The sequence below is a fragment of the Streptomyces sp. NPDC050121 genome, from assembly GCF_044460385.1.
GTDB classification, from domain to species: Bacteria; Actinomycetota; Actinomycetes; order Streptomycetales; family Streptomycetaceae; genus Streptomyces; species Streptomyces soliscabiei.
In genome coordinates this window covers 1-54903 of the sequence record NZ_JBITJV010000023.1, presented here as the reverse complement: position 1 = coordinate 54903, position 54903 = coordinate 1, and the positions used below count along the sequence as shown (strand labels likewise).

General features: G+C 71.4%; 54 protein-coding genes and 1 pseudogene (1 of these 55 only partly in view). 21 read left to right on the top strand and 34 right to left on the bottom strand.

Features of this window, described 5'->3' with window-relative positions; translation table 11 throughout:
* Positions 1–711, bottom strand: the 5' end (the start) of a protein-coding gene (locus ACIBTS_RS30340; protein ID WP_399323545.1) for a DUF3152 domain-containing protein. 732 nt of this gene lie to the left of the window's left edge; the window shows 711 of its 1443 coding nt (coding positions 1–711); it begins with the start codon at positions 709–711; its stop codon lies off the left edge, out of view.
* Between the two features lie 7 nt (positions 712–718).
* Entirely contained in the window at positions 719–1696 is a 978-nt protein-coding gene (locus ACIBTS_RS30335; protein WP_319673686.1) for an alpha/beta hydrolase, read from the bottom strand.
* Positions 1697–1936: 240 nt separating this feature from the next.
* Between ACIBTS_RS30335 and ACIBTS_RS30330 the strand changes: the two genes are divergently transcribed.
* From ACIBTS_RS30330 to ACIBTS_RS30315, 4 genes are all read left to right on the top strand, one after another.
* Positions 1937–2155 (top strand): hypothetical protein, encoded by a 219-nt coding sequence (locus tag ACIBTS_RS30330; RefSeq protein ID WP_399323543.1) that lies wholly within the window; start codon positions 1937–1939, stop codon positions 2153–2155.
* Positions 2156–2335: 180 nt separating this feature from the next.
* On the top strand, positions 2336–2977 hold the full coding sequence (locus ACIBTS_RS30325; RefSeq protein WP_079659831.1) for a TetR/AcrR family transcriptional regulator: 642 nt from the start codon (positions 2336–2338) through the stop codon (positions 2975–2977).
* 146 nt (positions 2978–3123) lie between these two features.
* Positions 3124–3351 carry a DUF3107 domain-containing protein gene (locus tag ACIBTS_RS30320; protein WP_020130831.1) on the top strand — a complete coding sequence of 76 codons (228 nt, stop codon included), beginning with the start codon at positions 3124–3126 and terminating at the stop codon, positions 3349–3351.
* 181 nt (positions 3352–3532) lie between these two features.
* Positions 3533–3808 (top strand): hypothetical protein, encoded by a 276-nt coding sequence (locus ACIBTS_RS30315; protein WP_319673684.1) that lies wholly within the window; start codon positions 3533–3535, stop codon positions 3806–3808.
* A gap of 21 nt (positions 3809–3829) precedes the next feature.
* Here ACIBTS_RS30315 and ACIBTS_RS30310 read toward each other — a convergent pair whose 3' ends face one another.
* The gene (locus ACIBTS_RS30310; RefSeq protein WP_079659833.1) at positions 3830–4567 is read right to left on the bottom strand and encodes a ferritin-like fold-containing protein; all 738 of its coding nucleotides are present in this window, start codon (positions 4565–4567) and stop codon (positions 3830–3832) included.
* Positions 4568–5080: 513 nt separating this feature from the next.
* Here ACIBTS_RS30310 and ACIBTS_RS30305 point away from each other — a divergent pair.
* Positions 5081–7939: a DEAD/DEAH box helicase gene (locus ACIBTS_RS30305; protein ID WP_399323541.1), complete on the top strand. Its 2859-nt coding sequence runs from the start codon at positions 5081–5083 to the stop codon at positions 7937–7939.
* A gap of 98 nt (positions 7940–8037) precedes the next feature.
* Positions 8038–8919 carry an alpha/beta fold hydrolase gene (locus tag ACIBTS_RS30300; protein WP_399323539.1) on the top strand — a complete coding sequence of 294 codons (882 nt, stop codon included), beginning with the start codon at positions 8038–8040 and terminating at the stop codon, positions 8917–8919.
* Here ACIBTS_RS30300 and ACIBTS_RS30295 read toward each other — a convergent pair.
* Positions 8916–9812 carry an NYN domain-containing protein gene (locus ACIBTS_RS30295; RefSeq protein WP_079659836.1) on the bottom strand — a complete coding sequence of 299 codons (897 nt, stop codon included), beginning with the start codon at positions 9810–9812 and terminating at the stop codon, positions 8916–8918. The genes ACIBTS_RS30300 and ACIBTS_RS30295 overlap by 4 nt on opposite strands.
* A gap of 193 nt (positions 9813–10005) precedes the next feature.
* Here ACIBTS_RS30295 and ACIBTS_RS30290 point away from each other — a divergent pair, with 193 nt between their 5' ends.
* Entirely contained in the window at positions 10006–10158 is a 153-nt protein-coding gene (locus tag ACIBTS_RS30290) for a hypothetical protein (protein ID WP_399323537.1), read from the top strand.
* A gap of 89 nt (positions 10159–10247) precedes the next feature.
* Here ACIBTS_RS30290 and ACIBTS_RS30285 read toward each other — a convergent pair whose 3' ends face one another.
* The 3 genes from ACIBTS_RS30285 to ACIBTS_RS30275 form a co-directional block, all read right to left on the bottom strand.
* Positions 10248–10853: a MarC family protein gene (locus tag ACIBTS_RS30285; protein WP_079659837.1), complete on the bottom strand. Its 606-nt coding sequence runs from the start codon at positions 10851–10853 to the stop codon at positions 10248–10250.
* Positions 10854–10907: 54 nt separating this feature from the next.
* Complete coding sequence (locus tag ACIBTS_RS30280) at positions 10908–11765, bottom strand: PHP domain-containing protein (protein ID WP_319673681.1); 858 nt, start codon at positions 11763–11765, stop codon at positions 10908–10910.
* A 187-nt stretch (positions 11766–11952) separates the two neighbouring features.
* Positions 11953–12594, bottom strand: coding sequence for a DUF6758 family protein (locus ACIBTS_RS30275; protein WP_399323536.1), 642 nt, complete (start codon positions 12592–12594; stop codon positions 11953–11955).
* A 158-nt stretch (positions 12595–12752) separates the two neighbouring features.
* On the opposite strand from ACIBTS_RS30275, the gene ACIBTS_RS30270 reads away from it, so the two are divergent.
* Complete coding sequence (locus ACIBTS_RS30270) at positions 12753–14012, top strand: MFS transporter (RefSeq protein ID WP_399323534.1); 1260 nt, start codon at positions 12753–12755, stop codon at positions 14010–14012.
* A 77-nt stretch (positions 14013–14089) separates the two neighbouring features.
* On the opposite strand, the gene ACIBTS_RS30265 is transcribed toward ACIBTS_RS30270, so the two are convergent.
* On the bottom strand, positions 14090–14674 hold the full coding sequence (locus ACIBTS_RS30265) for a suppressor of fused domain protein (protein WP_399323532.1): 585 nt from the start codon (positions 14672–14674) through the stop codon (positions 14090–14092).
* 500 nt (positions 14675–15174) lie between these two features.
* On the opposite strand from ACIBTS_RS30265, the gene ACIBTS_RS30260 reads away from it, so the two are divergent.
* Both ACIBTS_RS30260 and ACIBTS_RS30255 read left to right on the top strand, forming a co-directional pair.
* Complete coding sequence (locus ACIBTS_RS30260; protein WP_399323531.1) at positions 15175–16305, top strand: magnesium and cobalt transport protein CorA; 1131 nt, start codon at positions 15175–15177, stop codon at positions 16303–16305.
* A gap of 34 nt (positions 16306–16339) precedes the next feature.
* A complete protein-coding gene (locus tag ACIBTS_RS30255) occupies positions 16340–16858 on the top strand; it encodes a hypothetical protein (RefSeq protein ID WP_399323529.1) in 519 nt (172 codons plus the stop codon).
* Here the strand turns inward: ACIBTS_RS30255 and ACIBTS_RS30250 are convergent, their stop codons facing one another.
* Complete coding sequence (locus tag ACIBTS_RS30250; protein ID WP_399323528.1) at positions 16859–17611, bottom strand: hypothetical protein; 753 nt, start codon at positions 17609–17611, stop codon at positions 16859–16861.
* Positions 17612–17786: 175 nt separating this feature from the next.
* On the opposite strand from ACIBTS_RS30250, the gene ACIBTS_RS30245 reads away from it, so the two are divergent.
* From ACIBTS_RS30245 to ACIBTS_RS30235, 3 genes are read left to right on the top strand one after another with little or no spacing between them, the layout of a single operon-like run.
* Positions 17787–19115, top strand: a complete 1329-nt coding sequence (locus tag ACIBTS_RS30245; protein WP_399323526.1) for a magnesium transporter MgtE N-terminal domain-containing protein — start codon at positions 17787–17789, stop codon at positions 19113–19115.
* Positions 19099–19725, top strand: coding sequence for a DUF1003 domain-containing protein (locus tag ACIBTS_RS30240; protein ID WP_399323525.1), 627 nt, complete (start codon positions 19099–19101; stop codon positions 19723–19725). Before ACIBTS_RS30245 ends, ACIBTS_RS30240 begins: the two co-directional genes overlap by 17 nt.
* A 43-nt stretch (positions 19726–19768) precedes the next feature.
* On the top strand, positions 19769–20902 hold the full coding sequence (locus tag ACIBTS_RS30235) for an Mrp/NBP35 family ATP-binding protein (RefSeq protein WP_399323524.1): 1134 nt from the start codon (positions 19769–19771) through the stop codon (positions 20900–20902).
* Positions 20903–21014: 112 nt separating this feature from the next.
* Here ACIBTS_RS30235 and ACIBTS_RS30230 read toward each other — a convergent pair whose 3' ends face one another.
* The 5 genes from ACIBTS_RS30230 to sigE all read right to left on the bottom strand — a co-directional run bounded on the left by ACIBTS_RS30230 (position 21015) and on the right by sigE (position 26763).
* The gene (locus ACIBTS_RS30230; RefSeq protein WP_079659853.1) at positions 21015–21674 is read right to left on the bottom strand and encodes a hypothetical protein; all 660 of its coding nucleotides are present in this window, start codon (positions 21672–21674) and stop codon (positions 21015–21017) included.
* 169 nt (positions 21675–21843) lie between these two features.
* Positions 21844–22326 (bottom strand): sec-independent translocase, encoded by a 483-nt coding sequence (locus tag ACIBTS_RS30225; RefSeq protein ID WP_399323521.1) that lies wholly within the window; start codon positions 22324–22326, stop codon positions 21844–21846.
* A gap of 229 nt (positions 22327–22555) precedes the next feature.
* Positions 22556–24211 carry a trypsin-like peptidase domain-containing protein gene (locus ACIBTS_RS30220; protein ID WP_399323669.1) on the bottom strand — a complete coding sequence of 552 codons (1656 nt, stop codon included), beginning with the start codon at positions 24209–24211 and terminating at the stop codon, positions 22556–22558.
* Positions 24212–24982: 771 nt separating this feature from the next.
* Positions 24983–25984, bottom strand: a complete 1002-nt coding sequence (locus ACIBTS_RS30215) for an anti-sigma factor family protein (protein ID WP_399323520.1) — start codon at positions 25982–25984, stop codon at positions 24983–24985.
* Positions 25981–26763 carry an RNA polymerase sigma factor SigE gene (gene sigE / locus ACIBTS_RS30210; protein ID WP_399323518.1) on the bottom strand — a complete coding sequence of 261 codons (783 nt, stop codon included), beginning with the start codon at positions 26761–26763 and terminating at the stop codon, positions 25981–25983. Before sigE ends, ACIBTS_RS30215 begins: the two co-directional genes overlap by 4 nt.
* 163 nt (positions 26764–26926) lie before the next feature.
* On the opposite strand from sigE, the gene ACIBTS_RS30205 reads away from it, so the two are divergent.
* Entirely contained in the window at positions 26927–27625 is a 699-nt protein-coding gene (locus tag ACIBTS_RS30205; protein ID WP_079659873.1) for an O-methyltransferase, read from the top strand.
* 155 nt (positions 27626–27780) lie between these two features.
* Here ACIBTS_RS30205 and ACIBTS_RS30200 read toward each other — a convergent pair whose 3' ends face one another.
* Positions 27781–27948: a DUF3117 domain-containing protein gene (locus ACIBTS_RS30200; RefSeq protein ID WP_003966491.1), complete on the bottom strand. Its 168-nt coding sequence runs from the start codon at positions 27946–27948 to the stop codon at positions 27781–27783.
* A 377-nt stretch (positions 27949–28325) separates the two neighbouring features.
* On the opposite strand from ACIBTS_RS30200, the gene ACIBTS_RS30195 reads away from it, so the two are divergent.
* Complete coding sequence (locus ACIBTS_RS30195; protein WP_399323516.1) at positions 28326–29117, top strand: enoyl-CoA hydratase/isomerase family protein; 792 nt, start codon at positions 28326–28328, stop codon at positions 29115–29117.
* A gap of 1 nt (position 29118) precedes the next feature.
* Here the strand turns inward: ACIBTS_RS30195 and ACIBTS_RS30190 are convergent, their stop codons facing one another.
* The gene (locus ACIBTS_RS30190; RefSeq protein ID WP_399323515.1) at positions 29119–29706 is read right to left on the bottom strand and encodes a DNA-3-methyladenine glycosylase I; all 588 of its coding nucleotides are present in this window, start codon (positions 29704–29706) and stop codon (positions 29119–29121) included.
* Entirely contained in the window at positions 29703–30059 is a 357-nt protein-coding gene (locus ACIBTS_RS30185) for a DivIVA domain-containing protein (protein WP_399323666.1), read from the bottom strand. The genes ACIBTS_RS30190 and ACIBTS_RS30185 overlap by 4 nt, the downstream gene beginning before the upstream one ends.
* A 130-nt stretch (positions 30060–30189) precedes the next feature.
* Between ACIBTS_RS30185 and folP the strand changes: the two genes are divergently transcribed.
* Positions 30190–31050 (top strand): dihydropteroate synthase, encoded by an 861-nt coding sequence (folP, locus tag ACIBTS_RS30180; RefSeq protein WP_399323514.1) that lies wholly within the window; start codon positions 30190–30192, stop codon positions 31048–31050.
* 214 nt (positions 31051–31264) lie between these two features.
* Here folP and ACIBTS_RS30175 read toward each other — a convergent pair whose 3' ends face one another.
* Both ACIBTS_RS30175 and dapE read right to left on the bottom strand, forming a co-directional pair.
* Entirely contained in the window at positions 31265–32023 is a 759-nt protein-coding gene (locus tag ACIBTS_RS30175; protein ID WP_399323512.1) for a TIGR00730 family Rossman fold protein, read from the bottom strand.
* A 151-nt stretch (positions 32024–32174) separates the two neighbouring features.
* Positions 32175–33254, bottom strand: coding sequence for a succinyl-diaminopimelate desuccinylase (gene dapE, locus ACIBTS_RS30170; RefSeq protein ID WP_399323510.1), 1080 nt, complete (start codon positions 33252–33254; stop codon positions 32175–32177).
* A 114-nt stretch (positions 33255–33368) separates the two neighbouring features.
* Here dapE and ACIBTS_RS30165 point away from each other — a divergent pair, with 114 nt between their 5' ends.
* Positions 33369–34382 carry a heavy metal transporter gene (locus ACIBTS_RS30165; protein WP_399323508.1) on the top strand — a complete coding sequence of 338 codons (1014 nt, stop codon included), beginning with the start codon at positions 33369–33371 and terminating at the stop codon, positions 34380–34382.
* Between the two features lie 331 nt (positions 34383–34713).
* Positions 34714–35163, top strand: a complete 450-nt coding sequence (locus ACIBTS_RS30160) for an ATP-binding protein (RefSeq protein WP_399323506.1) — start codon at positions 34714–34716, stop codon at positions 35161–35163.
* 130 nt (positions 35164–35293) lie between these two features.
* Here the strand turns inward: ACIBTS_RS30160 and ACIBTS_RS30155 are convergent, their stop codons facing one another.
* Together ACIBTS_RS30155 and fdxA are read right to left on the bottom strand one after the other, a co-directional pair.
* Positions 35294–36391 carry a bifunctional succinyldiaminopimelate transaminase/glutamate-prephenate aminotransferase gene (locus ACIBTS_RS30155; RefSeq protein WP_399323504.1) on the bottom strand — a complete coding sequence of 366 codons (1098 nt, stop codon included), beginning with the start codon at positions 36389–36391 and terminating at the stop codon, positions 35294–35296.
* Positions 36392–36504: 113 nt separating this feature from the next.
* The gene (gene fdxA / locus ACIBTS_RS30150) at positions 36505–36825 is read right to left on the bottom strand and encodes a ferredoxin (protein ID WP_079659886.1); all 321 of its coding nucleotides are present in this window, start codon (positions 36823–36825) and stop codon (positions 36505–36507) included.
* Positions 36826–36965: 140 nt separating this feature from the next.
* Between fdxA and ACIBTS_RS30145 the strand changes: the two genes are divergently transcribed.
* Together ACIBTS_RS30145 and ACIBTS_RS30140 are read left to right on the top strand one after the other, a co-directional pair.
* Positions 36966–37997, top strand: a complete 1032-nt coding sequence (locus ACIBTS_RS30145) for a GNAT family N-acetyltransferase (RefSeq protein WP_399323502.1) — start codon at positions 36966–36968, stop codon at positions 37995–37997.
* Positions 37994–38848, top strand: coding sequence for a tetratricopeptide repeat protein (locus ACIBTS_RS30140; RefSeq protein WP_399323501.1), 855 nt, complete (start codon positions 37994–37996; stop codon positions 38846–38848). Before ACIBTS_RS30145 ends, ACIBTS_RS30140 begins: the two co-directional genes overlap by 4 nt.
* Before the next feature lie 133 nt (positions 38849–38981).
* On the opposite strand, the gene ACIBTS_RS30135 is transcribed toward ACIBTS_RS30140, so the two are convergent.
* The 12 genes and pseudogenes from ACIBTS_RS30135 to ACIBTS_RS30080 form a co-directional block, all read right to left on the bottom strand.
* Complete coding sequence (locus tag ACIBTS_RS30135) at positions 38982–39599, bottom strand: response regulator transcription factor (protein ID WP_319674286.1); 618 nt, start codon at positions 39597–39599, stop codon at positions 38982–38984.
* Positions 39596–40792 (bottom strand): sensor histidine kinase, encoded by a 1197-nt coding sequence (locus ACIBTS_RS30130; RefSeq protein ID WP_399323664.1) that lies wholly within the window; start codon positions 40790–40792, stop codon positions 39596–39598. Before ACIBTS_RS30130 ends, ACIBTS_RS30135 begins: the two co-directional genes overlap by 4 nt.
* Positions 40793–40797: 5 nt before the next feature.
* Entirely contained in the window at positions 40798–41538 is a 741-nt protein-coding gene (locus ACIBTS_RS30125) for an ABC transporter permease (RefSeq protein WP_399323499.1), read from the bottom strand.
* Entirely contained in the window at positions 41535–42449 is a 915-nt protein-coding gene (locus ACIBTS_RS30120) for an ABC transporter ATP-binding protein (RefSeq protein ID WP_319674287.1), read from the bottom strand. Before ACIBTS_RS30120 ends, ACIBTS_RS30125 begins: the two co-directional genes overlap by 4 nt.
* Positions 42450–42551: 102 nt before the next feature.
* Complete coding sequence (locus ACIBTS_RS30115) at positions 42552–45086, bottom strand: hypothetical protein (protein ID WP_399323497.1); 2535 nt, start codon at positions 45084–45086, stop codon at positions 42552–42554.
* 154 nt (positions 45087–45240) lie between these two features.
* Entirely contained in the window at positions 45241–45651 is a 411-nt protein-coding gene (locus ACIBTS_RS30110; protein WP_399323496.1) for a DUF6113 family protein, read from the bottom strand.
* Positions 45651–46583: an N-acetyl-1-D-myo-inositol-2-amino-2-deoxy-alpha-D-glucopyranoside deacetylase gene (gene mshB / locus ACIBTS_RS30105; protein WP_399323494.1), complete on the bottom strand. Its 933-nt coding sequence runs from the start codon at positions 46581–46583 to the stop codon at positions 45651–45653. Before mshB ends, ACIBTS_RS30110 begins: the two co-directional genes overlap by 1 nt.
* Positions 46584–46640: 57 nt before the next feature.
* Positions 46641–46874 (bottom strand): hypothetical protein, encoded by a 234-nt coding sequence (locus ACIBTS_RS30100; RefSeq protein WP_399323492.1) that lies wholly within the window; start codon positions 46872–46874, stop codon positions 46641–46643.
* A gap of 7 nt (positions 46875–46881) precedes the next feature.
* Positions 46882–47529 (bottom strand): annotated as a pseudogene (locus ACIBTS_RS30095) (hypothetical protein); the annotation flags it as partial.
* Positions 47530–47548: 19 nt separating this feature from the next.
* Positions 47549–48181 (bottom strand): hypothetical protein, encoded by a 633-nt coding sequence (locus tag ACIBTS_RS30090; RefSeq protein WP_399323490.1) that lies wholly within the window; start codon positions 48179–48181, stop codon positions 47549–47551.
* A 235-nt stretch (positions 48182–48416) separates the two neighbouring features.
* On the bottom strand, positions 48417–49298 hold the full coding sequence (locus ACIBTS_RS30085; protein ID WP_399323489.1) for a hypothetical protein: 882 nt from the start codon (positions 49296–49298) through the stop codon (positions 48417–48419).
* Between the two features lie 24 nt (positions 49299–49322).
* A complete protein-coding gene (locus ACIBTS_RS30080) occupies positions 49323–50192 on the bottom strand; it encodes a helix-turn-helix domain-containing protein (protein ID WP_399323487.1) in 870 nt (289 codons plus the stop codon).
* A 399-nt stretch (positions 50193–50591) separates the two neighbouring features.
* On the opposite strand from ACIBTS_RS30080, the gene ACIBTS_RS30075 reads away from it, so the two are divergent.
* The gene (locus ACIBTS_RS30075; protein ID WP_399323486.1) at positions 50592–50891 is read left to right on the top strand and encodes an NIPSNAP family protein; all 300 of its coding nucleotides are present in this window, start codon (positions 50592–50594) and stop codon (positions 50889–50891) included.
* A gap of 8 nt (positions 50892–50899) precedes the next feature.
* On the opposite strand, the gene ACIBTS_RS30070 is transcribed toward ACIBTS_RS30075, so the two are convergent.
* Positions 50900–54442, bottom strand: a complete 3543-nt coding sequence (locus ACIBTS_RS30070; RefSeq protein WP_399323484.1) for an AAA family ATPase — start codon at positions 54440–54442, stop codon at positions 50900–50902.
* Positions 54443–54903 lie beyond the last annotated feature (461 nt).

Here is a 54903-nt window from a genome sequence, read left to right as displayed (position 1 = left end):
GCCGGCCACCACGACGGCCAGCACGGTGGTGACGGCGGCGGCCGCGATGCCGGTGAACGTGCGCCCCTTGGCGGACTTTGCTCCCTTGGCCGCCCCGGCGGTCTTGGCGGACCCGGGCCCGCCGGTGGGCGGCGGACCGTCCCGGTCGTCCCCGTCGAGTCCCACCGGGGCGGCCGAACGGGAGACGGTGTTCCGGTCGGTGAGGCCGGTGAGGCCGGTGAGGCCGGCGCCCGAAGCGTCGAGGGAGGCGTAGTGATCCTGTGCACGCGCGCGCGTGGCCGCATACGGCGTCCCCGCGCGCATGAGGGCCTCGTCGCCCTCCTGGAAGGCGTCGAGGTAGTCCTGGCGCGGCCCCTGACGGGAGCCCTGGCGCGGGCCGCCCGGCGGCATCGGTCGCTGACGCGGTATCACGGGCTGCCCGGTACCCGTCTGCCGCCCTCTCAAGTCACCCCAGCCGCCCCCGGTTTCACGCTGCTCGGGGTGGCCGCCCCGCACCTGCGGGAACCCGTGGGCGGGCGTGCCGTCGGAAAAGCGGGGCAGTCCGTGCGCGGGGGTGCCCTCATAGCCCGGGGGCGGGGTCTGGACGCGGGCGCCCCTGGTGTCCCGGGTGTCCCCCTTTGGAGGCCCTGGGGGAGCCTCCTGCGGCGCGCCCTTGGAGTCGCCTTTCCCGGCGCCCTTGGGCGCGGGTCCACGCCGGCTGTGGCGTCCCACGTCGGCCTCAGCCCCCCGTGGTCTCGGTCGGGGTCGCGGTGTGGGCGAGGAGTTCCCGGACCGCCGTCGCCACCGTCTCGGGGTACTCCATCATCGCCACGTGTCCGGCGTCCGGCAGTGTGAGCAGCCGGGAGTCGCGGAAGGCGCGGGCGGCCCGCTGGGCCATGCGGAAGCCGACGAGCTGGTCGCGGCCTCCGTAGACGAGGAGGGTCGGGGCGAGGACACGCTCGGCCTGGCGCCACAGTCCGTGCTGGCCGCCCAGGGTGTACGCGCTGAGCAGCCCGCGCGTGGAGCGCGTCATCGCGTCCCAGAAGTACGGCAGCTGCAGTCGCCGCTCCAGCTCCTCCACCGCATGACGGAACGCCTCCGGAGAGACCCGTCCGGGATCGCCGTAGCAGAGCGCCGTGACGCCGCGGACGCGCTGTTCGGCCGTCCACTCCCGGGTGAACCGGCTGAAGAGCGCGGCCACCCCGGGCAGGCCGACCAGGCCGGTGGGCACGGCGGTCCGCTGGACGCGCAGCTCGGGCAGGGCGGGCGAAACCAGCGTCAGCGTCCGCACCAGGTCGGGGCGGACGGCGGCGACGCGCGTGGACACCGCGCCGCCGAGGGAGTTGCCGAAGAGGTGGACGGGCCCGCGGCCCGCCGCGTCGAGGTAGCGGATCACGGCACGCGCGTGTGCCGTGATGGAGTAGTTGCCGTCGTCGGGCGGCGGGGAGTCGCCGAAGCCGGGCAGGTCGACGGCCTCGCTCGCCACGACCCCGTCGAGCAGCGCCATCAGCGCCGACCAGTTCTGCGAGGAACCGCCCAGGCCGTGCACGTACAGCGCGGGCTCGAGCCCCTCGCGCGCGGGCGGCCGGGAACGGATCGTCAGCGTGATGCCCGGCAGCCCCGCCGACCGGACCCGCTCGCCCTCCGCGACCCGCACGGCAGTGGCCTTCGGCAGCACACTGGTGGGCGGCACGGAGGGCAGCTCGGTCGAAGACATGCGGCAATGTTACGAGACGATCACGCGCAGCCTGGTGTGTTCGCCATCACACGCACGGGTCGAACGCTTGTCGAGACCGACACCGCACCCGCACCGCGCGTACGCCATACCAGCGCGAATCAGGGGCACTCCGCATACGGATCGCATAGCGTCCGAAACGGGTGTCTCCTAGGCTCGTACCGAGGGCACCCGCTTGAGGCCCTGCAGCTCGCAGGGACGTTCGAAGGAAGGGAGCCCACCATGGCCGTTGACCCCACCGACCCGGAGACGTTCGAAGAGGACGACGACTTCGGGGAGATCGACGTCGAGGCGCCGGAGAACGACGCCGCCGAGCAGTACAAGGACGTCGCGGCGGAGCGCGACGACCCTCTGGAGGACGTGGACCCGGCCCGGGCGAACGAGGCCGATCTCGCCGAACAGGCCCGCGTCGTCTCACTCGACGAGGACGACTATCGCTGACCGGCACCCAGCTGGAGCGGGCCGGAGTTTGCCCGGAAGATTCCGGTTCAAAACCATCTCTACCGCTTTTGCTGCCGTCCGGTCCGTGAAATTCTGCGCTCGCACCGCGCACACCACGGTTACCGAAAAGTACGATGGCGGCGCGGCGCTCACCGCAAGAGGACCACTTTGGGAGGCGGCGTGACAGCCATCGAGCAGACAGAGGCGGCGCGCCCGCGGGGCACCCGCCTGCCGCGCCGTGCCCGACGGAACCAGCTGCTGGGCGCCGCCCAGGAAGTCTTCGTCGCACAGGGCTATCACGCGGCCGCGATGGACGACATCGCCGAGCGGGCCGGCGTCAGCAAGCCGGTGCTCTACCAGCACTTCCCCGGCAAGCTCGACCTCTACCTCGCCCTGCTGGACCAGCACTGCGAGTCCCTGATCCAGGCCGTGCGCGGCGCGCTCGCCTCGACGACCGACAACAAACAGCGCGTGCGGGCCACGATGGACGCGTACTTCGCGTATGTGGAGGACGACGGCGGCGCCTTCCGCCTGGTCTTCGAGTCGGACCTGACGAACGAGCCCGCGGTGCGTGAGCGCGTCGACAAGGTCACCGTCGAGTGCGCCGAGGCGATCTCCGAGGTCATCGCCGAGGACACCGGCCTCTCGCGCGCGGAGTCGATGCTGCTCGCCTCGGGTCTGGGCGGCCTCGCGCAGGTCGTGGCCCGGTCCTGGCTGCACAGCGACCGCAGCGTCCCGCGCGACCAGGCGGTGCAACTGCTGGCCTCGCTGGCCTGGCGGGGCATCGCCGGTTTCCCGCTGCACGGCACCGATCAGCACTGACCGCGGGGGCGTTCGGCTGTTTGTTCCCGCCCGCTGTTCGCTCCTGGCGTGGACGGCCACGCCGTGTACGTCCCCTCACCGGGCTAATGTGTGCAGCGTACGGCGCGGACGCCCGCGCACCTCATGACCGTCGGAGGGACATAGCCGTGGAGGTCAAGATCGGCGTGCTGCACGCGCCTCGCGAGATCGTTCTGGAGAGCGGTCAGACTCCCGAGGAGGTCGAGCGCGTGGTGGCCGAGGCACTGGCCGGGAAGTCGCAGCTGCTCAGCCTCGTGGACCAGCACGGCCGCAAGGTCCTGGTTCCGGCCGACCGCCTGGCCTACGTCGAGCTGGGCGAGCCCGCCCCGCGCAAGGTGGGCTTCGGCGCGCTGTAAGCCGGCGGAACAGCTGTAGCCGCATGACAGGAGAGGGGCCCGACGAGATGTCGGGCCCCTCTCCTGTTCTCGTTCACGGACGGCACACGTGTCGACCACAGATGAGGATTGCATTCCGCAGGTCACGGGTATGACGGGCTACGACCTTGGTGCACGGCCCAGCCGCTCGGGAGGGACCTAAATGATCTTGGAAGCGCTCGGCTCCGCTGTGCTCGGTCTTGTGCTGGCGTGGGCGGCGGTCCACCGCCTCTCCCACCGCCTGCCGGTCCGCACGCTCGTCCTCGCGACGGGCGTCGCCGGAGCCCTGTTCGGTGACTTCGTCACCCACAGCGCGCTGGGCTCCGGCTCCGTCCTGGCGAGCCTGCTCGGCGCGGCGGTCGTCTCCGCCGCCTCCCTCTCCCTGCTGCTGCGCCCGTCCGGTCACTTCCGCCGACGATCGGCACCGGCGCAGGTCTGAGTCCGAGGTCCAGGGCACGCCCTAGGCAGCCAGTCCCAGCGCCGCCATCCGCTTGGTGTGCGCCTCGGTGATGCGGGAGAACATCCGGCCCACCTCGGCGAGGTCGAAGCCGTCCGCGACGCCGCCCACGAGCATCGTCGACAGCGCGTCACGGTCCGCGACCACCCGCTGGGACTGCGACAGGGCCTCGCCCATCAGCCGCCGCGCCCACAGCGCGAGCCGCCCGCCGACCCGCGGCTCCGCGTCGATCGCGGCCCGCACCCGGTCCACGGCGAAGCCGGCGTGTCCGGTGTCGTCGAGCACCGCCAGCACCAGGGCCCGGGTGTCGCTGTCCAGACGCGCCGCCACCTCACGGTAGAAGTCGCTGGCGATCGAGTCACCGACATACGCCTTGACGAGGCCCTCCAGCCAGTCCGAGGGAGCCGTCTGCCGGTGGAAGCCGTCGAGCGCGGCGACGAACGGGTCCATCGCCCGCGTCGGCTCCTCGCCGATCTCCGTGAGCCGGTCGCGCAGCCGCTCGAAGTGGTGGAACTCGGCGGACGCCATCTTCGCCAGCTCCGCCTTGTCCTCGAGCGTGGGCGCCAGCTTGGCGTCCTCCGCGAGCCGCTCGAACGCCGCCAGCTCGCCGTACGCCAACGCACCCAGCAGATCCACGACCGCGGCCCGGTACTGCGGGTCGGCGGAGGCCGTCGCCCAGTCCTGGGCTGCGATACCGGTGGCGGTGTTCTCGGGCTTGTCAGAGGTCGTCATGAAGCGCACAATAGCCCGCTCGCCGCACGGTGGAAGTCCCTGGTCAGTCAGTGTGACAACGAAGACGTACGGGACCACGCCTGGCACTGTGACAACCACAACGTGACCGAATCGGCCATCGCATGTGCACGATTCCGGGGTATGGTGGTAATGCGCCTGCCGAATATTCGACGGGCCGCACGTATGAGGATGCCCGGTCGGTGGCCCGATCGGCTCCGACCCGACAGCCCTCCCTGACCGTACGGCACTGTGCGTACGACGATCGGAGGGAACCCCTCAGCGGTACGAGCGCTAGAGCGTCGGCAGAGGTCCCGTGCCATACGGCAGTGCCCCCAAGGGCAGCCCGTAGGGCAGCCGACGTCCCCCGGCACGGTCCGTCAAAGACCCCCCGCGCTCGCCTCGCACCGCGCACACAGAAGAGGCAGCACCCTGACTACGACGTTTCGAGAGCTCGGGATCCTTTCCGAGACCGCCGAGGCCCTGGAGGCCGTCGGCATCACCACTCCCTTCCCCATCCAGGAGATGACGCTCCCCGTGGCCCTCACGGGCACGGACGTCATCGGCCAGGCCAAGACCGGCACCGGCAAGACGCTCGGCTTCGGCCTCCCGCTCCTCGAGCGCGTGACCGTCCCCGCCGACGTCGAGGCCGGCCGCGCCCAGCCCGAGGCCCTCACCGACGCCCCGCAGGCGCTCATCGTCGTCCCCACGCGTGAGCTGTGCACGCAGGTCACCAACGACCTGCTGACCGCGGGCAAGGTGCGCAACGTGCGCGTCCTCGCCATCTACGGCGGCCGGGCCTACGAGCCCCAGGTCGAGGCCCTCAAGAAGGGCGTCGACGTCGTCGTCGGCACCCCGGGCCGCCTGCTGGACCTCGCGGGCCAGAAGAAGCTCGACCTCAAGCACATCAGGTCGCTCGTCCTCGATGAGGCCGACGAGATGCTCGACCTGGGCTTCCTGCCCGACGTCGAGAAGATCATCAACATGCTTCCGGCGAAGCGCCAGACCATGCTGTTCTCGGCGACCATGCCGGGCGCGGTCATCGGTCTCGCCCGCCGCTACATGTCGCAGCCCACGCACATCAACGCCACCTCGCCCGACGACGCGGGCAGGACCGTCGCGAACACCAAGCAGCACGTGTACCGCGCGCACAACATGGACAAGCCCGAGATGGTCGCGCGCATTCTGCAGGCCGACGGCCGGGGACTGGCCATGGTCTTCTGCCGCACCAAGCGCACCGCGGCCGACCTCGCCGACCAGCTCCAGCAGCGCGGTTTCGCCTCCGGCGCCGTCCACGGCGACCTCGGCCAGGGCGCCCGCGAGCAGGCGCTGCGCGCCTTCCGCAACGGCAAGGTCGACGTTCTCGTCTGCACCGACGTCGCCGCCCGCGGCATCGACGTCGAGGGCGTCACGCACGTCATCAACTACCAGTCCCCCGAGGACGAGAAGACGTACCTGCACCGCATCGGTCGTACCGGCCGCGCGGGCGCCAAGGGCATCGCCGTCACGCTCGTCGACTGGGACGACATCCCGCGCTGGCAGCTCATCAACAAGGCGCTGGAGCTCGACTTCAGCGACCCGCCGGAGACGTACTCCACCTCCCCGCACTTCTTCGAGGAGATGAACATCCCCGCGGGCACCAAGGGTGTCCTGCCGCGCGCGGAGCGCACCCGCGCCGGGCTCGACGCGGAGGTGCTGGAGGACCTGGGCGAGCCGGGCGGACGCGCCGGACGCGGTCGCGGTGACCGCGGCGGCCGGGGCGAGCGAGGCGGCCGGGGCGACTCCCGCTCCGGTGCGCGCGAGCGTTCCGGTTCCGGCGAGCGTTCCGGTTCCGGCGAGCGTTCCGGTGCCGGTGAGCGTTCCGGTGCCGGTGAGCGCGAGCGTGCCGCCCGTACGCCGCGTCGCCGCCGTCGTACCCGCAACGGCGCACCTCTCGACGCGACGCCGGCGCCCGCCGCGACCACGGCACCGCAGCAGGCGCCCCTGGCCGAGCCGACGTCCGTGACGGAGGAGGCCGCCGGTCCGCGCACCCCGCGCCGTCGGCGCCGTACGCGCAGTGGGTCGGCGCAGGAGGCCGCCGCTGTGACGGCCACCGCCACCTCTGCGGCCGTCGAGGCCGTCGCCGAGGCCGCGGAAGCGGCCGTGACGACGGTGGAGGCCCCGGCCCTCGACACCACCCCGGAGTCCGCTCCGGAGATCCCGGCGCAGCCGCGCCGTCGCCGTACCCGCAAGGTGGCCGCCGCCGCCGAGACCGTGGTCGACACGGTGGAGGCCACGGAGGCGCCCGAGACCGCCGAGGCGGCCGAGGTCAAGCCGCGCCGCCGTACCCGGAAGGTGGCGGCTCCCGCCGTGGCCCCGGAGGTCACCGCGACCGTCGAGCCCGCAGCCGCACCCGAGACCGAGGTCAAGCCGCGCCGGACCCGTAAGACGGCCGCCACCGCACCGGCCGAGGCCGCGGTCGACACCGCGGAGGCGACCGAGGCCAAGCCGCGCCGCCGCACCACCCGCAAGGCCACCGAGCCCGAGACGACGGTCACCACGGCCGACATCCCGGCCCAGGCCACACAGGAAGCCGCAGCCACCAAGCCGCGCCGCACCCGCAAGACGGCAGCGACGGCCGCTACCGCCGCGACCGTCGAAGCCCCGGAAGCCACCGCGACGGAGGCCAAGCCGCGCCGCACCCGCAAGACGGCAGCCACCGCACCGACCGAGGCCGCGGTTGCGGTCGCGGTCGACACCGCCGAGGCGACCGAGGCCAAGCCGCGCCGCACCCGCAAGGCGACGGCTCCGGCCGAAGCCGCTGTGGACACGGCCGAGGCCACCGAGGCCAAGCCGCGCCGCACCCGCAAGACGGCAGCGACGGCCGCTACCGCCGCGACCGTCGAAGCCCCGGAAGCCACCGCGACGGAGGCCAAGCCGCGGCGCACCCGCAAGACGGCTGCCACGGCACCGGCCGAGGCCGTGACCGCGGTCGACACCGCCGAGGGCACCGAGGCCAAGCCGCGCCGCACCCGCAAGACGGCCGCCTCGGCCGCCAAGGTGACGGAGGCGGAGCCGGTCGCGGAGACCGCGGAGGTCAAGCCGCGCCGGACCCGTAAGACGGCCGCCACCGCACCGGCCGAGGCCGCGGTCGACACCGCGGAGGCGACCGAGGCCAAGCCGCGCCGCCGCACCACCCGCAAGGCCACCGAGCCCGAGACGACGGTCACCACGGCCGACATCCCGGCCCAGGCCACACAGGAAGCCGCAGCCACCAAGCCGCGCCGCACCCGCAAGACGGCAGCCACCGCACCGACCGAGGCCCCCGCCGCCGAGGCCGAGGCCAAGCCGAGGGTGCGTCGCACCCGCAAGGCGACGGCCGCCGCGGAGCCCGCGGACGGCTGACCGACCGGCACGGCACGACAGTCCGACGGCCCGGCCCCTCCTCGATGAGGGGCCGGGCCGTCGGCGTGCGCGGCGCACGCTCCCGGTAGCCTCGGCACGTGACCACGCCGAGCAGCAGCACTCCTTTCCCTCCGCCCGCCGGCGCGCGTGCGTACTTGCTGCGGACCGAGCGGGGTGAGTTCGCCGTCGTCGACGCGCCCGTGGCTGCCGGTGTCGAGCCGCGCGGTGTCGCGCTGCTGCTGCCAGGCTTCACCGGGAGCAAGGAGGACTTCCACCAGTTGCACGGGCCGCTGGCGGTCCGCGGCTACCGGAGCATCTCCGTGGACGGGCGTGGACAGAACGAGTCCGATGGACCGGCTGAGGACGAATCCCCCTACGTCCAGGCGGAGTTGGCCCGGGACGTTTTGGCGCAGGCGGCGGCTCTCGACACGCCCCTGCACCTCGTCGGGCACTCCCTCGGCGGTCAGATCGCCCGCGCCGCCGTCCTCCTCGACCACTCCCCCTTCGTCTCGTTCACGTTGATCTCGTCGGGTCCGGCCGAGATCTCGGAGTCGCAGAAGCAGCGCGTGAAGCTGCTGCACGACGCGCTCGCGGTGATGACGATGCCTCAGGTGTGGGCGGCGATCGTGGCGATGGGGCCGCCGGAGGAGGTCGGCGGGCCGGCCCGCGGCTTCGGCGACCCGGAGCAGTTGCGGTTGCGCTGGCTCAACCACAAGCCTGCCCAACTCCTCGTCACCGGGCGCCAGTTGTGCGTCGAGCCGAACCGCATCGCCGAACTCGCCGCCGTTCCCCTGCCGTTCCACGTCCTGTCGGGCGCGCGGGACGACACCTGGCCGGTCACTCTCCTGGACGGCATGGCCCTGGAGCTGCGTGCGCACCGGACCGTCATGCCGGGCGCCGAGCACTCACCGAACCTGGACCAGCCGCTGCCGACGGCCCACGCCCTCGCCGATTTCTGGGGACGAGTCCAGCACCGCTAGTACTGCCCCTGCACGTGCTCCCAGAAGCCGTCCCGCAGGGCGCGTCTCAGGTCGGCCTGGCCGCGCAGGGAGTACTGCAGGATGCCCTCGGCCTCGACGAGGAGATCCTGGTCGACGGAGCCGGGGAGGTAGGGGTGGCCCGGCAGCAGCTCCGCGAGGGTCTCCCTGCCCCGGGCGGCGAGCCACTTCGCCGCGATCTGCGCGCCGACGAAGCGGACGGCCTCGCGGGTGGGCCGGCTCGCGCCGTTCGCCTCGTAGCCGGCGACGGTGCGCCGTGCGACGTACGGCTTGAAGAAGTCGAGGTCGAGGGTGCGCTGGCTGTCGACCTCCCAGAGCAGCGGCTCGGCCTGGTTGCGGCCTTCCGGGGCCTCGATGCCCCAGAGGTGGACGCGGGCGCCGTACCCCTGGGCGGCCTCCACCGCCGAGACCAGGTCCTCGTCGCCGCCCAGCAGGGCCGCGTCGCTGATGGCGCGGTGGCGGGCCAGTGACTCAAGGTCCGTCCGGATCAGCGAGTCGACGCCCTTCTGCTGGTTGTTGGCGTTCAGGTTGCCCAACCGCACCTTGACGTCCGGCAGTTCGGCGATGGACTGCTGCTCGGCGGTGTGGATGCGGCGCCGGGCGCCGTCGTACCAGTAGACGCGCAGCAGCCGGCTGTCGGCGAAGATCGAGCGGGCCCGGTCGATGAGCGCCTCGATCAGGCCCTCCGCGTCGAGGTCGAAGGCGCGACGGTCCTCGGTCCCGGCCACCAGGCGTCCCGCGGCCGCGTACAGGTACCCCGCGTCGACGAAGATCGCGTGGGTCGAGGGCGTCTTGGCCACCTCGGCGAGCATGCGGGTCAGCAGCTCGTTCGTGCGGTCGATGCGGGCGGCGAGGGCCGGGAGGTCGTCGTTCATCGTCTCCATTGTCCCGGTGGTCACGCTGCGAACACAACCGGTCCCGTTCAGTCTCCGCAAACCCACTTACCCGTTAGTAGTTAGCTGTTCGAAAAATTTCTTTAGCGTAGGGAATGTTTGTAACACGCATCGCGTTGACTCCTCATGTACGCAGCAATCCCCCACCGGGGATGACCAGACGAAGGGAGAAGCAATGCGCTTCGAAATCATGCGACTCGACGACGTCGACGGCACGCCCGTGGACAGCACCGTCGTGGACGCCGCCTCCGTCAACCGGATCGTTCAGCAGGCCGCCGCCATCGGGCAGCGGCTGTGGATCCGTCCGGCCGACACCGCGGCCTCGTAACACGGGTCCTTGCACACAGGTTTCAGAGCCCCCTGCAGCCGGCTTGGATTCAAGCGGCCGTAGGGGGCTCTGCGTGTACCGGCAATGTTTCAGCTCGCCCGGATCACCTGGGTGACCCCGTTGATGATCTGCTGCACGGCGATCGCGGAGAGCATCATTCCAGCGAGCCGCGTCACGAGGACCACACCGCCGTCCTTGATGACGCGGATGATCAGCAGCGAGTACCGCATCACCAGCCACAGCACGGCATGGATGGCGAGGATCGCCGTCCAGACCGACACCTGCGAGGCCACGCCGTCGGCCTTCTGCACGGCGAGGATGACGGACACGATCGCGCCCGGTCCGGCCAGCAGCGGCATGCCCAGCGGGACGAGCGCGACATTGACGTCCTTGGTCTGCTTCGGCTCGTCGGTCTTGCCGGTGAGCAGGTCGAGCGCGATCAGCAGAAGCAGCAGCCCGCCCGCGATCATCAGCGCGGGCACGGAGACATGCAGGTAGTCGAGGATCTGGTGGCCCAAAAGCCCGAAGACGGTGATCACACCGCCCGCCACGCAGACCGCCTGGAAGGCCATCCGCTTCTGCACCTTGCCGGGGCGTCCGGCGGTCAGCGCGAGGAAGATCGGGGTGATCCCGGGGGGATCCATGATGACAAAAAGGGTGAGGAAGAGAGAACCGAAGACAGCGACGTCGAACATCAGTACGGAGGCCTTGCGCGAAAGAGGGTGAGTGGAGGTGCGGAGGGGTGAGCGTCAGGCTCCGCCGGTCCCCGGCACGGGGAACGCCCCGGTGGCCCGTCGGGTGATCTCCCCGTATACCTCGGGGTCGGTCGTGTACTCACCGAGCACGCACGTCTTGCGGCTGCCGTGGTAGTCCGACGAGCCGGTGACCAACAGCCCCAGATCGGCGGCCAGCCCGCGCAGTCGCGCCCGGGTGTCCTCGTCGTGGTCCATGTGGTCGACCTCGATGCCGTCGAGGCCGGCCGCGGCCAGCTCGGCGATCGCCGCCTCCGGCACCGTGCGCCCCCGCTTGTCGGCACCGGGGTGCGCGAAGACGGTGACCCCGCCCGCGCCCTTGACCAGCCGGATCGCCTCGAAGGGGTCGGTCTCGTGCTTCTCGACGTAGGCCCGGCCGCCGTCGGACAGCCAGTCCTCGGTGAACGCGTCGCTCACGGTCGGTACGACGCCCAGCTCGACCAGCGCGGTGGCGACATGCGGCCGCCCGACGGACCCCTCGCCGGCGATCCGCTCGACCTGCCCCCAGGTGACGGGCACGCCCAGCGCGTTGAGCTTGGCGACCATCCCGCGCGCCCGCGGCACTCGGTCGTCACGCACCAGCTCACGCTCGGCGAGCAGAGCGGGCTCCTCGGGGTCGAACAGGTAGGCCAGCATGTGCATGCTGATGCCGTCGATACGACAGGACAGCTCGGCGCCGGTGACGAGCGTGAGCCCCTGCGGCAGCGCGGCGATGGCCTCGGCGTATCCCCGGGTGGTGTCGTGATCGGTCAGCGCGACGACGTCCAGACCGGCGGCGGCGGCATTGCGTACCAGCTCGGCCGGGGTGTCCGTACCGTCGGAGGCCGTGGAGTGACAGTGCAGATCAATGCGCACGACGCAGGCTCCAGGCGATGACAGGACGGACGGGGACGCTCCAGCATAGCGCCCATTCGAACGCCACCTGTCACACCCAAAGTCCAGGTTCACCCTTTACACAGGCAGGTCTCTGAGGGGCGCGGGGAACTGCGCGACCAGCCACCGACGACCTGCACACGCCCCCAAAGCCCAGCCCCTACGGCCCCTACGGCTTGAGCAGGCGCGGCGAAAGCGCCCCGCACGGCACCAGCTCGATCTCCGCCCCCGCGTCCCGCAGGTCCGTCAGGACCAGCTCGTCGTACATCAGCAGCCCCGACTGCTCGGGCCACACGACCGCCCACAGCCACAGCCCCCGTGCCTCGCCCGCGAAGACCGCGCGGTCGTCCGGGGTGGCGGAGACATGCCACAGGGGGGTCGGCCGGCCCGCGGCCAGGACCTTCGCCTGCGGGGGTTTCTCGACGCTCATGTAAGGGCCAGGGTCGGGTCCGTCGACACCGGCGTACCGCGCGCCGAGGCCGACGCCCAGCTCCTCGGCGACCAGGATCAGCTCGCCCATGCCGCCGAGCGGGCCCGGCCCGGAGCAGGCGACAACGGTGGCGCGGCCTCCACTGCGGTCGTCGCCCGCGTACGTGACGCCCGTGAAGAGCCAGCCGACCGGCAGCGGCCACGGCATCCACACCGGGACCTGCGTGCGGTGCACGACAACACTGAGGGCCTCGACGCTGGGCGGGATCACGGGCTGCAGCGGATGCACCGTCCCGTGCACATCGCACTGCCAGGAGTCGGAGAAGAGTCCGGGAGCCCTGACCCGGCCACCACACTTCGGGCAACTGGGTTCGCCCCTCATAGGGCCCCACGGTCCTACCCGAGCCCGCCCACGTCAAGGACGATCACCCGTCCGGGCGGAACCAGTTGAACCGGCGGCATTTACATGTAACTTGCACTAATTAGCCGAGCTAACTTACTATGTGCATACACCAACCATCTCAGAGGGTGAGGGGAACCATGGACACGTTCGACGCCGGAGCCGGGAGCATCCTGCGGCAACCGAAGGCGGTGTGGGCGACGGCCGGCGCGTCCGTCGTCGCCTTCATGGGCATCGGCCTCGTCGACCCGATCCTGCCGTCCATCGCCCAGGGCCTGGACGCCACGGCCGGCCAGGTCTCCCTGCTCTTCACCTCGTACTTCCTGATCACCGCCTTCGCGATGCTGGTCACCGGCTTCGTCTCCAGCCGCATCGGCGGCCGCCGCACGCTGCTGCTCGGCCTCGCGCTCGTCGTCGTCTTCGCCGGGCTGGCCGGCACCTCGGGCTCGGTCGCCGAGCTGGTGGGCTTCCGGGCGGGCTGGGGGCTCGGCAACGCGCTCTTCGTCTCCACGGCCCTGGCGGTGATCGTCGGCGCCGCGGCCGGCGGCAGCGCGGCCGCCATCCTGCTGTACGAGTCCGCCCTCGGCCTCGGCATGGCCTGCGGACCGCTGCTGGGCGCACTGCTCGGCGACGCCAGCTGGCGCTACCCGTTCTTCGGCACCGCGTTCCTGATGGCGATCGGCTTCCTGTGCATCACGGTGTTCCTGAAGGAGCAGCCGAAGCCGGCCCGCAGGACCTCACTCCTGGACCCGCTCAAGGCGCTCGGCCACGGCGGACTCGCCTCCGCCGCAGCCTCGGCGTTCTTCTACAACTACACGTTCTTCACCGTGCTGGCCTTCACCCCGTTCGTGCTGAACATGACCCCGTACAAGTCGGGGGCGGTGTTCTTCGCCTGGGGTCTGCTGCTCGCCGTCTTCTCGGTGGTCGTGGCGCCGCGGCTCCAGAAGCGGTTCGGCTCGTTGCGGGTACTCGGCGGCTCACTGGTGCTGCTCGCCGTCGACGTACTCGCCCTCGGCTACGGCGACCACACCACGGCGATCGTCTGCACGATCCTGTCGGGCGCGTTCATCGGCGTGAACAACACGGTCTACACCGAGTTGGCGCTCGGTGTCTCCGACGCCCCGCGGCCGGTGGCGAGCGCCGGCTACAACTTCGTGCGGTGGTTCGCGGCGGCGGCCGCGCCCTACTTCGCGCCGAAGATCGAGGAGTGGACCGACATCCGCATGCCGTTCGTCGTCGCGGCGGTGACGGCGGTCCTCGGCGCGGTCGTGGTCGTCGTACGGCGCAAGGCCCTCACCTTCCCCCACTCTCGGCTTCGCTCGAGCGGGGGGACCCCCATGGCAGCGGAACTGGAGCCGAGGCACGCGGCCGAGGACGGCGTGGCCGTCTTCGCGAACTGAGCCCGACGGCCTGACGGCCCGACGGAAGCCAACGAGACGTTTTCAGGCACGTGTTGGTGACATCGGTCACCCGGGCCTCAGTCGAGCGGGACGGACCCGCGGGAGGGATCCCGCAGGTCCGTCCCGTTCGTCAGCCAGCGCTCCTGAAGGGCCTGGGCGCCGTGCACGCGTTTCCAGGCGGCCTCGTTCGGGGTCATGGGGAGCAGGGGCAGGAAACGGACCGGGTCGAGGGGCTCGTCGAGGTCGAGGTCCTCGACCAGGCCGCCCGGCTCGGCGACCAGGACCGAGGTGAACGGGGCGCCGGGCCACAGGGGTTCACCGACGTCGAGGGACGCGCCGGGGGCCACGACCACGCCCTCGACCTGCGGGGACGCGGCGAGCACGGCGAGCGGGCGGAGCACCTTGTCCGTGTCGGCGGTGCCGGGGCGGACCGACAGGACGAGCTCGGCGCGCGGTCCCAGAGCCGGGTCCGCGAGCACCGCCGTGGGGTCGCTCATCGGCTGCGCGGACATGCCGAGGGTGGCGTAGCGGACGACGTCGCCCTCGTGGAAACGCAGCACCTCGACGCGGTCCGTACCGAGGAAGGTGACCGCGGCGCGGGCGTCCGGCTCGCCCAGCGCAGTGCGCAAACGAGCCTCGACCAGAGGAAGAACATCAGCCATGCGGCGAGCATAGAACTGGTCGGCGCAGGGTAAAGCAGCGCCTTGACACTTCGGTCGGCTGGTACTCTGGGCCGGTAGTTCGGGGCAGCACGCTGAAGCGTCGCGATCTTGCCCCGACGCAGACGAGACTCCCTTACGAGGGACCGGCTGGAGGAGGTGGGGCTGTCATGGATCGAAGTCACCCGTGCAGTACCACTCGCTCTTCCGGCCGCTGATGCAGCTGCTCTGGCCTCTTCGCCTCCGGCTGGTCGCCAACGCTCGCGCTCATCTTCACGCCGAAGAGCACTTCGTTTCGTTCTTGCCTGATCTGTCTGATCTGAATCTGATCTGAATCAGTAGCGAAGCTCGCCACCGCGACGGAGCGGTGCTCCCCGCTTTGTGGACGTGCCAAACATCCTTCCCAGCCCTGCCGGCCGGGGAGAGCCAGTCAGGACGTCCCCATTCCGGGCAGTTCCACCCGTCGTGGCGGTCTTTCTTTGCTCGTCGCGAAGGAGCCTGCCATGTCGATGATCCGCGACCTCCGTGCCGTCGTCCGCCCCGCCCGCCCCTCCCTGCGCAAGGGGGGCGGGCGCATGGACAGCGGCGCCTACGACACCACCCGTGACCCGGCGACGCCGTCGGCCGTCGTCGACTGCGCCGTCTACCGCGACGGCTCGCGCGTCACCTTCCCGCAGCCGCCGACCCCGCAGGAGGCCATGCGTCAGGTGCGGCGCGACGGAGGCTTCGTGTGGATCGGTCTGCACGAGCCGACGGAGGCCGAATTCGCCGGTATCGCAGCCGAGTTCGGGCTGCACCCGCTGGCCGTGGAGGACGCGGTGCAGGCGCACCAGCGGCCCAAGCTGGAGCGCTACGACGACTCCCTCTTCACCGTCTTCAAGACGATCCACTACGTCGAGCACGACCGGCTCACGGCCAACAGCGAGGTCGTCGAGACCGGTGAGGTCATGTGCTTCACCGGCAAGGACTTCTTCATCACCGTCCGACACGGCGGCCAGGGCTCGCTGCGCGCGCTGCGCCACCGGCTCCAGGACGACCCCGAGCTGCTCGCCAAGGGCCCCTCGGCCGTGCTGCACTCGATCGCCGACCACGTCGTCGACGGCTATGTCGCGGTCGCCGACGCCGTGCAGGACGACATCGACGAGGTCGAGACGGAGGTGTTCTCGCCGGGCCGCAAGGGCACCCCGCGCGGCACGGACGCCGGCCGGATCTACCAACTCAAGCGTGAGGTACTGGAGTTCAAGCGTGCGGTGTCGCCGCTGCTGCGGCCGATGCAGCTGCTGAGCGAGCGGCCGATGCGGCTGGTCGACCCCGACATCCAGAAGTACTTCCGGGACGTCGCCGACCACCTCGCCCGGGTCCAGGAGCAGGTCATCGGCTTCGACGAGCTGCTCAACTCGATCCTCCAGGCCAACCTCGCGCAGGCGTCCGTCGCGCAGAACGAGGACATGCGCAAGATCACGTCCTGGGCCGCCATCATCGCCGTGCCGACGATGGTGTGCGGGGTGTACGGCATGAACTTCGACTACATGCCGGAACTGCACTGGAAGTTCGGCTACCCGGTCGTCATGGCGGTCATGGTGGGCATGTGCGTCGGCATCCACCGCACGCTGAAGCGCAACGGCTGGCTGTGAGGGCCGCCGGGCGGGCCCTGGCTAGGCTGGCGTCATGACAAGAGAGCTGCTCGACCAGGCCCTCGTCGAGGAGGCCACCAAGAAGTCCGGCCTCATCTGGGTCCGGGGCGCCGGCGAACCGGCCGCGCGTGCACTGTGGCACGTGTGGCACGAGGGCGCGGCCACTCTGGTCGGCGACGGTCCCGGTGAGCAGCCGCTGCCGGGGCTCGTCGAGGGCGGCTCGGCCGAGGTCACCGTCCGCAGCAAGGACAAGGGGGGCCGGCTGGTCTCCTGGACGGCGACGGTCGTCGGGCTCGCGCCCGGCGGCGAGGCCTGGGAGGCCGCCGTCGCCGACCTCAAGGGCAAGCGGCTGAACGCGCCCGACGGCGAGGCGATGACCGAGCGCTGGGCACGGGAGTGCCGGGTGCTGCGCCTGGAGCCGACGGGGGCCACGCTGCCCCTGCCCGACGGGGATCTGGCGGCGCGGCCCGTGCCGTCGCCCGCCACCACGCGTGAGCCGGTCCCGGCGGGGCTGCCGAGGCTGCTCCTGGGCAAGAGACGCCGCAAGCGGTAGTCACGACGTCGGCAGCTGCTTGCCGTAGTCCACCGTCTCGTCCTTCGCCGGTTCCGTCAGGGCGAAGTCCTTGCCCCAGGCGGAGAAGCTCAACGTGCCCGCGCCGCCGGCCCGCACCAGTCGCAGCGGGTACGGCTCGCCCTCCAGGGACACGTCCAGCGTGCCGCCGGAGCCGCCGTCGCCGGTGATGCGGATCGTGCGGACGCCGGACTGCTCGTGGTGGCCGTCCGTGTCCAGAGAGCCGTGCAAGGTCAGCAGACCGTCGAGGAGGAGGTTCTTGTCCGTGAAGCCGCTGAACTTCTTGTACGAGGGGTCGCCCGTCGGCACCTTCACGTACTTGCCCTCGAGCTTGTCGCCCGCGGCCGTGTCCGAACCGCCGTCGTCGGACGTGCCGTCGTCGTGGTTCCAGAACTCCGCGTCGGCCTTCAGGAACAGTTGCTCGCCGACCCGCAGCAACCGGAAGGTGGCCCCTTCCGCGGTGACCGACCCGCTGCCGCCGTCCGCCTTCAGGCTCATGTCGAGCTTGTACGTCTTCCCGCTGGTGACGACGCTCCCCGAGAGTCGCACCGCGTCCACGGAACCGGCGGCCGTCTGCGCCTTCGTCTGGATCTCCTTGGCGGACAGCTTGCCCACGCCGTTCGTGCCCGCGTCCGGATCCTCGCTGCACCCGCTCGCTCCCAGGCCCACGACCAGTGCGCACACCGCGCTCACCAGAGCGGTCCGACGAGTACGGCCCGGGGGAATCGCAGTCACAGAGAAGGCTGCCTTTCTGCGGGGGTGTGCTGAGCGGCGTACGGCAGCGTACCGGGGTCCGCGGGTGCCGGCGGAGCCAGTCCGTCCGGACCGCCCACCAGGGCGTCTGCGATCGGGACGGGCTAGCCTGAAGCCCGCACGGACGGGCAATTGGGAAAAGGACGGAGGTGTGGTCATGGCAGCGGGCGCCCCGCGGATCTTCGTGTCGCACCTCGCCGGCGTCCCCGTCTTCGACCCGAGCGGCGACCAGGTGGGGCGCGTGCGCGATCTGGTCGTCATGTTGCGTGTCGGGCGGCGGCCCCCGAGGGTGCTCGGGCTGGTCGTCGAACTGTCCACGCGGCGCCGGATCTTCCTGCCCATGACCCGGGTGACCGGCATCGAGTCCGGCCAGGTCATCACCACCGGCGTGGTCAACGTCCGGCGCTTCGAGCAGCGGCCCACCGAGCGGCTCGTCTTCGGCGAACTGCTGGACCGGCGCGTCAGTCTCGTCGAGGCCGGGGGGCCGGGAGAGGAAGTCACCGTCCTCGACGTGTCGCTGCGGCAGCTGCCGGCCCGCCGGGACTGGGAGATCGACCGCGTCTTCGTGCGCAAGGGCAGGAAGGCGAGCGCCTTCCGGCGGGCCAAGGGCGAGACGCTGACGGTGGAGTGGTCGGCGGTCACCGGGTTCTCGCTGGAAGAGCACGGGCAGGGCGCGGAGAGCCTCCTCGCCACCTTCGAGCAGCTGCGCCCGGCCGACCTCGCCAACGTGCTGCACCACCTGTCGCCGAAGCGGCGCGCGGAGGTCGCCGCCGCCCTCGACGACGACCGCCTCGCCGACGTCCTGGAGGAGCTCCCGGAGGACGACCAGATCGAGATCCTCGGCAAGTTGAAGGAGGAGCGCGCCGCGGACGTCCTGGAGGCCATGGACCCCGACGACGCGGCCGACCTGCTCGCCGAGCTGCCGACGGCGGACCAGGAGCGGCTGCTGAGCCTGATGGAACCCGCCGACGCGGCCGACATGCGGCGCCTGATGGCGTACGAGGAGCACACCGCGGGCGGGCTGATGACCACCGAGCCGATCGTCCTGCGCCCCGACGCCACCGTCGCCGACGCCCTCGCGCGGGTGCGCAACGCCGACCTCTCCCCCGCCCTCGCCGCCCAGGTCTATGTCTGCCGCCCGCCCGACGAGACGCCGACCGGCAAGTACCTCGGCACGGTCCACTTCCAGCGCCTGCTGCGCGATCCGCCGTACACGCTGGTCAGCGCGCTCCTCGACGAGGATCTGCAGACCCTGGCGCCGGACGCGGCGCTGCCGGTCGTCGCCGGGTTCTTCGCGACGTACGACATGGTCGCGGCGCCCGTCGTGGACGAGGCGGGGTCGCTGCTCGGCGCGGTGACCGTGGACGACGTCCTGGACCACATGCTGCCGGAGGACTGGCGGGAGACGGAGTTCCACCTCACCGAGGACGGCGCCGAGGGCGGGACGGACGGCGAAGGGGCGGGTCCGGATGACTCCCGAGCGTGAGAGCGGGCGCGGCGAGCGCACCGCGACGGCCGGCGCGCCCCACAACCGCACACCGGCCGGGGCGACGGCGACCAGCCGTCCCCGGGCGCGGCTGGACCAGCCCCGGCCGCCCCGGCGGCGGCTGGTGCCCGAGTGGGACCCGGAGGCCTTCGGGCGGCTGTCGGAGCGCATCGCACGGTTCCTGGGCACCGGGCGGTTCATCGTCTGGATGACGATCGTCATCATCGTCTGGGTGCTGTGGAACATCTTCGCCCCGCGCGACCTGCGCTTCGACAACTACCCGTTCATCTTCCTGACCCTGATGCTGTCGCTGCAGGCCTCCTACGCGGCTCCGCTGATCCTGCTCGCGCAGAACCGGCAGGACGACCGCGACCGGGTCAACCTGGAGCAGGACCGCAAGCAGAACGAGCGGTCCATCGCCGACACCGAGTACCTGACCAGGGAGATCGCCGCCCTGCGGATCGGTCTGGGCGAGGTCGCCACCCGGGACTGGATCCGCTCGGAGCTGCAGGACATGGTCAAGGAACTGGAGAATCGGCGGGACGGGCACCGCGAACACGCCGTATTCCCGGCAGAACGGTCGCGAGGACGTGACGTAGACGACCGGTGACGGGCTTTCCGAGGCCCGGCTACCGGGCCGTACCATCGACCCTATGGCTAGCGAAGACGCGGTGCGCGAGGCACTGGCGACGGTGAACGACCCCGAGATCAACCGGCCCATCACCGAGCTCGGGATGGTGAAGTCGGTGGAGATCGGCGCGGACGGGGCGGTCGCGGTCACCGTGTACCTGACGGTCTCCGGCTGCCCGATGCGCGAGACCATCACGCAGCGCGTGACCGACGCGGTCTCGGCCGTCGAGGGCGTCACCCGCGTCGACGTCACCCTCGACGTGATGAGCGACGAGCAGCGCAAGGAGCTGGCGAGCGCCCTGCGCGGCGGCCAGACCGAGCGCGAGGTCCCCTTCGCCAAGCCCGGCTCCCTCACCCGCGTGTACGCGGTGGCGTCCGGCAAGGGCGGCGTCGGCAAGTCGTCGGTGACGGTGAACCTGGCGGCGGCGATGGCGGCCGACGGACTCAAGGTGGGCGTCGTCGACGCCGACATCTACGGCCACAGCGTGCCCCGCATGCTGGGCGCGGACGGCCGTCCGACCCAGGTGGAGAACATGATCATGCCGCCGTCGGCGAACGGCGTGAAGGTCATCTCCATCGGCATGTTCATTTCGGGCAACGCCCCGGTGGTGTGGCGCGGCCCGATGCTGCACCGGGCGCTGCAGCAGTTCCTGGCGGACGTGTACTGGGGCGACCTGGACGTGCTGCTGCTGGACCTCCCGCCGGGCACCGGTGACATCGCGATCTCGGTGGCCCAACTGGTCCCGAACGCGGAGATCCTGGTCGTGACGACCCCTCAGCAGGCGGCGGCCGAGGTCGCCGAGCGGGCGGGCTCCATCGCGGTGCAGACCCACCAGAAGATCGTCGGCGTGGTCGAGAACATGTCCGGCCTGCCCTGCCCGCACTGCGGCGAGATGGTCGACGTCTTCGGCACCGGCGGCGGACAGAGCGTGGCCGACGGCCTGACCCGCACGACCGGCGCGAGCGTCCCGGTGCTCGGCTCCATCCCGATCGACGTCCGCCTGCGCGAGGGCGGCGACGAGGGCAAGCCGGTCGTCCTGACCGACCCCGACTCCCCGGCGGGCTCCGCCCTGCGCGCGATCGCGGGCAAGCTGGGTGGACGCCGGCGCGGTCTTTCGGGGCTGTCGCTGGGGATCACCCCGCGCAACAAGTTCTAGCCCGGTCCCAGCCCGGTCCCAGGCCGGTTCCAGGCCCGCCCTTCGTACGACAGTGGGGGGCGCCGTCCGTCATGGACGGCGCCCCCACTGTCGTACGGGGTCGCGTGCCTGATCAGGCGTACGCCTCGATGTCCTTGATCATGGCGAAGCCGAGGCCGTACGCGCTCATACCCCTCCCATACGCTCCCACGTGCACCCCTTCCCGCGTTGAACCGGCCAGCACCCAGCCGAACTCGGACTCGCGGTAGTGGAACGGGGTCGGCACGCCGTCGACCGGCAGGGTCAGCGTCGACCAGTCCGAGCCCGCGAGATCGTCGGCGAGGACCCAGGCCGTCTCGGTCTGCTGGTCCAGCCAGTCGTCGCGCAGGCTGTGGTCCATCTGGCCGGGCCAGGTGAAGGACAGCAGGCCCACGCCCGCGAGCCACGCCGCCGAGGACACCGAGGTGGCCTCCAGCAGGCCCGTGCCGTCCGCGCTGCGCCGCACGGGGTTCGCGGCGACGGTCACGACGACCGCGAACTTCCCGCGGTCCTCGCCGGCCGTCTCGTGCCGTACGGAGGGTTCGTCACCGTGTCCGATGGAACCGTGCTCCACGGCCCCGTCGGCCGCCGTACCCACCTGCATCAGCCAGCGCGGCCCCGTGAAGGCCTCGTCGAGGCCGTACCAGGGGAAGGGTGCCTCCAGGTAGCCGTCGACCGTACGCCGGGCGGAGGGGACCTGCTGTCCGCCCTCCGCGGCCGGCGTCTGCGCGACTGCCCGACTCGTCGTCTCCATGTGCCCGGACGCCTCCTCGTTCTCGACGGAGCGACCGGCCCGCCCCCCTTCGGGCGTACTCGTCCGCTCCGCACAACAACCAGGCAGCATAGCCACCCCGCTCCGGGCTGCCGGGAAACCGCCCGGCGCGTGGAGCGTGCGCCCCCTCACATCGGGGAGCGCGGGTGGCTCAGGTGGCGTCCGCGTCGAACGGCGGACGGTCGTCCTTGCCCGGCTCCTCGGGCTTCTTGGTCATGTCGATGCGACCGCCGTCCGAGGACGAGGACGAAGAAGAGGAAGAAGAGCCCGGGGGCAAAGAGCCCGAGGAGGAAGAGGCGGAGGTGTCGGTGTCGCGGCTGTGGACCGCGTCCGTGACCTCGGCCATCTCCTTCTTCAGGTCGAAGCCGTTGCGGATCTCCTGCAGCCCCAGCTCGTCGTTGTCCAACTGCTTGCGGATGAAGGTCTTGGGGTTGAGGTCCTCGAACTCGAAGTCCTTGAACTCCGGGCCGAGTTCGCTGCGGATGTCCGCCTTGGCGCTCTCCGAGAACTCTCGGATCTTCCGGACGGTGCGCATCACGTCCTGGATGACCTTCGGGAGCTTGTCCGGACCGAAGACGAGCACGGCCAGGACGACGATCGTCACCAGCTCGAGCGGTCCTATGTCATTGAACACCTGAAGCTCCTTGCGATGTCCGCGGTCCTCGGCCCTCGGCCCTCAGTGGTCAAGTTCGGGTCTTCCGTGGTCCGGGCCGGGTCCACGGTACCTGTCACACCTGTCCGACCGGTACCGTCCCGGGGCGTCCGAGTATGTGTATGCCACCGGTTTTCCGCGTTGTTTGCCTTGTGGGGCCGGGTTTCGGTGCCCGACCTGTGACGTTTCCGTCAACGAGGGCTGCCGGAGCTCAGCCCGCGCCGGACGAACCGAGGACCAGGGTGAGGGTGCGTTGCGCGCCGCCGCGCTCGACGGTCAGTTCCAGCCGGTCGCCCGGGCGGTGGGCGCGGGTCTTGACGATCAGCTCCTCACCGGAGTGGACGCGCTGGCCGTCGACCTCCGTGATGACGTCCCCGGCGCGGATGCCGGCCCGGTCGCCGGGGCCGCCCGCGGTGACCGGGGCCCCTCCGTCGACACCGGCCGTGCCGACCCGGGCGCCGTCACCCGCGTAGTCCAGGTCGAGGGTGATGCCGATGACCGGGTGGGTCGCCTTGCCGGTGTTGATGAGCTCCTCGGCGACGCGCTTGCCCTGGTTGATCGGGATGGCGAAGCCGAGGCCGATCGAACCGGCCTGGGCGGTGCCGGAGTCGGTGCCGTCGGCGGCGGAGCGGATGGCGGAGTTGATGCCGATGACATGGCCCTGCCTGTCGAGGAGGGGCCCGCCGGAGTTGCCGGGGTTGATCGGCGCGTCGGTCTGCAGGGCGTCGACGTACGACACGTCGCTGCCGTCGCCGCTGCCGCTGCCGCCGCCGGCGGTGATGGGCCGTTCCTTCGCGCTGATGATGCCCGATGTGACGGTGCCCTCGAGGTCGAAGGGGGCGCCGATGGCGACGACCGGGTCGCCGACCTGAACGTTGTCGGAGTTGCCGAGGTAGAGGGGCTTCAGCCCCTTCACCCCGGTCACCCGCACCACGGCGAGGTCGTAGCCGCTGTCCCGGCCGACGACCTCGGCCTTGGCGGTCGTGCCGCCGTTGAAGACGACGGATATCTCGCCGTTGCTTCCGGCGGGCTCGACGACGTGGTTGTTGGTGAGGATGTAGCCGAGCGAGTCGAGCACGAAGCCGGTCCCGGTGCCGGACTCCTCACCGCCGCTGACGTGCAGCGTGACGACGCTGGGCAGGGCGCGCGCGGCGATCCCGGCCACGCTGTCCGCGGGCCGCCCGGTGGGCTCGGCGGAGGCCTGCGGCAGCTGGACCCCGTTGAGGCCGCCGTTGCGCTCCAGATACGCCCCTACGGCTCCTCCGAGCCCCCCGGACACCAGCGCGACGGCCAACGCGCCCCCGACCAGCCTCCACCGCATCTGCCTACGCCGCTCGGCCGCGCTGAGCACGTGCACGCCGGCGTGCTGAAGGGACCCACCGGCCGGTCCGCCGACGGGTCCGCCGGGCGGAGACCCTTGAGCAGCATCGGCCGCGGGCAGCGGCGCTCCGGCGAAGGGGGTGGGCGACCAGGGGTCGTAGCGGCCCCAGGGGGTGGGGTCGGTCAGGGGCGTGGAGGCCGAGAGGGGGCCGAGGCCGGGACCTGCTTCGGCTGCGGGCCCGAGGGGAGGTGCGGCGTCGGCATGGGTGGGCGGCGGTATGGTCGCCGCCGGGTGCTGGACGGGCGGCGCGGGTGCCCAGGGCCCCGGCTCACCGTACGGCGGAGTGCTGTAGGGATCGGGATCATGCAGCGGCTTGGGCCGCCCCTCCCCGACCGACCCCAAGGACGGCCCAGCCGACCTCCCCTCGGCGGAAAAGCCCACATCAGCCCCACCACCAGGCCCGACAACCCCCACCCCAACAGCCCCACCGCCCCCCACAGAACACCCCGGGTCGCCCGGGTCCACCGGTTCGACCGGGACGGACAGGTACCCCGGGTCCGCCGGGAGCCCCGGGTCGGCCGGGTTCCCCAGGTCGGCCGGGTTCCCCGGCTCAGCCGGGTCCGCCGGGACGGCAGGGTCCGCCGGATGCCGTAGGCCTGCGGAGGCTGTCGGGACAGTCAGGTGCGCCGAGGCCACCGGGACAGCCGGGGCCACCGAGACCGCCGGGGCCGCCGGCTGCCCCGAGTCCGCCGAGACCTCAGGGACAGCCAGGTCCACCGGGGCCACCGGGGCCACCGGGGCAGCCAGGGCAGCCGGATCCGCCGGTGCCGCCTGGTTCGCCGGATCCGTCGGGTTCGCTTGGGGGACTGGCTTGGTCGTCGGGCGGCTCAGTTCGTAGTCGCCGTCGCCACTCGGAACGTGAATGCCAGCGTCGCCGACGTCACTCGGAACCTGAGTGAGCGCGTCGCCGACGCCACTCGGGACGTGAGTGTCCGCGTCGCCGGTGTCGGGGGCCGGGTCGGGGCCCAGGTCGGCGTCGTTGATGGCGGGCCCCGTTGGTGTGTCTGCCGTGCTGTGGCGGCCGTGCGGGGCCGGTTCGGCCAGTTCGAAGTCGTCCTCGGGTGTCCGGGATGACTGCGGTCGAGGCCGGCTCCACCACTTCGCCCTCGTGGGCTTCCCCTCGTCCATGCTCTCCCCACACTCGCCCCCGCCACGGCACCCGGCCCGGCGAACTCCGCCTCCGCGCCCGGCTGCCTGGCAGGGCGCGGTCCACCCCGGATTCAACCAGGTTCGCGGCGGAGCGGCGCGGGGCCCGGGTCAGCGGGTGCGCTGTGAGTAGGGGGAGGGCGAAGGGGACGGAGCGGAGGTTATGTCGGGGGCGGGCGCGGTGAGCAGTCCGAGTCCGGTGATCTCGGGCGGGGTGGTCCAGGAGGTCAGGGCCACCGGCGGGATCGTGCCGAGCGGACGTATCAGCGGGGACATCGCGGCCGCGCCGGCCACCATGGGGCTGGTGAGCCGGTGCAGTGCCTGCTCGCCCCGGTCGCCGCCCGGCGTGGGCACGCCCGGCAGCAGCGGTGCGGAGACCGCGGTCGGGGCCATCGGGGTGTCGCCGAGCTGGCCGCCCTGGGAGAGCAGGGGGCCCACGGTACGGCGCCGCTGGCTGTCCGATGTCGCCGAGGAGGAGCCGGTGCCCGGGGTGCGGGCCGGTGTCACATTGCTCCCGTTGCCCGAGCCGACGCGGCCGTCCGCGGTCGTGTCGACCGGGGCGATGGTGGTCATGCCGCCCAGCGCGATCGCGGCCAGCGACACCGCGCCGGCGGCGACGAACGCGAACCGCATGCTCCGTGACCGCTCGCTGTCGTGGCGGTCGCCGCCACGGCCGACGGGGTGGATACGGAAGCCCCGGTCCGAGGCCGGAGACGGTGACAGGACGGAGCCGTGATCGCGGGCCGGCACATAGCCGAACTCGAACGGCTCGCCCCGTCTCGGTCCTCTTACTCCGAAGACTCCGTCGGCGAAGCCTCCCGCGCCCCCGCCGAGCGGCGAGCCGCCGCCGTCCGGATCACCTCCCCCGGGAAGCCCCTGGAGACGGGCCAGGAAGCTCTCGGAGGGGGCGGGCGGGGCGACTTCCGCGAAGACGTTCTTCAGCCGGCGCTGCGCGTCGACCTCCGACTTGCACTTCGGACAGGTCGCCACGTGCGCCAGTACCCGCTCGCGGGTGTCGTGACCGAGCTCGCCGTCCACCAGGGCCGAGAGCCGGTCTCCGAGGTGCTGCTCCGCGAGGAGCCTCTCGGCTGCGTTGTTCCGGGATTCACTCACGCGGTCGCGCCCCCTCCTCCCAGAGCGGGAACGCGGGCCGCGAAGGGGCGGGGCTCGGCGCGCGCGTCGGGCGCGCGGTGCGCGAGCGCCTTGCGCAGCTGCGACCGGCCGCGGTGGATGCGCGAGCGGACCGTCCCCAGCTTGACGCCGAGGGTCGCGGCGATCTCCTCGTAGGAGAGGCCTTCGATGTCGCACAGGACGACCGCGGCGCGGAACTCGGGTGCGAGGGTGTCGAGGGCCTGCTGGACGTCCGCGTCGAAGTGGGCGTCGTTGAAGACCTGCTGCGGGGTGGGCTCCTTGCTGGGCAGCCGCTCAGCCGCGTCGTCACCCAGCGCGTCGAAGCGGATGCGCTGCTTGCGGCGGACCATGTCCAGGAAGAGGTTGGTGGTGATGCGGTGCAGCCAGCCCTCGAAGGTGCCCGGCGTGTATGTCGACAGGGAGCGGAAGACGCGGACGAAGACCTCCTGGGTGAGGTCCTCGGCGTCGTGCTGGTTGCCGGTCAGACGGTAGGCGAGCCGGTAGACCCGGCCGCTGTGCATGCTGACGATCTCCTCCCACGTGGGCGGAGTCCACGCCTGCCCGTCCGCGTCGGTGGAGAAGGTCGCGGTCTGGGCGCGGCCGGCGGTGCCGGCGGCGTGGCTGGAGTCAGCAGCGGTGTCGTTCACGGATTTCGGCCTGCCCGCCGACCTGAGAAGGCGCCGCAGCGCTCCTCTCTGATGCGCAGGCGCGGCCGCACCTCCCCTGTCGGCTCTGGTGGTGTCCAGTGGAGCCCCTACCATAGCCACCTCGCCCGTTAGCTCCGGATAAGCGGTTTTACGAGAAATTGATCTGTGCTGGGACGGCTCATACGTCTGCGCCAGCACTTGCTCGACGCCCGGTCCCTCGTCGTGATCCAACCGTGTCCCCCCGTCAGCGTTCCCACCCCTTCAAACGCCCGGTCCCATCTGCGGGTTCCCGGCGGCAACGGATACAGTCACGCCCAGGCAACCACGGGGACAGGAGAGGGTCATTACCGGCAACCGGCAGGCAAGCTGGGCGTTCGCCGACGCCTATGCCGCCGAGGACGAAGCGCTGCTCTGGGCCCGTGACCGGGCCCGTGAGGCAGGGCTGCGCTCGGTGTCGCCCAGCACGGGCGCCGCGCTGCGGATGCTCGCCGCCACCGTGGACGCGAAAGCGGTCGCCGAGATCGGTACCGGGACCGGCGTCTCCGGGATCCACCTGCTGTACGGGATGCGGCCGGACGGCGTCCTGACGACCGTCGACCCCGAGCCGGAACACCAGCAGTTCGCCCGGCAGGCCTTCCGTGCCTGTGGCTTCGCCAGCAACCGGGCCCGGTTCATCCCGGGCCGGGCGCTCGACGTCCTGCCCCGTCTGGCGGACGCCGGCTACGACCTCGTCTTCTGCGACGGTGACCGGCTGGAGTTGCTGGAGTACCTCGCTGAATCGTTGCGCCTGCTGCGCCCGGGCGGGCTCGTCGTCTTCGAGGGCGTCTTCGCCAACGGCCGCACGGTCGACTCCGGGCCGCAGCCGACGGAGGTCATAAGAATCCGGGAGCTGCTGCGGGCGGTGCGGGAGAGCCAGGAACTGGTGCCCTCCCTGCTGCCGGTGGGCGACGGGCTGCTGTGCGCGGTCAAGCGCTGACCGCGGTCGGGCTTTGAGTGGGGTCGGGCTTTGAGTGCGGCCTTGGGCCTTTCGGGCCGGGCGGCGCCGGTAAACCCCGGAAAGACCTGACAAACCAATCGCTCCGGCACCCTTACGGCTGCCGGAGCGATTGAAAAAGTAGGGTCGCTTGCGCGTCAGCCGACGACCTTCTTGAGGGCGTCGCCGAGCGCGTCGGCCTCGTCAGGGGTCAGCTCGACGACGAGTCGACCGCCGCCTTCGAGCGGAACGCGCATGACGATGCCCCGCCCCTCCTTGGTCACCTCGAGCGGGCCATCACCCGTTCGCGGCTTCATGGCCGCCATGCTCGTTCCCCTTCCTGAAACCAGCTCATCGCCAAAGCCGACGGCCCGTGGAGGGCAGCCGCGGTCCAGCGTGGGACACACGACACCGGCATCGAACACATTGCTTCCAGGCCATTATCCCGCATCTCAGGACCCGATGACCAACATCAGTCGGCATCGCTTGGGCAACGCACGCGAGCAAAACCACTCAATTCGGCGATGTGACTGCGATACTGCGCGCCCGCACGGACTTCCACGCACCGGAAACCCTCCCGAATTCTTTGACGCAGGTCACACGCGGGGTCCGGTCCCCGGTCGACGATCTCCGCCATGCTGTCCTCGTACACCGGGCGTACTGACCAGTAGTACGTCGGAGCCGCGACACGGAGGGATACGCCATGGCCGACACCGTGCTCTACGAGGTGAGCGACGGGCTCGCGACGATCACGCTGAACCGCCCCGAGGCGATGAACGCGCTGAACATCGCCACCAAGGTCGCTCTCCGGGACGCGGTCGGGTCTGCCGTGACCGACGACGCCGTGCGGGCCGTGCTGCTGACCGCCGCCGGTGAGCGGGCGTTCTGCGTGGGGCAGGACCTCAAGGAGCACATCGGGCTGCTGGCCGAGGGCTCCGGGAAGGTCATGAGCACCGTCAAGGAGCACTACAACCCGATCGTGCGGGCGCTCACCGAGGCGCCGAAGCCGGTGGTCGCCGCGGTGAACGGGGTGGCGGCGGGGGCGGGCTTCGGGTTCGCGCTCGCCGCGGACTTCCGTGTCGTGGCCGACACGGCGTCCTTCAACACGTCGTTCGCGGGGGTGGCGCTCACCGCGGACTCGGGCGTCTCGTGGACCCTGCCCCGGGTGATCGGGCCGGGGCGGGCCGCCGATCTGCTGCTCTTCCCGCGCAGCATCACGGCGCAGGAGGCGTACGAGCTGGGCATCGCCAACCGGGTCGTCCCCGCGGACGCGCTGCGCGAAGAGGCCGAGAACGTGGCGCGCGCACTGGCCGAGGGGCCGACGGTCGCCTACGCGGCGATCAAGGAGGCCGTCGCGTACGGGTTCTCGCACTCGCTCTCCGAGACGTTGGAGAAGGAGGACGAGCTGCAGACCCGGGCGGGGGCGTCCGAGGATCACGCGATCGCCGTGCAGGCCTTCGTCGCGAAGGAGAAGCCGAAGTACTCGGGTCGCTGACTCACGGGGCGCTGCGGGCCACGCACGTCTCCAAGTGGTCGTTGACCAGCCCGCACGCCTGCATCAGTGCGTACGCCGTCGTCGGGCCCACGAATCGCAGGCCCCGTTTCTTCAGGGCCTTCGACAGGGCCGTCGACTCGTCCGTCACCGCCGGGACGTCCGCCAGGGTTCTCGGGGCCGGGCGGGCGGTGGCGTCGGGGGCGTGGGACCAGATCAGGTCGTCCAGGTCGCCGGGGGCCCACTCGGCCAGGACGCGGGCGTTGGCGAGGGTGGCGTCGATCTTGGCGCGGTTGCGGATGATGCCGGGGTCGGCGAGCAGGCGCTCGCGGTCCTCGTCGGTGAAGACGGCGACCGAGGCGATCTTGAAGTCGGCGAAGGCGGTGCGGAAGCCGGGGCGGCGGCGCAGGATCGTGATCCAGGACAGGCCGGACTGGAAGGCCTCCAGGCTGAGGCGTTCGAACAGCGCGTCGTCGCCGTGGACCGGGCGGCCCCACTCGTCGTCGTGGTAGGTCGCGTAGTCCGGTGTGGAAAGGGCCCAGGGGCAGCGCAGCGCGCCGTCCGCCCCCGCGAGGGCCGTGCCGTCGCTCACTGGTGATCCTCCGGGGCGGTCTTCTCCATGGAGACGTGCGGCGGCCCGGCCGGGGTCCGGGCGCCGGCCAGGGCGGACTCCAGGTCGGCGATGCGGGCGTCACGCTCGGCGAGTTCGGCGGCGAGGCGGCTGAGGGCGTCGTCCACGTCGGCCATGCGGTAGCCGCGGACGGCCAGCGGGAAGCGAAGGTGATCGATGTCGGACCGGTCGACCGGGCGGTCCGGGGGCAGCGGGTCGTGCAGCCGCTCGGGGGCGACCTCCGGCAGCGGGCCGGTGCCCTCGCCGCCGCCCACCACGGCGAGGGTCACCGCGGCGACCACGACGGCGAGCGCGATGACCAGGAACAAGAACATAACCATCGGTGGGTCCCCACACTCGGTGTGCTCGGAGTGGATGTGTCTGGGTCCGATCGTGCCATGCGGGTCCGACAGCTAGGGTCGCAGACGGTGGTTGTGCAGGCCGGACTAGGAGAGGTCACAGGGGATGCTCAGGCTGGGCAGGCGTGAATTCGGCGCGCACGAGCCGGTGATCATGGCGATAGTGAACCGCACCCCGGACTCCTTCTACGACCAGGGCGCGACCTTCCGTGACGAGCCGGCCCTCGCGCGCGTGGAGCAGGCGGTCTCGGAGGGCGCCGCCATCATCGACATCGGCGGCGTGAAGGCCGGGCCCGGTGCCGAAGTGACGGCTCAGGAGGAGGCCAGGCGGACCGTCGGCTTCGTGGCCGAGGTGCGACGGCGCTTCCCGGACGTGATCATCAGCGTGGACACCTGGCGGGCCGAGGTCGGGGAGGCGGTCTGCGCGGCGGGCGCGGATCTCCTGAACGACGCGTGGGGCGGCGTGGATCAGCGGCTGGCGGAGGTGGCGGCGCGGTACGGGGTCGGGCTGGTGTGCACGCACGCGGGGGGCGCCGAGCCGCGGACGCGGCCGCACCGGGTGACGTACGACGACGTCATGGCCGACATTCTGCGGGTGACGGTGGGGCTGGCGGAGCGGGCGGCGGGGCTGGGGGTGCCGAGGGAGTCGATCATGATCGATCCCGGGCACGACTTCGGGAAGAACACCCGGCACAGTCTGGAGGCGACCCGGCGGCTCGGGGAGATGGTGGAGACGGGGTGGCCGGTGCTGGTGTCCCTGTCGAACAAGGACTTCGTCGGGGAGACGCTGGACCGGCCGGTGAAGGAGCGGGTGGTGGGGACCCTGGCGACCACGGCCGTGTCGGCGTGGCTGGGGGCACAGGTGTACCGGGTGCACGAGGTGGCGGAGACGCGGCAGGTGCTGGACATGGTGGCGTCGATCGCCGGACACCGGGCTCCGGCGGTGGCGCGGCGGGGACTGGCGTAGCCCCGCAGCGCTCACCGGGGAGGGTCGTCAGGGCCTGTCCGGCGGATCAGGTCGCAGGAGAGCAGCGGCGCCTGATCGACGCAGGTGAGCGGGGAATGGTGCGTCCACCTGCAAGGCGGAGGAGGGCGTCGACGCGGAGCGTCGGCAACCGACGACAACGCCGCAGGTGGGCGTGCCATTCCCCGCGTCTGCGGCATGATCCGCCGGACAGGCCCTAGCGGCCGGCCTCCTTGGACACCAGGGCCACCGCCTCCTCCACGTCGTCCGTGACGTGGAAGAGCAGGAGGTCCTTGTGCGCCGCCTTGCCCTGGGCGACCAGGGTGTTCTGGAGCCAGTCGATCAGGCCGCCCCAGTACTCGGTGCCGAAGAGGACGATCGGGAAGCGGGTCACCTTCTGGGTCTGGACGAGGGTGAGGGCCTCGAAGAGTTCGTCGAGGGTGCCGAGGCCGCCGGGCAGGACCACGAAGCCCTGCGCGTACTTCACGAACATCATCTTCCGCACGAAGAAGTAACGGAAGTTCAGGCCGATGTCGACGTACGGGTTGAGGCCCTGTTCGAAGGGGAGCTCGATGCCGAGGCCGACGGAGACGCCGCCCGCCTCGCTCGCGCCCTTGTTGGCCGCCTCCATCGCGCCGGGGCCGCCGCCCGTGATCACGGCCCACCCGGCGTCGACGAGGGCGCCGCCCAGCCGTACGCCCGCGTCGTACTCCGCGGAGTCCACGGGGGTGCGGGCGGAGCCGAACACGCTGATGGCCGGGGGGAGTTCGGCGAGGGTGCCGAAGCCCTCGATGAACTCCGACTGGATGCGCAGGACCCGCCAGGGGTCGGTGTGCACCCAGTCCGAGGGAGCCCGTTCGTCCAGCAGCCGCTGGTCCGTGGTGCTCGCCTGTACCTGATCCCGCCTGCGGAGGACCGGTCCCAGGCGCTGCTCGTCCGGCGGCTGCTTCTTGCCCTCGGGGTTGCCTGTAGCCATGGTGAGCTCCCTCCGCGATTGGGGTCTCCCCGGCTCGAGCGAAGCCGAGAGCTGGGGAAGGGTTGTTCCATCTCAGCGTAGATCTACGCGGGTTACGGGCGGGGGACGTCGGCGTGTCCGCCGTGAAGCGTCCACGGGCCGGTCCGGCGGATCAGGCCGTCAGCCAGGTCCGCAGGCGTTCCTCGCCCGCCAGGATCTTCGCCGTTTCCACGCGTTCGTCCCGCTTGTGCGCCAAGTGCGGGTTGCCGGGGCCGTAGTTGACGGCGGGCACGCCCAGCGAGGAGAAGCGGCTGACGTCCGTCCAGCCGTACTTGGGCATCGGCACGCCGCCGACCGCCTTGATGAAGGCGGCCGCGGCCGGGTGGGACAGGCCCGGCAGGGCGGCGGGGCTGTGGTCGGCGACCACGAACTCCTCCACTCCGCAGTCGGCGAAGACCTCGCGGACGTGCGCGACGGCCTCCGCCTCGCTGCGGTCCGGCGCATAGCGGAAGTTGACGGTGACGACGCAACTGTCGGGGATGACGTTGCCGGCCACTCCGCCGGTGATGCCGACCGCGTTGAGGCCCTCCCGGTACTCCAGGCCGTCGATGACCGGGTAGCGCGGCTCGTAGGAGGCCAGGCGGGCCAGGATCGGGGCCGCGGCATGGATGGCGTTGGAGCCCATCCAGGAGCGCGCCGAGTGGGACCGCTCGCCCTTCGTCTTCAGCAGGACCCGCAGAGTGCCCTGGCAGCCGCCCTCCACCTGGCCGTCGGAGGGCTCCAGCAGCACCGCGAAGTCGCCCGCCAGCCACTGCGGGCGGTGCTCGGCCACGTGCCCCAGGCCGTTGAGGTCGGCGGCGACCTCCTCGTTGTCGTAGAAGACGAAGGTCAGGTCGCGGTTGGGGGCCGGTACCGTCGCCGCGATGCGCAGCTGGACCGCGACGCCCGCCTTCATGTCGCAGGTGCCGCAGCCCCACAGGACCCCGTCCTCGTCCAGGCGCGAGGGGACGTTGTCGGCGATCGGGACGGTGTCGATGTGCCCGGCGAGGACCACGCGCTCGGCGCGGCCCAGGTTCGTGCGGGCGACCACGTTGTTGCCGTAGCGGTCCACCGTCAGGTGGGGCAGCGCGCGCAGGGCGGTCTCGATGGCGTCCGCGAGGGGCTTCTCGGTGCCGCTCTCGGAGGGGAAGTCCACGAGCTGCGCGGTGAGGAGCGCGGCGTCCAGCGTGAGGTCAAGCGGGGTGTCGGCCATGCCGTCGACCCTAACGCGCCAGTCGGCCGTCCCGCTGTCGCCCGCTGCTGCCCGCTGCTGCCCGCTGTGCGCACCTGCCTCCTACTCCTCAGTACTCTCCAGTACCTTGTACGCGTGCCAGAGCCGTCCCCCTCCCCCAAGCGCCGCGGCCGCCTCCTCCGTTTCGGGGCGGCCTGCGTGGTCCTGTCCGCCGTCGCGGGTTACGTCGTGGTGCAGTACGTCACCGGCGGTACCGGTGATCCGGGCTGCAGAGTCGTTTCTGGCGACGCGAACGGGACGAGTTACGAGTTCACGCCCGAGCAGGCGGTGAACGCGGCCACGATCGCCGCCGTCGGCACCGACCGGGCCATGCCCGAGCGGGCCGTGGCGATCGCGCTCGCGACCGCCATCCAGGAGTCGGGGCTGCGCAACCTCGCGCACGGCGACCGTGATTCGCTCGGCCTGTTCCAGCAGCGGCCCTCGCAGGGCTGGGGCACCGAGCAGCAGGTCACGGACCCGGCGTACGCGGCGAACATCTTCTACGAGCACCTCGCCAAGGTGCGCGGCTACACCGAGCTCCCGCTGACCGTGGCCGCGCAGCGCGTGCAGCGCAGCGGCTACCCGGAGGCGTACGCCAAGCACGAGCCGGACGCCACGGTGCTGGCCGCCGCGCTGACCGGGACGTCGGCGGCCACGCTGACCTGCGACGGCCGCGCGGGCGCCACGACCAGCACGGGCCCGGCCGCGGTGCGGGCGGCGCTGGCCCGGGACTTCCGGCGGGCCGCGCGCCAGGAGGCGAGCGCGGCGCAATCCGACTCCGCCGCCGAGGGCGCCTCGACGGCCGGCGCCAAGACCCCGGTCATGGAGACCAGCGGGCGGACCGTGACGCTGCCCGTGTCCGAGGACACCACCGGCGGTGGGCGCAGTGCCGGCGAGTGCGGATGGCAGCTGGCTCATTGGGCGGTGGCCAACGCCTCGGCCCTGCGCATCGAGCGCGTCTCGTACGCGGGCCGGGAGTGGGTCTCCGGGAACACCGACAGCAAGTGGCGGGCGATCGGTGCGACCAGCGCGGAGGCCGCCGGGACGTCCGGCGGGGCCTCGGGGGCGGGCGGCGACACCGGCAGCGTGCGGATCGTCACCGCTCAGTAGTACGGGTCCTCACCCGTCCGGGTCGTGTGCGGATCCTTCGGACGGGCGGGTGCTCAGGTTTTCGCGCCGTCACCCTCGCGTGCCGCGAAACCGTTGAGGACAAAGGGCTTCAAGGGTTTGGCGGACTTTCACATCGGGCGGCTTTTGCCCGTTTTTATGCGCAGCCGATAATGCGACGCATTGCCAACTCTTTACGTCGGCCGTGCGCAACCTTCGCGGGCTTCGAGCGGTAGTCACTGCGTCCGGGCCCGGACAGACAGACAGCCAGACAGACAGCCAGTCAGTGCGTCAGTCACAGACAGTTCTTGTTCTCTCCCGTCGAAGGAGCATCATGTCCCTCCCCCTGACCCGCCGGATCGCCCGTGCCGCGCTGCTCGTCGCTGCAGGAGCGGCCGCCGGGGTCGGTGCGGCCGGCTCCGCCAGTGCGGCCCCCAGCCTTCCCGCCGCTCCGAACCTCGGCGGACTGACCGCCCTGGACACGGCGAACGTCGGCAACACGGTCGACGGCGCGACGCAGCACGTCACCGGGCTCGCGGGTGAGACCGGCGGCAAGGCCGTCAAGCAGGCGGCGCCGGCCGCGGGCAAGACCGGCGGCAAGGCCCTGAAGAAGGCGGCGCCGGTGGCGCAGAAGACGGCAGGCGAGGCGGCGGGCTCCGCCGGGGACCTCCTCGGGGACACCACGTCGACCGCCACGAAGGGCGGGCTGCCGACGGACTCGCTCACCAAGGGTGGGCTGCCGGGTGCGGAGACCCTGCCGGTGAAGAGCCTGCCGCTGGGCTAAGTCGCCCGCACAGCAGCGAGAAGGGACCCGGGGCTGCCCCGGGTCCCTTCTCGCTGCCCGTCGGCCGTGGCCGGCGGGGACTGTTCGCGCCCGCGCGGCGGAACCGCATGTTGATACAGTCCCGCGCCCCTCAGGCCAGTCGTTCCACCGCTGCTCGAACGCGCTCGTCCGTCGCCGTCAACGCCACGCGCACGAACTGCTCGCCCGCCGTGCCGTAGAAGTCGCCGGGGGCGACCAGGATGCCCCGGTCCGCCAGGTGGGCGACCGTGGTCCAGCAGGACTCGTCCTTGGTGGCCCAGAGGTAGAGGCTGGCCTCACTGTGTTCGAGGCGGAAGCCGTGCCCGATCAGCGCCGCCCGCAGCCACTCGCGGCGGGCCGCGTAGCGCTCGCGCTGTTCGCGGACGTGGACATCGTCGCCGAGGGCCGCCACGACCGCCGCCTGGGTGGGCGCCGACGTCATCATGCCGCCGTGCTTGCGGATCTCCAGCAGCGGGCCGAGGACGGCCGGGTCGCCGGCCAGGAAGGCCGCCCGGTAGCCGGCCAGGTTGGACCGCTTGGAGAGGGAGTGCACGGAGACGATGCCCTCGTACGAGCCGCCGTTGACGTCCGGGTGCAGGACCGAGACCGGGTCGGCCTCCCAGCCCAGCTCCAGGTAGCACTCGTCGGAGAAGAGCAGGACGCCGTGCTCGCGGGCCCACGCGACGATCCGCGTCAGCTCCTCCTTGCCCAGCACCCGGCCCGTCGGGTTCGACGGCGAGTTGAGCCAGAGCAGCTTCAGGCCCTCGGGGTCCAGGGTCGTCGGGTCGTCGTAGACCTCGTGATCGGCGCGGGCCAGGCGGGCGCCGACCTCGTACGTCGGGTAGGCCAGGCGCGGGTGGGCCACGCGGTCGCCGGGGCCGAGACCCAGCTGGGTCGGCAGCCAGGCCACGAGCTCCTTGGAGCCGACGATCGGCAGGACATGGCGGTGGGTGACCTCGCGGGCGCCCAGCCGGCGCTCCAGCCAGCCGGTGATCGCGTCGCGCAGCGCCGGGGTGCCCCACACCGTGGGATAGCCCGGGGAGTCCGCCGCGTCGATCAGCGCCTTCTGGATCAGGTCGGGCACCGGGTCGACCGGGGTGCCGACGGAGAGGTCGACGATGCCGTCCGGGTGCGCTGCGGCCGTCTTCTTGTACGGCTCCAGCTTGTCCCAGGGGAAGGTGGGCAGGCGGTCGGAGACTACGGAGGACACGGTTACTGGCTCACTTTCGTACGTACGGCAAACGCCTCGGTCCCGTACGGCGATCGGGCGTGATCAGGCCGTACGGGACCGAGGCGGCGCGTTGTGCGGGCCGCTGGTGCGGATTACTCGGCCTGCGGCGGCAGCGCGGCGACGAAGGGGTGGTCGCGCTCGATCAGACCCAGCTTGCTGGCGCCGCCGGGCGAGCCGAGATCGTCGAAGAACTCGACGTTCGCCTTGTAGTAGTCCTTCCACTCCTCCGGAGTGTCGTCCTCGTAGAAGATCGCCTCGACCGGGCAGACCGGTTCACAGGCGCCGCAGTCGACGCATTCGTCCGGGTGGATGTACAAGGACCGCTGGCCCTCGTAGATACAGTCGACCGGGCACTCTTCGATGCACGCCTTGTCCTTCACGTCGACACAAGGCTGCGCGATGACGTAGGTCACGCTGTCGTTCCTCCTCGATAGGGCGCTGGCGGGCCTCCTCAGGCTCCGCCGCCTGGCGCGCGGGAGCGCGGCGTCGTCGATGCCCACCCCTAGTATCTCCGTTCTTGGCCATGATCCGAACAGGAGGGGTGAACTGACCAGTGGGAATATCGTCCGCCGGACGCCTTGAGGTCCGCATCACCACTGCTGACGTGGGAAAACGTGTCTCTGTGCGATGTCTGACCAGCGCTGGGGTAACCGAGGGGAAATTCACCGACACGGTGGGTGTTCTCACATCATGGGACGCCGGTGTGCTCACGATCACACGGAAGAGCGGGGAGAGCGCCCTGATTGACGAGTCCTCGCTGGTCGCCGGGAAGGTGGTGCCGGCCGCGCCCGCCCGGCGCCGGGGGCCGGCCGCCTCGTACGAGGAGCTCGCCCGGGTCGCGGCGCGGGCATGGCGTCCCGTGGAGAGCGAGCGGCTCGGGGGGTGGGAGCTGCGGGCCGCCGCCGGGTTCACGCGGCGCGCCAACTCAGTGCTGCCGCTCGGCGACCCCGGCGTGCCGCTCGACGCGGCCCTGGACGCCGTACGACGCTGGTACGGCGAGCGCGGGCTGCCCGCCTATGTGCAGACGGCGACGGGGGCCGAGGGCGCCCAGGAGCTGCTGTGCGCGGAGCTGGAGCGGCGGGGGTGGGTGCGTGAGGTGACGGCGGAGCTGTGGGTGGGCGCGCTGGCGCCGGTCGCTGACCGGGCGGACGCTGAGGATGTGGCGCTGGCCCGGGAGGCCGACGAGGCCTGGCTGGCGCGCTATCAGCGCAAGGGAGTGAGCGAGGTGGCCCTGAAGGTGCTGGGGGCCGGGCCGTCGGTGTGGTTCGCCTCCGTGCCCGGCGCGTCCGGCGCTGCTCCGGCCGCGATCGGGCGGCTGGTCGTGGACGGGCGGTGGGCCGGGTTCGCCGCCGTCGAGGTCGATCCGGCGCAGCGGCGCAAGGGGCTCGCCACGACCGTGATGGGCGCGCTGGCCCGGCGGGCGCTGGAGGAGGGGGCGTCGGCGGCCTGGCTGCAGGTGGAGACGGAGAACGCGGCGGCGCGGGCGATGTACGCCGGGCTGGGCTTCGGCGCGCATCACGCGTACCACCACTATCGGGAACCCTCGCTGGAGTCGCCGCCGGGGTCGTCGCTGGAGTCGTCGTGAGCGGGTTCGACGCCGGGTTCGACTTCGGTGAGGTGCGGCGGCGGTTCGCCGAGGAGGCGCGGGCCGAGCGGCCCGATCTGGCCCTGCTGTGCCTGCTGATCGGCGCGGCGGCCGACCCGGAGCTGGACGAGGCCGGTCTGGACGCCGCCCAGATCGAGCTGGACCGGCTGGCGGGGCAGCTGCCGTACCGGCCCGGCGGTCCGCGGGCGTGGGCGGTGGCGCTGCGGGAGCTGCTCGGCGAGGGGTACGGGTTCGGCGGCTCCGCCGCGGACTACGACCGGCTGGAGTCGTCGCTGCTGCACCAGGTGCTGGTACGGCGGCGGGGGCTGCCGATCCTGCTGTCGGTGGTGTGGGTGGAGGTGGCGCGGCGGGCCGGGGCGCCGGTGTACGGGGTCGCGCTGCCGGGGCACTTCGTGGTGGGGTTCGGGCCGCCCACGGACGTCGAACGGCAGGTGCTCGTCGATCCCTTCGACGGAGGGCGGGTGCTGTCGGGCGGCGACGCGGAGCTGCTGGTCGCCGGGGCGACGGGGGCGCCTCTGGAGCCGTCCATGTTGACGCCGGCCGAGCCGTTGGAGGTGGTGACGCGGATTCTGAACAACATCCGGTCATGGGCCGCGGCGCGCCCGGAGCGGTCGGATGTCGCCCTGTGGGCCGTGGAGTTGGCGTTGGCGGTGCCCTCGCATCCGGCCAGATTGCGGTACGAGAAGGGGCAGTTGCTGGTGCGGCGGGGGGATTTCCTGGGCGGAGCCGCGGAGTTGGAGGAGTACGCGGGGCTGGTGGAGGTCGTGGACGAGGAGGCCGCGGAGCGGGTGCGGAAGGAGGCGTTCGCTGCGCGGGCGATGCTGAACTGACCGCCCGCCTCAGCGCCATTGGGGTTCTGTGCGTTTTGCGAGTACCGGTGCGTCGTGGCTGGTCGCGCAGTTCCCCGCGCCCCTAGGTGTGCTGCCCCTGGCGTTGCTTACAAGGCCCCCTGCGACTCGGGCTTCACAGCCAGCCCTTCTCCCTTGCGGTTCTTACCGCCTCTGCTCTGTTGCGTACCGCGAGTTTCTGGATGGCCGTGGAGAGGTAGTTGCGGACCGTGCCCTGGGAGAGGTGCAGGGCCGCCGCCAGTTCCGCGTTGGTCGAGCCGTCGGCCGCCGCGCGCAGGACCTCGCGTTCGCGGTCGGTCAGCGGGTTGGCGCCCCCGGCCAGGGCCGCTGCCGCGAGCGTGGGGTCGATGACCCGCTCGCCCGCCAGGACCTTGCGGACCGCCTCCGCGAGCTGCGCGGCGGGGGCGTCCTTGACGAGGAAGGCGTCGGCGCCGGCCTCCATGGCGCTGCGCAGGTAGCCGGGGCGGCCGAAGGTCGTGAGGACGACCAGCTTCAACCCCGGGAGTTCCTTGTGGAGTTGGGCCGCCGCCTCGATGCCGGTGCAGCCCGGCATCTCGATGTCGAGGAGCGCCACGTCGACGTCGTGGGCATGGGCGGCCGCGAGGACCTCGTCGCCGCGGGCCACCTGGGCGACCACCTCGATGTCGTCCTCCAGGCCGAGCAGGGCCGCCAGGGCCTCGCGGACCATCGACTGGTCCTCGGCCAGGAGGACCTTGATCGTGCCACCACTCATGTGCGGGATCCTACGGGGGCCAACGGTCCTGCCGGGACCCGGGCGGTCAGTCGGAAGCCGTGCTTGACCCGGCCCGCCTCCAGGGTGCCGCCCGCCTTCTCCAGGCGTTCCGTCAGACCGGTGAGGCCGTTGCCGGGGCCCTTGCCGGAGCCGCCGGGGCCGTCGTCCTCGACGGAGAGTTCGACGACGGGGCCGTCGAGGGTCTGGCGGCGTACGAGGTCCACCGTGCAGCGGGCGGCGCCGCTGTGGCGTACGACGTTGGTGATCGCCTCGCGCAGGGCCCAGGCGAGCGCGGACTCGGTGTCCTCGGGGACGCCGTCGAGGTCCGGTTCGGCCGGGATCTCCGCGGTGATGCCGGCGGCCGTCAGCGCGACCTGTGCGCCGGCGAGTTCGGCGGCCAGGCGGGGGCGCCGGTAGCCGGTGACGGCCTCGCGGACGTCGACCAGGGCCTGGCGGCTGACCTGTTCGATGTCGGCGACCTGCTGGGCCGCCTTGCCGGGGTGGTCGGGGAGCATCCGGCCGGCCAGCTCGCTCTTGAGGGTGATGAGGGAGAGGGAGTGGCCGAGGAGGTCGTGCAGGTCTCTGGCCAGGCGCAGCCGTTCCTCGTTCGCGGCGAGTTGGGCGACCGTGGCGCGGGCCTTGCGCAACTCCACGGTCGTGCGGACGAGTTGGCTGACGCCCGTCATCGCGAAGCCGATGAGCAGGACCAGCAGGAGCAGGTTCAGCGCCTCGTCCTCGTCGGTGCGCAGACCGACGAGGAGCAGCACCGCGCCGGTGGCCGGGATCGTCCAGAACGCCACCCGCAGCGGGAGCACTATGCCGCAGGCCACGGAGACGTAGCAGTACAGGCCGAGCCAGGGGGAGCCGAGGGCGAGGCAGAGGACGGTGGCGAGCACCGCCATGGAGCCGATCAGGGCGGCGATGAGCTTCGGCGGATACGGGGTCGCCCCCATGTCCCGGAAGAGCAGCGAGAGGTAGAGGGCGACGAACACCGCGAGGCCCAGCCAGCCGGCGACGGCTCCGCCGGTGGAGTGGGAGCCGGAGACGAGGTCGTGGACCGGCGAGCTGAGGAACACCAGCCAGACGCCGATCCAAAGGATCTTGCGACGCCACAGCTCGCGCCGGTTGCGGGCCGTCTGCCCCAGAGCGATCGGAAGCCCCGGCCGGGTCTCGCGGGACTGGTCGTCGGTCATGGCGCTCACGCCTTCAGCGTGTCCTTCCGGTACAGCCAGGCCGCGCCGCCCGTGAACAGGGCGAAGAAGACGACCAGGATGACGATGTCCTTGGCGTGCGGGGCCTGGCTCTGTTCGATGGCCTGCCCCAGGGCAGCGTACGCGTGCGTGGGCACCCACTTGGCGATGTCCTGCAGCCAGGTCGGGAAGGTCGTCGTGGGCATCCACAGGCCCCCCAGGATCGACAGGCCGAAGTAGGTGATCATCGTGATCGGGCGGACCGCGTCCCCGTTCGCGAGGTAGCCGATCGCCACGCCCAGGGCGGCGAAGACGAGGCTGCCGGCCCAGATGGAGCCGGTCAGCGCCAGCCACTGCCAGGCGTCCAGCCGTACGTCCTTCACGACCGCGGCGACGGCGAAGACCACGACGATGGACGGGAGGCTGACCACGGCGGCGCTCGCGGTCTTGGCCAGGACGTAGCCGCGGCCGGGGAGGGTGGTCAGGCGCAGTTGCCGTACCCAGCCGCTCTGGCGCTCCTTGGCGATGCGCTCGCTGTTGCCCATCAGGACGGCCGTGAGGGCGCCGAAGGAGGCCATCGAGACCATCATGTAGGTCGGGAGGGTGAGGCCGGTGCCGTCGATCTTCTTTGTGCTGTCGGAGCTGCCCGCGATGAGCAGGAACAGGACCGACGGGTAGATCACCGAGAAGAACAGGAACTTGCGGTTGCGCAGGGCGCGGATGAGTTCCAGCTTGATCAGGCCGTTCACTTCGACTTCGCCTCCTCGGCGGTGGTGAGGGCAACGAAGGCCTGCTCCAGGCCGAGCCCGGCGACTTCGAGGTTGCGGGGGTAGAGGCCGAGGCCGTAGACGGCGTGGACGGTGGCGTCGGCGTCGGTGGACTGGATGCGGACGGTCCGGCCGGACACGTCGATCGTCGTCAGGAAGGGCAGGGCGCGCAGGGCGGCCTCGTCGATGTCGCCCTCCAGGTCGAAGGCGATCCTGCGGGCGCCGGCCTTGGCCTTGATCTCGGCCGCGGTGCCGTCGGCCAGGAGGCGGCCCCGGTGCAGGACCAGGACGCGGTCGGCTATGGCGTCGGCCTCTTCGAGGTAGTGGGTGGCGAACAGGACCGTGCGGCCCTGGTCGGCCTGCTCGCGCATGGTGGCCCAGAACGCCTGCCGGGTGGTGACGTCCATGCCGGTGGTGGGCTCGTCCAGGACGATCAGGTCGCTGTCGCCCGCGGTGGCGAGGGCGAACCGGACGCGCTGGGCCTGGCCGCCGGAGAGCTTGTCGACCTTGCGGTCGGCGATCTGGGTGACGCCGGCGCGGGCCAGCACGTCGGCGGGCCGGTACGGCTTGGGGTGCAGGGCGCAGGCGAGCCGGACCAGTTCGGCGACCGTGACCTCGTCCATCAGGCCGCCGCTCTGCAGCATCGCGCCCACGCGGCCGGCCACGATCGCCTCGCGCGGGGTGGCGCCGAAGAGGCGGACGGCGCCGCTGTCGGCGTGCTTGAGGCCGAGCAGCAGGTCGAGGGTGGTGGACTTGCCCGCCCCGTTGGGGCCGAGCAGCGCCACGGTCTCCCCCGGGCGCAGGGTGAGGCTGAGGCCGTCCACGGCCCGCACCTCACCGAAACTCTTGCTCACCTGGTCGAACCCGACCACCGGCGCTGTCGTCGTCGTCATGACGGCAATCGTCGCGCCGGGGGCCGGGCGGGCGGCAGTGTCGGCCGTCCGCAGTGCCGCATGACAGATGTCATACGGCACTGCGGTGTGTCGACTCGGGCGTCAGCTGGGGTTCGTCTCGATGATCGCGGTGCGGTTCGTCTCGCTCTTCAGGGCCGGGCGCAGGGCGCCGATGACGTCCTGGACCGTGACGGCCGTCTTCTGACCGGTGCCGCGGGTGATCAGCACCGTGTCGAAGGTGCTGCCGTACAGCTCCTTCAGCGCGGCCTGGTCGTAGCTCTCGACGAGCTTGCCGTTGATCGCCTTGACCTGGAGGAACTTCCACAGCGAGTTCTTCGGGCTGAAGGAGATCCGGTGCACGCCGTCCTTGGTCTGGAGGGTGACCTTGCCGGACATCGCCGGCTGCGCGAACTCCTTCATCATGCGGTCGACCTCGGCGTTGGACACCGTGGGCTGCCTGGTCGTGGTCGGCACGGTCACCGGGGTGGTCGTGCCGGTCTCGACCTGGCTGCGGTAGGCCTCGACCACGGCCGACTCGGCCTTCGACGCGTCGATGCCCTTGCCCGCCTTGCCGTAGACGGCGACGGCCTTGCCGGACTCGAACTTGATGGTGCCGTCGGTGGCCGAGCCGGAGCCGCCCGCCGCGCTCTCCAGAGCGGCCTGGAGCTTCTCCTCGTCGACCGGCATCGCGGGCTCGACCTCACGGTGCTGCCCGAACAGCGAGCCGATCACGGAGACGGGGTTGTAGTCGCTCTTGGCGGCGGCGTCGACCGTGGCCTGCATGTCGAACTGCAGGCCCGACTGGTCCGGCTTGAGGGTGACGGTGCCGCCGCCGACGGACAGCTTCAGCGGCTGGGCGGCCCGCTTGTCGAAGGCGTCGTCGAGCTTCTTGACGGCGTCGTCGCGGGTGCCGCCGCCGATGTCGACGCCGAGCACGGTGGTGCCCTTGGGCACGTCGGAGTGGTTCATCAGCAGGCCGGCGCCGTAGACGCCGACGCCCGCGACGACCACCAGGCCGCCGAGCAGGGGCAGCTTGCTGCGGCCCTTCTTCTTTTTCTTCTTCTTGGAGTCGCCGCCCCCGGACGCGCTCTGCGGGACCGTGGCCGTCCCGTTCGGCGGGGTGTGCGGCACCGGCCCGTCGGCGCGCGTGGCGCCGCCGCTCGGCCCGCCGGAGGGCACCACGGGGATGCCGCTGGTGACGGTGTGCCCGGAGACGTTGTCGACGGGCCTGCCGCCGTAGCCGCCCGCGCCCGGCTCGGGGGCGGGCTTCTGCGGGGTGAGGATCGCGGTGTCGTCGCTCAGTCCCCCACCGGGGAGCCGACCGGTGCCTGCACCGACACCGGGGCCGCCAGGAGCGCCGGGGCCACCGGGAGCGCCAGGAGCTCCAGGGGCGGTGGAACGCGGGCCGCCGGGGCCGCCGCGGCCGCGGGGGCCGTTGGGGTGTCCGGGGCCGCCGGGCGTGGTCGGCGCGCCGGGCGCGCGGGTCCCGCCGGGGGCGCCCGCGGCGCCGATCACGCCGCCGCCCATCGGGGGGATCATCGGGCCGTCGCCGGTGACCGGGCCGCCGGTCGGGCCCGCGGGACCGCCCTGCGGGCCGCCCAGGCCGCCGTGACCGCCGGGTCCCTCCGGCCCGTTGAAGTCGTACGAGCCACCGGGACCGGCCGGGAAGCCGCCCTGCCCGTTCTGGTTGGTCTGGCCGTTCTGACCGTTGTCGGAGAAGTACGGCAGGTTGTCGCGACGCGACTCGGCGCCGCCGCCACCCTGCTGCCCCTGCCCCTGGCCCTGGCCCTGCGGGAGCTGCCCTTGCGGGAGCTGTCCCTGAGCAGGGATCTGGCCCTGAGCCGGTTTCTGGCCCGGCCGGGAGCCGTTGCCCAGGGGGCCCGCGGCGAGCGCCTCGGTCACGTCGAAGGAGCCCGTGCCGCCGCCGTGTCCCGGAGCCACGGGACCACCGGTGGCGCCGCCGGGCAGCCCCGCGCCGTTGGTGCCGCCGGAGCGGGCGCCGCCGGGCACGCTCATGGAGCCGACCACGCCACCGGGACGCCCGGCGCCCGGCCGCGCGCCGCCGGGCGTCCCGGCAGCGGGGCCCTGCGGGCTGCTCGCGGGCGCGCTCGTCCCGGCGGCCGAACCGCCCGGCAGACCGGCCCCGTTGGTGGAGCCGCCGCCCTGACCGCCCTTGGCGGGTCCGGACTTGCGTGGCGCGAACCAGTCGCTCGTCTTCTCGTCGGCGCCGGGCACAGGTTCGGCCGACAGCTCGAACGAGCCGGTCTCCGACGCGACGGAACCGACGGAACCGACGGGGGCCGCGGGAGCCGCCGACTGCGTGTCGGGGCCCGTGCGGGCGCGTCCGTTGGGACTGTCGTCGCCCGCGCCCGGGTTCGTACTCTCGGCGTCCGCGACGGGTTTACGCACGACGACCGGCGGAATCGGCCGCGATCCGGGGATGTTGATGCGGATCCGCGTCGTCAGCGTGGTCTCGGTCTTGCGGTCCTCCGGCTGCGCGGCAGAACGGCCCGCGTCAGCACCGCCGTCGGACACCACAGGGGTGCCGTACGGCGGCGTGCCCGAGGGGTATGCGGCTCCGCCGCGCCCGTTGGACCCGTTGGGCCCGGAGGACGGACTGTCAGTTTCACGACTCAAGGCAGGTTCTCCAGGTTGGCTCCGCCGCCCGCCACGACCTCACGGGCAGCTCGGCGGCGCGCACCACCATACTGGCCACTTCTGGCCCGTATCCCACGACCGCCGGGGAAACCCACACGGGACTCCCACGGACCCGTCAGGGTGAAGTGGTACGTCACTTGCCAAGTCGGACGCCATCGCCGCCCGGTTGCCGCCCCAAACCAATCGTGGCGCAGATCACAGCAAGTGCCATGCCACCGAGCAGGAAGAGGTAGGAGCCGCCTCCCGCGCCGAACAGGAAGTCGCCCTCGGGACGGCCCGCGGTACACAGGATGACGGAGACCATCCAGCCGGCGGCCGGCGCGACCGCCCCGGCGCGGGTGTTCAGGGCGCGCGTCCCGCCGACGAAGAGGCCGGCCGCGCCGACGAGCGCGAGGAGCAGTCCGCCCGGGAACCAGCCGGCCTGGACGAGCGCCCCGGCGAGACCGGCTACCACGCCGAGCAGCACGAGCCCCAGATAGGCGGCGACCCGTCCGGCGGGGGGCATCCTCAGCGGCTGGGCGAGCATCGAACCACGGTCGGACATCAGGCGACTCCCTCGGTTCCGGCGACTCCCTCGGGTCCGGCGATGCGGGAGACGCCGGAGAGGCCGGCGAAGAGATCGCTCTCCCGGCTCTGCGCGGGCTCGCCGCGTACGAGTTCGTAGTACTCGGTCGTGAAGAGGGGCTGCGCCAGGTCGTTGGAGAGGGCGAAGTACCGCTCGCCGGGGGCGACTTCGACCTGCGTGGCGTGCGCGCGCATCGCGGCGGCCTTGGCGGCGGCGTACGCACCGGCGCCCTCGCCGCCGTCGATCTCGGCGGTGACGCGGTCGTCGTCCACGACACCCGGTACGTCGGAGACGACGGCGCTCGCGGTGAAGGGCAGCTCCGGCAGCTCCTCCTGGAGCCGGGCGAAGGCGGCCTCGGCGACGGAGCGCGGGACGCGGTTGAAGTACACCTTGGGGATGCGCCACCCGGCGCCCTCGGCCACGCCCTCGGCCAGCTCCGCCGCGCGCAGGGCGACGCGGTGGGCCTGGATGTGGTCGGGGTGGCCGTAGCCGCCGTTGTCGTCGTAGGTGACGAGGACCTGGGGGCGTACCTCGAGGATCACCTCGACCAGGGACGCGGCGGCTTCGTCGAGGTCGGCCTGCCAGAAACAGGCGGGATCGTCGTTGTCCGTCAGGCCCATCATCCCGGAGTCGCCGTACCGCCCCGCGCCGCCGAGCAGCCGGAAGTCGTCGACGCCGAGCTCGGCCATGGCGGCGGTGAGCTCACGCAGCCGGTGCGCGCCGAGCTCGGCCCCGGTGAGGTGCCGCAGTTCCGGCGGGATGACCTCGCCGCGCTCGCCGAGGGTGCAGGTGACCAGCGTCACGTGCACACCCTCGGCGGCATACCTGGCCATGGTCACGCCATTGTTGATCGACTCGTCGTCCGGGTGCGCGTGCACCAGCAACAGACGCCGGGCGGGCAGTTCCTTCATGGGGCCACCCTACGAGGCCGCCACCCGTCCCCGGCTGCCCACCCGGCCCTCTCTCACTCAGGCGTTTCCGTCCGCGAAGATCTCCTCGGCGGACACCACGGTGAGGGCACGGGTAAGCCAGCGGCGCAGGAGGTCGGGGTCATCACAGCCGGTGACCCGGCCGCGGGTCTCGTCGGGGACGTCGACGCAACGGGTCTCCAGGACGATCAGGACGTCCTCAGCGGCTGCCTGGACGCGCCCCTCGGCACGGATCTCTTCGAAGATGGATGACTTGTAGAAGGAAAGGTCCACGGCTGGCCTACTCGTCTCCGAAGACGTCTGCGGCCGACAGGGCGGTCGCGGCGCGGGCGAGCCATGCATGGAGGGTCTCGAGGTCTCCGCACTCCGTGATCCGCTGACGCGCGTCGGCAGGCACGTCGATGCCGCGCTGTTCCAGGACGGTCAGGACGGCCGTGCCGTAGGCCTTGACGCTTCCCTCGACGCGGCCTTCGTCGCGGCCCTTCTCAAGGCCTTCCTCAAGGCCTTCCTCGCGGCCTTCGTCGCGGATCTCCTCCGCGATGTACGACTTGTAGAAGGAAAGATCCACGGCCACCAGATTCCTCCAGAGCTCTTTGGCCGGGCGGTTGCCCAGGCCCTGTGCGATGAGTTCGATGATGGGGTCGGCGACGACTTCGGGCTCGTCCTGCAACGCGGTGGACAGGGCTTTCAGTATGTCAGCAATGGCCGGATCGCCCGCGTGTGTGATTGCGGCGAGTGTGGCCAGTACGAGGTCCTCGTGGGCTTCGGCCGGGTCGGTGATCACCGGCATGTTGTGGGGGCCCGCCACGAGGGGGCTGATGGTGAGGGTGGGCAGCCCGGGCGGGCCGCTGGCCACCGGTCGCTGGGCCCACGCGGCGGTGGCATGGTCCTGGACCACGACCATGAGGGCGGTGGGCAGCCGGTAACGAAGCACCTGTCCCCACCGCCTACCCGGCCGTCTGTCCCCCCTCGTCGAGCACGTGGGCGATGGCGAGGGCGATGCGCTCGATCCAGTCGACGGCGTCGTTCACGCTCGCCTCGTCGATGGAGCGGCGCTGTTCCAGGTCGCCGTCGATCAGGTCGGCATCGTGCGCGATCTTGTTGCGCCGCTGGGTGATCTCCAGATAGCGACTGCGAAGGGTCTTCTCGTTCAGCGATGTGCGGCCCTGAAAGAACGCCTCGTTGATCCACCCGGCGGACAGATACCAGACCTTCTTTTCCGTGACGAGCTTCAGCACCTCGGAAATCTTTCCGGGATGCTGGAGGGACTGAGCCGCCAACTTGTCCCGGAGATGCTCGACAACAGCCTCGGAAAGGGTGACGTCACCGCGCCGCACCGCCTCGACCCTGTGCAGCGGCAACTCGTAGACCCGCAGCTGGTACGGCATGTCGGGGCTGTCCTTGGCCGCGAGCTCGGCAACACGGCGCAGCACCTCTTCGTGCAGCCAGTGGTCGATGGCGGCGACCGCCTGGACCCAGGCCGCCCGGTAGAAATCGTCGATATCGATCGTGGGCGACTTGAAAGGGGTCAGCATTTTGCCCGCCTCAACCATGCGCCGGGCGTACGACAGGTTCGTCATGAACGCCTCGAACTGACGCGTCTGCGGTCTGGGAACGGCCATAGGTAACCCCCGGGGAACTCTCCGTCACGATCTCCATGTGCACGATTCCCGAACCGCACAGGGGGCAGTCAAGCGAGAAGGGGCCGCGCCGAGCAAGGTGGCCGATTCCGGTGCCTCGGTTTCCGGATCGCGCTCGTCCGGGTGCGGGAGCCGTCAAGCCCGGGCAGGTCGGGCTCGACGGCTCCCGCAGAGGTCAGGCTTCGCCTTCAGGCCCGGTGAAAATGTCTTCGGCGGACGCCGCTGTGACGGCACGAGTGAGCCAGCGGCGCAGGAGGTTGGGGTCGTCGCAGCCGGTGATCCGTTCGCGGATCTCGTCGGGAACGTCGAGGCCACGCGCCTCCAGGACGAGCACGATGTCCTCGGCACCCCGCTGGGCCCGACCCTCGTCACGGAACTCTTCGAAGATGTACGACTTGTACGGGGAAAGGTCCACAGCCACCAGGTTCCTCCATTGTTCCGCGGCCCGACGGTTGCCACCGAGGCCTTGAGCGATGAATTCGACGATCGTGACGACGACAGCCTCGGGAGCGTCGTGCAGTGCAGTGGACAGGGTTTTCAGTATCCCACCGACATCCGGTTCCTTCGCGTGGGTGATGGCAGACAGCGCAGCCAGCGCAAAGTCGGCGCGCGCATCGTCCGGATCGGTGATCAAGGGCATGTTGTGCGGGCCGACCACGAGCGGACGCAGAGTGAGGGATGGCCAATGCTCGGGCCCGAGGACCATCGGTCGCGCAGCCCACTCCGCGGTGGGCCGGTCCTGGCAGACGACCAACAGCAGAGGCGGGATCTTGTACTTCGTGTACAAGAAGGAGAGGTAGTAGGCCCAGCTGGCGGGCTTGTTCGGATCCTTCGCGCTCTGCGCTTCAACAGCCAGCAAGAACGTCTCGTCGCCCTCGAAACGCAGCAGCGTGTCGACACGGCGCTCGACGGGCTGAATCTCGGTGAGATCGGTTGGCATAACTGTCACGCGCTTGGGCGGGACGAACGGGAGGCCAAGCACCTTGGAGACACCGGCGAACAGACCGGGGTACTCCTGAAAGATGCGGTGCATCACCTCGTGGGGCGAGTTGACCATGTGGTTCCTTAGCTTGGTGGGTCTTCAGAAGGCCGCTGACGACAGTTCCTGACAGTCGCGGCAGCGTGCGCCCGGTTCGGGCGAGCGGATGCCTCGGTCGCAGCCGTCGCAGTTCCGCATCCGGTGGGGAGCGGCCGGCGGAGGAGTTGCGGGCTCACGGAACGGCGGTGGGGGTGGCAGCAGGGCCGCAAGGCGGTGGGCCAGGAAGGCGGCAGGACGACGGACGCCTTCGGGCGGAAGGTCGTCGCTGAGTGCCCGGCTTACGGCGGCGGGGGTGACGTCCCGCTCCAGCCAGGCGGCAACGCCGGGGGCGAGGTGGGCGACGTCGCAGGCGGAGAGGAAAAGACAGGGGTCGTGACGGCGGAGGCCGGCGAGGAGGTCGGTGGCCGTCTGGAGGAGAGCGGGGGCAGGGCAGGCCGGACGTGGGACGGCGGGCAGTGGCTTGCGTGGTGTGCGCTTCTTGGGCTTGTCGGGGTTTGCTGGGGCGTTGGCGTGATCGGAGGCTGCCGGACGGCGTTCGTTGTGGCCGGGGCGGTTGCAGGAGATCGTGCGGGTGATGATCCGGCCGCCGGGGATGCGGGAGCGTTCGCGGCGGAGGTAGCCGTGGGTCTCCAGTTCGCGCAGGGCGGCGGCGATACGGGTCGCGCCCTCGGGGAAGCGGGCGGTGAGGGTCTTGATGTCGACTCGGGCGCCCTTGGGGAGCGACTGGATGTGGACGCCCAGGCCGATCGCGAGGAGCGACAGCTCCTGGTGTTGGGCGAGATGGTTGCCGATCACCGTGAAGCGGGTGGTGTGGCGGGCGTTGTCGTGGGTGAGTCCGCCCGCGTGGGGGTGGTTTTTGCGTGGGGTACGGGACTCGGCGCACGAAGGCGCGCTAGGGTTTTCCGTGTCCATCGGGAAGCTTCCTCTTCCTCGGTGGTCAGGCCCTCGCACTGGGATTGCCGTCCCGGCGGGGGCCGTCGCATGTCTGCGGTTGTGGTGCTGCGTTTCGCTGAGCGTAGGGCAGACAACCCGCCTGAAATCCACTCCAGTTGGCGTATTCACTCGCGTGAGTGAGTTTGCGCTGCGGGCGGGAGGGGTGGGGCTTGGTGGGGTTCTTTCATCGCCGTCGTGGTCCTTTGGAGAGAGCGCCACTTACCCCGGAGCACGAGAAGTCGGGTTCCGGCGGCGGTCCAGCTTCGCTCGGGTCCGTTGACGTGCTGAAGCGTCCTGGCAACAGGTAGACGACCGGGGCCTGCCCGGCCCCATGCCGACTCGTGGTCCCACAGCCCTCCCTCCGGAGAAGATGTCTTCATGCCGAAGACCACACAGCTGCGTACGTACACCGTCCGGGATGGCCTGCTCGACGAATGGGTGGAGCGGTGGCGGGAGGAAATCGTGCCGTTGCGACTGGAGTTGGGGTTCACCATCGGAGGGGCCTGGGTGGACCGGGAGCGCAACCAATTCGTCTGGCTGATCTCGTACGAGGGCCCGGAGACCTTCGCCGAGCGCAACGCGCTGTACTGGTCGTCGCCCGAGCGCAAGGCCATGGACCTGGCCCCGGACGACTACCTTGTCCACACCGACGATCGAACAGTCGAAGGTGCCTATTGATCACACGGTCACGCCGGGTCGAGCGGCAGCAAGTGCTGTCCCCGTTCCTCCTGGGTGAGGGTGCGGAAGACCCTTCCTCGGGCGGTCGCCTCCAACCGGTCGTAGTCCGGCTCCGCCTGCCACACCCGCGCCGTCCCGTCGGCCGATCCCGTGAGCAGCCGTGTGCCGTCCGGGGACCAGGCCACCGAAGTCACCTTGTCCTGGTGCACACCCACAACGGCGATCTCCTCAAGGGTGGTGGCGGACCACACCCGTACGGTGCGGTCGTCGGCGCCCGTGGCGATGTGCCGGCCGTCGGGCGACCAGGCAACGGCGCGCAGCCGTCCTTCGTGGCCCCTCAGCACTTCGATGCGCCGTCCGGTGACGACGTCCCACACGGCGGCCGTCCAGTCCCCGGAAGCGGTGACGATCCTCGTCTCGTCCGGGGACCAGGCCACGTCCTCCACGTAGTTGTCGTGGCCGCGCAGCACGGTGAACTGCCGTCCCTCGCCGATGTCCCACAGTCGGCACGTACGGTCGTCGGAGCAGCTGGCGAGCAGTCGTCCACTCGGCGACCAGGCCACGCGCCCCACCCAGTCCTGGTGTTCCGTCAGCTTCAGCAACTCGGTCCCGTCCTGCGCGGACAGAACACGCACAGTGCCGTCGTGACCGCCGGTGGCGATCCGGCCGCCGTTCGGGGACCACGCGCACCCCTCGACAACCTCTCCGCGACGTTCGAACAGCGTTCCGCCGCGCCCGTCGACGATCCGGAACAGGCCGTCGTTGGTGCTGAACGCGAGTCTTTCCCCTTCCGGAGCCCAGGTGACGGCCCAGACCCGGTCGTCCAACCCGATCACCGGTCCGGCCGGGACGCCGGTGACCGCGTCCCACACCCGTACGGTGCCGTCGTCGGAGGCTGTGGCGAAGCGGCCGCCGTCGCCGGACCACGCGGCCTGGTTCACCGGGCCGTGGTGTCCGTCGGCCAGTACGGCCTCGGCACCATGCGGGCGCAGGTCCCACACCATGCCGGTGCCGTCGGTGGAGCTGGTGGCGAGCATGGTTCCGCGGGGTGACCACGTGACGCCCCACACGGTGTCGGCGTGGCCACGCAGTACGGCAAGGACCTTGGCGTCCTCGGTGTCCACGATGCGCACGGTTCGGTCGGAGGAGGCGCTGGCCAGCATCCGCCCGTCCGGTGACCATGCGAGGTTCCACACGTAGTCGGTGTGTCCTCGCAGCAACAGGCGGAGGTCGCCGGTCGCGGCGTCCCAGATCCGGGCGGTGTGGTCCCCGGAGCCGGTGGCGATGTGTCGTCCGTCCGGTGACCAGGCGATGCCCTCGACGAAGTCCGAGTGCCCGGTGAGCGTGGTGGTAGCCGTCCCGGACGTCAGGTCCCACACGATCGCGGTCTGATCGTGGGAGGCGGAGGCGAGGCGGTCGCCGTCCGGCGACCACGCCACACCCCACACGTCCTCGCCGTGCCCGCGCAGTTCGTGCACGAGCCGCCCGGTAACAACCTCCCAGACCCGTACGATCCGGTCCTTGGAGCTTGCCGCAACGTGTCGGCCGTCTGGCGACCAGGCCACCTGCCTGTTGAGGTCTCCGGCGCCGGTGAGCACCCGGAGCGGCTCCCCCGAGGCTGCATCCCAGATCCGTACGACACGCTCGCGGCCGGCGGTTGCCACTCTCGCCGAGTCCGGTGACCAGGCGACGGACTCGACCATGACGCCGTCGCACGGCAGCACCAGCAGGGTGCGGCCGGCCCGCGCGTCGTGAACGCGGGCCGTGCCGTCCCTGGACGCTGTGGCCAGCATGCGCCCGTCCGGCGACCAGGCGATGTGCCTGACGGTGTCCGTGTGTCCGTCGAGACGGGAGCGGAGGTGACTCGCCGCCAGCGCCGCCATCAGCCCCCGCCTGGCCGAGGGCGTGGGCGCGCACTCCCCGAGCGCTGCGAGTGAGAGCAGCAGGGAGCGCTCCGGTTCGCTCTCCGCGCTCAGGAGAACGTGTCGGCCGATGCTGTCGGAGACACGGCTCAGGAAGGTCAGGTCGCGGCGCTGCGAGGATTCGACGAGGCCGCGGGCGGGTGCGGACGCCTGTCCGGATTCCTCCAGCGCCTCGAGCCAGCGCCGGGCCGCCGTGAGGCGTTCGCCTGTCAGGAGATAGTCGTCGCTGCGTCCGGCTCGCTCCCAGTCGGCCGCCCACCGCTCAAGTTCGGCGCGCTCGCGAAGTCGTTCAGCCCGCGCCTCGACCTCCTGCCGCAGCGGGGCCCACTGGCGGAAGAGCGCCTCATGCGTCACCTGCGCCCAGGGCTCGCTGCTGGTTGCGGAGTTGCCGTCCGAGGCGTCGGTGCGTAGCAACCGTGCCTCGACGAAGGCATCGACGACCTGACGGTCCCGTTCGTCGAGTTCGGACAGCGGCACATGACGGCGGGCCACGTCCTGGCCCTCGACCGTGACGAACCTGAGCAGGACGCGGAGGACGAAGTCGATGCCCACGCCCGTACCGAGCCCGGTCACGGTGTTGTCAGCCTGGCGCGCCAGCGCGCCCGCCACTCCGCCGAGCCGCCGGTACAGGTCCTCAGTGACCGTCCCACCCGGGCCGGAGGCGAAATACAGCTCCTGGAGGAGGTAGGCGAGCAGCGGCAGGGCGTCGTCCGTCCCGGTCTCGCTCACGATGGAGTCGACGACTCCGGACTCGAAGCGGAGGTCGACGAGGGCCCCAGGTCGCTCCACGACTTCGGCGAGCTGTGCCCTGCCCAACGTACCGATGGCGACGGGATGCTGGAGGATTTCCGCGTGTCCGGTGCCGAGCAGCCGGCCGAGCAGGTCCACCCGGAGGGTGACCAGTACGCGGACCGCTGGATCCTGTTCCACACAGGTGCGCAGCGCTGCGAGGAACTGGGCTCGTTCGCGCTCCCCCGCCAGAGTGACGACCTCCTCGAACTGGTCGACCACGAGGAGTATCCGGCGGAACCGGCCGCCGCGCAGTCGCGCCAGCTCGGCTCGCAGCGCGTCCGGCCCCTGGCGCAACCTGCGCAGTATGGCGCTCGCCGGTTCCTGTCCTTCGGCAGCGGCCGCCAGCGCCCCCGCGAGGGCGCCCAGTGGGTTGGGGCCAGGGGCGAAGGCCGGTACGACGGTCCAGCGGCGTTCCCGAAGGCGGGGCATCACCCCTGCTCTGACCAGCGAGGACTTACCGCTCCCGGACGCCCCGACCAGCACGAGGAACCGTTCCGCGGGGCGGGTCGCGGTGGCGTGCAGCCTGCGAGTCAGTTCGGCGGCCTGTGCCTCCCGGCCGAAGTAGACGGCAGCCTCGTCCTCGTCGAACGCGTCGAGGCCCGGGTAAGGAACCCGCTCACGCGGCCACTCGATCCGGGACGGTGCGGGATTCTCCAACCGGTAGACGACGACCTGCCCAACCACGAGCGCCACGATCAGCACACCGATGGCCGGAACGGAGAACCGCTGAATGGCCTCCAGCGCCCAGGGAGCCTTGTCGGTACTGGTCGCGTAGTTGGTGGCGATCCCGAGTAAGCAGGCGACCAGCGCCAGCATGACCTGGAGCGCGATCTGCATCCGGTTCCTCATCGAGTACCGCTCACTGCCGCGCCACCACTCATCAACACCGCTCGGCCCCCGTTCCACCGGCCTCGAAACGCCGGCACCGCGTCATCCGCCCGGCCTCCCGTGGACCGGGTGGGATGGGCGCTCATGACCATCTTCTGGGCCTCCGCAGGCCCGTTCAACGGTGCGTATGGGTTTCGGCCAGGCGGGGGCCACGGCTCTCCCGCCCTAGCGAGAACCCTTGGGGGCGTGCCGTGGGCGAGAGCGGTGGGCATGGGGGTGGGGCTCGGTGGGCTCTTTCTCCCCCGTCAGGTGCCTTGGGAAAGACCGCCGCTCGCACCGGGGCATGGGCCATCGGGGTCCGGTGCGAGCCTCAGCGTGAGGTGGGCCGCCGGGCGAGGTGGCAGCGGAGCTGCCCCTTTTCCCAGCGGCCTCCTCCCGAACCCGTCGTGCGACGTTAACCGCAACGGGCT

What these genes read in the sequence shown, in the direction of transcription:
- ACIBTS_RS30335 (WP_319673686.1), bottom strand. Translation starts at nt 1,696, where the DNA reads ATGTCTTCGACCGAGCTGCCCTCCGTGCCGCCCACCAGTGTGCTGCCG.
- ACIBTS_RS30330 (WP_399323543.1), top strand. Translation starts at nt 1,937, where the DNA reads ATGGCCGTTGACCCCACCGACCCGGAGACGTTCGAAGAGGACGACGAC.
- ACIBTS_RS30315 (WP_319673684.1), top strand. Translation starts at nt 3,533, where the DNA reads ATGATCTTGGAAGCGCTCGGCTCCGCTGTGCTCGGTCTTGTGCTGGCG.
- ACIBTS_RS30305 (WP_399323541.1), top strand. Translation starts at nt 5,081, where the DNA reads ATGACGCTCCCCGTGGCCCTCACGGGCACGGACGTCATCGGCCAGGCC.
- ACIBTS_RS30295 (WP_079659836.1), bottom strand. Translation starts at nt 9,812, where the DNA reads ATGAACGACGACCTCCCGGCCCTCGCCGCCCGCATCGACCGCACGAAC.
- ACIBTS_RS30290 (WP_399323537.1), top strand. Translation starts at nt 10,006, where the DNA reads ATGCGCTTCGAAATCATGCGACTCGACGACGTCGACGGCACGCCCGTG.
- ACIBTS_RS30285 (WP_079659837.1), bottom strand. Translation starts at nt 10,853, where the DNA reads ATGTTCGACGTCGCTGTCTTCGGTTCTCTCTTCCTCACCCTTTTTGTC.
- ACIBTS_RS30275 (WP_399323536.1), bottom strand. Translation starts at nt 12,594, where the DNA reads ATGAGGGGCGAACCCAGTTGCCCGAAGTGTGGTGGCCGGGTCAGGGCT.
- ACIBTS_RS30270 (WP_399323534.1), top strand. Translation starts at nt 12,753, where the DNA reads ATGGACACGTTCGACGCCGGAGCCGGGAGCATCCTGCGGCAACCGAAG.
- ACIBTS_RS30265 (WP_399323532.1), bottom strand. Translation starts at nt 14,674, where the DNA reads ATGGCTGATGTTCTTCCTCTGGTCGAGGCTCGTTTGCGCACTGCGCTG.
- ACIBTS_RS30260 (WP_399323531.1), top strand. Translation starts at nt 15,175, where the DNA reads ATGTCGATGATCCGCGACCTCCGTGCCGTCGTCCGCCCCGCCCGCCCC.
- ACIBTS_RS30255 (WP_399323529.1), top strand. Translation starts at nt 16,340, where the DNA reads ATGACAAGAGAGCTGCTCGACCAGGCCCTCGTCGAGGAGGCCACCAAG.
- ACIBTS_RS30245 (WP_399323526.1), top strand. Translation starts at nt 17,787, where the DNA reads ATGGCAGCGGGCGCCCCGCGGATCTTCGTGTCGCACCTCGCCGGCGTC.
- ACIBTS_RS30240 (WP_399323525.1), top strand. Translation starts at nt 19,099, where the DNA reads ATGACTCCCGAGCGTGAGAGCGGGCGCGGCGAGCGCACCGCGACGGCC.
- ACIBTS_RS30235 (WP_399323524.1), top strand. Translation starts at nt 19,769, where the DNA reads ATGGCTAGCGAAGACGCGGTGCGCGAGGCACTGGCGACGGTGAACGAC.
- ACIBTS_RS30230 (WP_079659853.1), bottom strand. Translation starts at nt 21,674, where the DNA reads ATGGAGACGACGAGTCGGGCAGTCGCGCAGACGCCGGCCGCGGAGGGC.
- sigE (WP_399323518.1), bottom strand. Translation starts at nt 26,763, where the DNA reads ATGGTAGGGGCTCCACTGGACACCACCAGAGCCGACAGGGGAGGTGCG.
- ACIBTS_RS30200 (WP_003966491.1), bottom strand. Translation starts at nt 27,948, where the DNA reads ATGGCGGCCATGAAGCCGCGAACGGGTGATGGCCCGCTCGAGGTGACC.
- ACIBTS_RS30195 (WP_399323516.1), top strand. Translation starts at nt 28,326, where the DNA reads ATGGCCGACACCGTGCTCTACGAGGTGAGCGACGGGCTCGCGACGATC.
- ACIBTS_RS30185 (WP_399323666.1), bottom strand. Translation starts at nt 30,059, where the DNA reads ATGTTCTTGTTCCTGGTCATCGCGCTCGCCGTCGTGGTCGCCGCGGTG.
- folP (WP_399323514.1), top strand. Translation starts at nt 30,190, where the DNA reads ATGCTCAGGCTGGGCAGGCGTGAATTCGGCGCGCACGAGCCGGTGATC.
- ACIBTS_RS30175 (WP_399323512.1), bottom strand. Translation starts at nt 32,023, where the DNA reads ATGGCTACAGGCAACCCCGAGGGCAAGAAGCAGCCGCCGGACGAGCAG.
- dapE (WP_399323510.1), bottom strand. Translation starts at nt 33,254, where the DNA reads ATGGCCGACACCCCGCTTGACCTCACGCTGGACGCCGCGCTCCTCACC.
- ACIBTS_RS30160 (WP_399323506.1), top strand. Translation starts at nt 34,714, where the DNA reads ATGTCCCTCCCCCTGACCCGCCGGATCGCCCGTGCCGCGCTGCTCGTC.
- ACIBTS_RS30135 (WP_319674286.1), bottom strand. Translation starts at nt 39,599, where the DNA reads ATGAGTGGTGGCACGATCAAGGTCCTCCTGGCCGAGGACCAGTCGATG.
- ACIBTS_RS30130 (WP_399323664.1), bottom strand. Translation starts at nt 40,792, where the DNA reads ATGACCGACGACCAGTCCCGCGAGACCCGGCCGGGGCTTCCGATCGCT.
- ACIBTS_RS30120 (WP_319674287.1), bottom strand. Translation starts at nt 42,449, where the DNA reads ATGACGACGACGACAGCGCCGGTGGTCGGGTTCGACCAGGTGAGCAAG.
- ACIBTS_RS30110 (WP_399323496.1), bottom strand. Translation starts at nt 45,651, where the DNA reads ATGTCCGACCGTGGTTCGATGCTCGCCCAGCCGCTGAGGATGCCCCCC.
- mshB (WP_399323494.1), bottom strand. Translation starts at nt 46,583, where the DNA reads ATGAAGGAACTGCCCGCCCGGCGTCTGTTGCTGGTGCACGCGCACCCG.
- ACIBTS_RS30090 (WP_399323490.1), bottom strand. Translation starts at nt 48,181, where the DNA reads ATGACGAACCTGTCGTACGCCCGGCGCATGGTTGAGGCGGGCAAAATG.
- ACIBTS_RS30085 (WP_399323489.1), bottom strand. Translation starts at nt 49,298, where the DNA reads ATGGTCAACTCGCCCCACGAGGTGATGCACCGCATCTTTCAGGAGTAC.
- ACIBTS_RS30080 (WP_399323487.1), bottom strand. Translation starts at nt 50,192, where the DNA reads ATGGACACGGAAAACCCTAGCGCGCCTTCGTGCGCCGAGTCCCGTACC.
- ACIBTS_RS30075 (WP_399323486.1), top strand. Translation starts at nt 50,592, where the DNA reads ATGCCGAAGACCACACAGCTGCGTACGTACACCGTCCGGGATGGCCTG.
- ACIBTS_RS30070 (WP_399323484.1), bottom strand. Translation starts at nt 54,442, where the DNA reads ATGCAGATCGCGCTCCAGGTCATGCTGGCGCTGGTCGCCTGCTTACTC.